A 56,931-nucleotide genomic window follows, 5' to 3' on the forward strand; every position below is an offset into this window, starting at 1 on the left:
TCTCCTCGCGAAGCCTGAATCAGATCGCGACACTCACATCAATGGGTCCTGACCCTAGGCGGCAACGCTCACAGCTTGTGAAGAATCCGGATTTTTCGGGCGCCAAAATCTGCATCCAATCCCAAAAGAGAAGAGCCGTGTCGGTAAGACATACGCCACAACAGGCACGCGCCTTAGCAGCCTTAGCCAATTTAAGACCCTACAGACACGTTTGCTCACTTTGTGGCGCCATTTGTCCATCTGGAACCTTATCCGCGCTGTAGGATGCCTTAGCGGGCAGAATAGAGCCTATTCCGCTTAAGGGAGTATAGAAGATCCACCGCGAATAGAATGCTTCCACCGGCTTACCGTCCTTATTGGTGCGCGGTATAAAGCGCATTTTTGATAAGCGCGGTTCACGCTACCCTAAGCAAGCATTCGTAGGCTTAGCAGATGATTGTATGGCTCTTTGCAGCGCCCGGCCAGTTGTGCGCGCTTTCCGATGACGAGGAAGGCTCATGCCTTCCCGCAGCGTTAGGTCCGTGGGAACGGCTACGTTCAGTGTCTTTCGACGGGATCGACGATGACGAACGCAAAGCCATCGGTATAATCCGCCAACATGGCTACTGCTGCTTCGAAGTAGAATAGCAGCAATGCTGCCGTTCTTGCCAAGCTCCCGCAGATTTCTAATAGCGCTAACTATGCCGCTGTAAGCCTCACTGCACGATTCGAGCGGCAGAGCTAGTTGCGCCCTGTCCTGCAAGATACAACGCCGCTCAAGCCTTTATACGATGAAATCAGCAAGCTCGCGCGTGGACGAGTATCGAAGAGCTTGGCGGTAATCCTAATCAGTACAACGTCCGTATCGCGCAATATCATATCACCTAAAATTTATGGCGTGGAATCTTGTTGCGCAGCGCCGCATTTGGTCGTAAGGCTCGATCAATCAAGGTTCAATACGCAGCTAATGCGGGGATACCATGATGGAGAAGGATGCAGACTACTTCTATCGGCGGGCGGAAGAAGAGATAAAACGTGCGACAGAAGCGACTTGCCCGGAGGCTGTGAAGCTTCACTATGAGTTGGCAGATCGCTACTTAGATCGCGTCTATTCCGACGCCGATAGAGAATCCTTTTTGCCTAGCGGGGAACATCACGCACTTTAAATGTCGCCATTGATCTATTCTTTGCCCGCGATCGATGCGTGTACACAAAAAAGCCTCATCTTGCTCTTATTTGAGGCATTGCTTCGTTCCTGCGGTTAACGCGTTAGCTGAAAGCAAGCAGCATTCGTTAATCATTATCGCGCAAATTATGATCTGGCTCTGCTAGTTTGCGAGAGTCGTCCATCACCCGGTTGATCAGGGAGTCGGTTCCCGCCTCTTCCAACATTCTGCCCATCTTAATTGCAACGTCGGGCATCATGGACATAATCTCTCCGTCGTGTCCCTCGACAAATACGTGCCCGTCTTCGACCCAAACTCTCCTAGGACTTCCATACTCTTTTGATCGAGCAAGGCGGACGGCAAGCTCCTGCTGCTCCACAAGCGTTAAGGAGTCGTGAGGCTTGTTTAGGTCCATCGAAAGTCCAATCGATATGTAATTGGCGATAAACTTCTGCGGATTTGTGTTCCTGTAACGTGTTTCGTAGGCGACTGCCAATATTTAGATTAGTTCGTATCGATAGCTTTCTGTGCGCAGTAGCTTATCTAAGTTGGTCACCGCACGGCGATCAATTTAAGGCACCGGCCAGTGGCCAGCCGACGACGATAAGGGCGATAGGGTACTTCAATGCCATAACGGCTTAGATGCGCTGTACGGGCTTTGTACGGGCAAAATCAGGCAGCCCGCTTCTCTACCCGCTGGATTGCCGCGCGCGAAACGCTGTAGCGCTTTGCTAATTCACCAAGCGACACACCCGATGCTCTAGCCGCGCGGATGTCCCGTTGCTGATCGCTCGACAGGCTTTGCGGTCGCCCCAACACCTTTCCCGAAGCCTTCGCCCGCGACAGACCCGCTTGGGTCCGCTCGATAAGAAGGTCACGCTCGAATTCGGCAACGGCAGCGATAACGCCCATCGTCATCTTACCGGCAGGGGAAGTCAGATCGACGCCACCTAGGGCAAGGCAATGAACGCGGATGCCTTCTGCCGCCAAGCGGTCTACCGTTTGTCGCACGTCCAATGCAGAACGCCCGAGGCGATCAAGCTTGGTGACGATAAGTACGTCGCCGCTTTCAAGACGATCAAGCAGCTTGGCGAAGCCCTTCCGCTCAACCGCACACACCGAACCGGAAACAGTCTCGCTAACGATGCGCTTCGGATCGACCGCGAACCCGGCAGCTTCAATCTCGCGAACCTGATTATCAGTGGTCTGATCGAGGGTGCTAACGCGGCAGTAGGCGAAGGTACGGCTCATCAGGGCAATTCCTGTATCGATTCGGTGCATCGATATTGCAGGTGTATCGTAAACCTGTCGAGTCTATTATTCGATTAACGCTTCGACGATGTAATGAAATCGACCGTCTTAGATGCGGCACGCGATCAGAAGTAAGGCTCGCAAGCGACGCCATCACTGTCCCCGTCCATTTCAGGACGGTAACCCGGCTCGCCCCGATGAATTGGTGCAGCACCAGCGGCGCGAGCATCGTTGCAGCCACTATAATAGACTGATCGCTCGACCTTCGCGGTTTCGTCCGGTGATCGCCGTGCGTTGTTCCACCAGCGATGCAGTGTTGGCGTAGCGAACCAAACGAGTGCCATGACAACGACGAATAGGAAGACGATATCAAAAACGGAGTTGCCTTGCTTAGAAGGGACTCGTTGGCGTTTGCTGAAAGGTCCACCCTCACGTTGCGCGTGACGGAAGTTTGGATAGCGTTTAGACACACAGGGATCGTGCAACAGGCAGGTTGCTAACCAGCTAACGCCGCTGATCGCTTAATCGTCCAACACACATTTAGACCTTCCGCGTACTGTCGCTTTAGCTGCGGATGCGACCGCACGGTACGAGAATGGCGTCTCATACCACCGTCCCGGCAAGGCATACCCAAGAAATCAGCTTAGGTTTTGACTCGACACTAGAAGCTATCGGCTCTTGCCTGACAACTTAACAGCTGTAACCTGCTGATTAATCAGGGGAGTATACAAATGGCGGAACAAGGCACGCCCGCGACGATAGCAGGATCGCTCGTCGAGGGACTTCCTCAAAGCGTTATTCATCGATATACCACGTAGCAACCGGAAAGGTTGAAAATCAAACCAAGTTTTTACGCGGATCGAAAGAGATTGAACAGGCAGACATATTCCGCCTTTACGATATGCTCATTCAAAGACTGGAACACTACACTGTTGTAGCCGGACCTACCGTTACTGTTGTTACTAAAACGTCAGAAGATCAAAAGCTAACGTATAGTTCTTGGGAGCGTTTTCGTGCTATTCAAATAAACTCTGTTGACGTAACTTCCGAACTAATATTGCGCTTGGAATTTGTTATACAGATTCCACACACAATTGCGCCGCAAAGATGTATTATTTCTATTGATTTGGATTCTGGCTTACCGATGGTCTGCGACACGAAAAGGCCCGTTAGCTCTGGACTATACGACTTTCTCTCAATGTATGCTGACGATTGGCAAACTATGAGAGTGTCGGTGGACTTCGTTGACTTCCTCGTTGCAAAAACCTTCACCGCAACATGCGAAGAATGGTTTTCGAAGCTTTCCCCGGTTCCCCAATCGAAGTTTGCAGCGTGGTTTTCGCAACGCCTACAAATTGCGCGAATTGCTCTTTCGCAAACTGGACGCGCCAGCTTTGCCATTTTTATGGCCGGCTTTCTTTTCTTTTCCGAAGGTAAAGTTTCCGCATCAACAATACTATACGCAGCTTGTCTAGGTTTGTTGCTTTGGGCTGTAACAAACGTTCTTGCATCTTCGGCGTCAAGGTCAGCGACAAAGCAAGTCGGTCTTTCGGTCCTTCCTACCGTCATACTGCTGACCGATGGAGACACCAAAGCTTACAAAGGTGTTCGCGAGCGATCAGCCGGGGCTTTAACCGCTTCGATACGATTGGCGACCATAGGCTTAATTCAGATCGCTTTGAATATCGTAGCAAGCTATTTGTACGCCGCGGTCACCTAAGGACGTCATTAACCTATTACTCGCGGAAGTTCGGCCATCTTCAAGCTAAAGGGTGGACGTAATATCGACGGAGCAGCTGGATCAGTGAAGTGCGCTGCAATCGCTCCGCTTTAGTGAGCAACGCAGCTTCGAGATCGTCCGCCGTCGGTGAAATTTTGGTGTAATCATGCCGGGAATTCAGGGTAAAACGGGGGTATAACAAGGCCATACCGCCCCCTGCCCCAGCCGGAATTCCGGTGCAATAAGAGCATCATAGTGACATTCCGGGCATCTATCTCGAACCGACTTAAAATCTTCTGCCCCTATGGGCGTGCGGGTTCGAGTCCCGCCGTCCGCACCATCACGCTCGCACTGGCGCTGGCCGCCGGCGGATGCGAGCGCCGTGCCGACGTCGGCGCGGTGATCGTCAGCGCCGTCGGCGACACGCCTGATCTACGCACAGCGGCTGAGTTGACCGCGCAGCCTGCCGCACGCCTCTATGCCGATGCGGTGGCGCAAGGCCTCGTCCGGTTCAACGCCGCCGGACAGGTCGTGCCCGGGATCGCCGAACGGTGGATCGTCACCGATGAAGGCATGACCTACATCTTCCGCCTGCGCGATCTGCGCTGGTCAGACGGTCGCCCGCTGCGCGCCGCGGAAGTCGTCGCCAATCTGCGCCGCCAGCTTCGCACCAGCAGCGACAATCCGCTGACGCCCTATCTCACCGCGATCGAATCGGTTGTCGAGATGACGCCCAACGTCATCCAGATCGAACTGTCGCGGCCCCGCCCCGATCTGCTCAAGCTGTTCGCGCAGCCGGAACTCGCGATCGTGCGCTACGGCGAGGGAGTCGGCAGCGGTCCGATGCGGCCGGTCGGGCGCGTCGGGCGCGTCACGCGGCTGACGCCGATGGCGGACCCTAGCCGCGCCGCGGACGAACGAACGCAGCCGACGCCGGAGGACGACGTGGTGCTGATCGCCGAGCGCGCGGCGAGCGGCGTGGCGCGCTTCGCCGCGCGCAAGTCGGACCTGGTGACGGATGGACGGATCGGCGACTGGCCGCTTGTCGCGGCCGCGGGAGTCGCGCAGCGATCGATCCGGCTCGATCCGGCGGCGGGACTGTTCGGGTTGGCGATTGCCAGCCGCGAGGGGTTCCTCGCGACCCCCGAGAACCGCGCCGCGATCGCACTGGCGATCGATCGCCGGCAGCTTACAGAAGCGTTTTCGGCCGAATGGACGGCGAGCGAAACGCTGCTTCCGGCGCTCCTCGATTCGGCCGCGCCGCCCGCACGCGCGCCGTGGATGGATATCGCGGCAGCGGATCGCCTTGGCGCGGCGCGCGCGCAGGTGGCGACGTGGCGTCAGGCGAACGGCGGCGCGCCACGCCTGCGCCTTGCCCTGCCCCCCGGACCCGGCGGTACGCTGCTATGGGCGCGTTTCGCGGCGGACCTGTACGCGGTCGGCATCGTCCCGCAACGCGTGGCGATCGACGACGAAGCGGAGTTGCGCCTGATCGACGCGGTAGCGCCGTACGACAGCGCGCGCTGGTATCTTTCCACTGCGTGCGTGATGTGCGGCGACGATGCGCGCGCCGCGATCGAGGCCGCTCGAATCGCGCCGACGCTGGGCGAGCGTGCGCTGGCGCTCGCGTCCGCGGATGCGGCGCTGGCGCGTGACGTCGCTTTCGTTCCACTGGCACGGCCGTTTCGCTGGTCGCTTGTCGCGCTGCGACTGCGCGCGTGGCAGCCCAACGATCGCGCATGGCACCCGTTGAACGCACTGCGCCGCGATCCCAATTGATCGGAATGACGCAGAACATTCCCTCGCCCGACGCCGCCGCGATTCTCGCTGCGCTGCCACTAGGGCGCGACCCGGTCTCGATCCGCCGCCGGATCGAGGCGGTGGAGCGCGTGATGGAGGGCGCGTTCGAGATACCGGGGACCAGTCGCCGCGTGGGGCTCGACACGCTGATCGGTCTGATCCCAGTAATCGGCGACGTCGTTGCGGGCGCGATCGGCGCGTGGATCGTGTGGGAGGCGCGCAATCTTGGCATGAGCCGGTGGCAGCTGACGCGGATGGGCGCGCGCGTCGGATTCGACACGATGCTCGGCCTGGTGCCGTTCGTCGGCGATGCGGCGGATTTCTTCTACCGCTCGAACAGCCGCAACCTGCGCACGATCAAGCGCCACCTCGATCGCAATCACCCCGCGACGGTGACGATCAACGCTTAGGCAGCGGGTGCGCGCGGTGTGAAGACCGTGCCGCCCGGCATCGGTTGGTCGACACCGGTCGTGCCAGGAAACGAGATCGGTAGTCCTGCGAGCGTACGCGCGGCCATATAGGCGAAGCCCTCCGCCTCGATCGCGTCGCCGTTCCAGCCCAATCCATCGACGGGTTCGGGCCTGATGCCGCAGCGATCGGCGATCATCGCGAGCAGCGTCGGGTTGTGCCGCCCGCCGCCGGCGACGAGCAGCCGCGCCGGCCGCTCGGGGAGCCATGCGAAGGCTTCGGCGACCGTCGCCGCGGTGAACGCCGTCAGCGTCGCCGCACCGTCAGCCGCGCTGAGCCCACGCGCCGGCTGGATGGTGAAATCGTTGCGGTCGAGCGACTTGGGCGCGGGCAGCGCGAAGAACGGGTGATCGAGCATCGCCGTCAGCACCGCCTCGTCGACTCGGCCGCTCGCCGCGAGCGCGCCGCCGGCGTCGTAGCGCGCGCCGCTCTCCGCCTCGACCCAGCTGTCGATCAGTCCGTTGGCGGGGCCGGTATCGAACGCGACGAGCGTACCGTCGCGCGCAATAGCGGTGATGTTCGCGACCCCGCCGAGGTTGAGCACGGCGAGCGGCCGTTCCAGCGCGGCGGTGAGCGCCGCGTGATAGACTGGCAGCAGCGGCGCGCCCTGCCCGCCCGCTGCGACGTCCGCGCTGCGAAAATCGGCGACGGTGGTGATTCCAGTGGCGTCGGCGAGCGCCTGACCGTCGCCGATCTGCCACGTCCAACCGCGATCGGGGCGATGCGCCACCGTCTGGCCGTGAAAGCCGACCACGCAGACGTCCGACGCGACGACGCCCGCATCGCGCATCAGCTTCTGCACCGCAAGGACATGGGTGCGCGTGATCAGATCGGCCGCCGCCATCACCTCGGGATTGGCACGCGGCCGATCGAAGCTGAGCGCGCGCGCGGTCGCCTCCGCCAATTGCTTGCGCGCGGCATCGGAATAGCTCTCGCCGCGAAAGGCGATGGCGCGCACCTGACGCTCGCCATCAGTGTCGATCAGCGCCGCGTCGACTCCGTCGAGCGACGTGCCGGACATCAGCCCGATTGCCAGCATAATCCTGTCCCCATGTGCCGCGATGATCGACGATGGCCGAGCGCGGCGGCGTCGCGCGCTCCAGCATATCGGCCGGGATATGGCAAATTGCGCCGATCAGCCCTATGTGCGCGCACCTCATGGCAACGCATCTTCCCTCACCGCCCCGCGTGGGCATGGTGTCGCTCGGCTGTCCGAAGAACCTCGTCGACAGCGAGCGGATTCTGACTCAGCTACGCGCCGATGGCTATCACATGTCGCCCGATTATGCCGGGGCGGACGTGGTGCTCGTCAACACCTGCGGCTTCCTCGATTCCGCCAAGGAAGAGAGCTTGGAGGCAATCGGCGAGGCGATCGCCGAGAACGGCCGGGTCATCGTGACGGGGTGCATGGGCAAGGAAGCCGAGGCGATCCGCGCGCGCTTCCCGCAGGTTCTCGCGATCACCGGCGCGCACGAGTACGAGCAGGTAGTGGAGGCGGTGCACGAGGCGGCGCCGGCGAACCTGTCGCCGTATATCGACCTTATCCCCGACGCCGGGCTGAAGCTGACCCCGCGGCACTACAGCTATCTCAAAATTTCCGAGGGCTGCAATCATCGCTGCGCCTTCTGCATCATCCCCTCGCTGCGTGGCGATCTGGTCAGCCGTCGTCCCGATGCGATCCTGCGCGAGGCGGAGAAGCTGGTCGCGGCGGGAACGCGCGAGCTGCTGGTGATCAGCCAGGACACGTCGGCCTACGGCGTCGACCTGCGGCACGCGGCCTATCCGCTGAAGGGTGGTGGCGCGGTTCGCGCGCACATGACCGATCTGGCGCGCGAACTGGGGCGGATCGCGCCGTGGGTGCGGCTGCACTACGTCTATCCCTATCCGCACGTCGATCAGGTGATCCCGCTGATGGCGGGAGGGCTGGTGCTGCCGTACCTCGACATTCCGTTCCAGCACGCCGCTCCCAACGTGCTGCGCGCGATGAAGCGGCCCGCGAACGATGCCAAGGTGCTGAACCGCATCCGCGGCTGGCGCGAGATCTGCCCCGACATCGCGATCCGCTCGACCTTCGTCGTCGGCTTTCCGGGCGAGACCGAGGCCGATTTCGAATATCTTCTGCAGTGGCTCGACGAGGCGCAGCTCGACCGCGTCGGCGCGTTCCGCTTCGAGCCGGTGGAGGGCGCCAGCGCGAACCTGCTGCCCGATCCGGTGCCCGAAGAGGTGAAGGAAGAGCGCTACGCCCGGATCATGGCGAAGACCGCCGCGATCAGCGCGGCGAAGCTGCAGGCGAAGGTCGGTCGGACGCTCGACGTGATCATTGATGCGGTGGGTGACGAAGGGGCGACCGGACGCTCCTACGCCGATGCGCCCGAGATCGACGGAGAGGTGCATCTGCGCGACGCGGCCCATCTCGCGGAGGGCGATATCGTGCGCGTGACGATCGAAGACGCCGACGAGCACGACCTGTTCGGGGTGCCGATCACGGGGTGATCCCTCACGAACGGCCCGGCAACTGCGGACCGTGCGCGGTCAGTATTGCGGCTCCTGAAGCGCTCGCGAGTGGTAGCGGAGGAGGGACTTGAACCCCCGACCCCAGGATTATGATTCCCGTGCTCTAACCAGCTGAGCTACTCCGCCGCGCCTTCGTGAAGGGGCAAGTACCGCTCGCGAGGCGCGGGCTATAGCAGGGGTTGAGAGGGCGTCAACCCGCGAACATGTGCCGCGATAAAGGCTCCCACGGCCCGCCGCGATACCACCACGATGCCAGCCCGACGATCGCGAGCGAACGCGGACGATAGTCCGTCGTCAGCGCGGCGAGAAGCGCCTTGGCGGTGGCGGCCTCGACCTTGTTCTGCACCGTGACGTGTGCACGCCAGCCGGCCTGATCCTGCGGCGTCAGCAGCCCCTGAAAACCTTCCGCCAGACGCGTGCGGATCGCGGCGAGCGCGGGGCTGTCGATGCGATAGGCGACACCGCGACCGAGCGAGAACGGCGCCGCGAGGCGTGCCTCGGGCCGGCGCACGCCGCGCGTCTCCTCCGCCAGCCGGCGCTTCACCTCAGCCGCAGCGCTGGGCGGCAGGTGGTGGAACATGGTGAGATGCGCGGCGAGCTGGTTGCGCTCGGGCGGAAAGTGCGCGCGGCGCAGCCCGTCGAACCAGGCATGATCGGCGTCGCCGAACAGCGCCGTGACGATGATCGGCGCTGGAACCGAGCCGGGCGCCTCCGTCATTGCCTCAGATCTCGATCTGGCTGCCGAGCTCGACCACGCGGTTGGTGGGCAGGCGGAAGAATTCCATCGCGCTTTCCGCGTTGCGCAGCATCCAGGCGAACAGCTTCTCGCGCCAGATCGCCATGCCCGGGCGCGCCGAGGCGAGCAGCGTCTGCCGCGACAGGAAAAAGCTGGTGTCCATCATGCGGAACTCGCCGTCGCATTCGTGGAATGACTTAAGCGCAGCCGGGATATCGGGCGATTCCATGAAGCCGTAGCGCAGCACGACGCGGTGGAAACCCTCTCCCAGATCCTCGTGGACGAAGCGGTTCTCGTCCGGAAAATAGGGCATGTCGGTGACCTTCACCGTCAGCAGGATCACGCGATCGTGGAGCACGCGATTGTGCTTCAAATTGTGCAGCAGCGCGTGCGGCACGCCCTCCGGCGTCGACGTCATGAACACCGCGGTGCCGCCGACGCGGGTCGCGCTGCCCGCAGCGGAGCCGATGAACACCTTGATCGGCATCGCGCCCTCGCGCAGCCGCTCGAGCATCAGCTTTCGGCCCGATGCCCAGGTGGTGAGCAGCACGAAGACGACGATCGCGACGAGCAGCGGGAACCAGCCGCCGTCGGGCACCTTGGTGAGGTTCGACGAGAAGTACATGCCGTCGATGAACAGAAACAGCGCGACGAACGGAATCACCGCATAGAGCGGCCAGTGCCATACGCGGCGTACCAGCACCGCGACCATGCAGGTCGAGATGAACATCGTGCCGGTCACCGCAATGCCATAGGCCGCCGCGAGGTTCGACGATTCGCGGAAGCCGAGGATCAGCAGCAGCACCATCGCGAGCAGCGCCCAGTTGACCGACGAAATATAGATCTGTCCCGCTGCCGACGCGCTGGTATGCGAAATCCGCAGCCGCGGCATCAGGCCGAGCTGGATGCCCTGCTGCACGACCGAATAGGCGCCGGTAATCACCGCCTGACTGGCGATGACCGTGGCGAGCGTGGCGAGGATGACGAGCGGCAGGCGCCACGCCTCGCTCGCCATAAGGAAGAAGGGATTTTCCGCTGCCGCCGGATTGGCGAGCAGGAGCGCCCCCTGCCCCAAGTAATTGAGCATCAGCGCGGGGAAGACGAACCACAGCCAGGCGTAGGCGATCGGCTTGCGGCCGAAATGCCCCATATCGGCGTAGAGCGCCTCCGCCCCCGTCACCGCAAGCACGACCGAGCCGAGCGCTAAGAAAGCGAGCGTGCCGTCGGTGGCGGCGAAGCGCACTGCCCAGCGCGGATCGAGCGCGAGCAGGATCTGCGGCTGCGCCACGACGTGGATCAGCCCGAGAACCGACAGGGTGACGAAATAGACCGCCATAATCGGCCCGAACAGCTTGCCGACGCGCGCGGTGCCGACCGACTGGAGGTAGAAGAGTCCGATCAGGATCGCGACCGAGATGGGAATGACGAAGCTGTTGAAGCGCGCCTCGACCGTGGCGAGTCCCTCCACCGCGGACAGCACCGAAATCGCGGGGGTGATCATACAGTCGCCGAAGAACAGCGCCGTCGCGAGGACGCCGAGCAGGACGAGGCTCGGCCCCCAGCGCTTACCCGCCCCACTGCGCCGCTGAATCAGCGCGAGCAGCGCGAGGCTGCCCCCCTCACCTTCGTTGTCGGCGCGCAGGATGACCATGACGTATTTGAACGTCACGATCAGGACCAGCGACCAGAAGACGAGGCTGACGACGCCGAAGATGTGTAGCTGATCGACGGCAAGCGGATGGTGCCCGACGAACACCTCCTTCATCGCGTACAGCGGGCTGGTGCCGATATCGCCGTAGACGACGCCGACGGCACCGAGCGCGAGCTTCGTCAGCCCTTCATTGTGCTGGTGATGCGTGCCAGGCACGCCGACAGGTGCGGCGGTGCTCACCGACCGACCGTCCGAAAAGGAGCCACGAGAAGAAGAACCGCCGTTGTCCTGTCGAAAACCAAGCGCGCCTAGCACCGCGCCGATGCCGCCGCAAATGGAACGTTGCAGGAACAGGGGAGTTGGGTTGCGCGAAAGGAACATCGCAATGACCGACGCGAACCCGAAGAGCGAACCCTTCTCGAACGCCGAGAAGGACCCGGACGACTGGACCACCGGCGAGGAGCCGATGACGGGGGCACAGGCAAGCTACCTCAAGACGCTGAGCGAAGAGGCTGGCGAGGAATTCGACGACGGCCTGACCAAGGCTGACGCATCGAAGCGGATCGATGCGCTGCAGGAGAAGACCGGACGCGGCAAGTAAGACCGGACCGCCGGCGGCTGATCAGCGCGCCGGCGGCCGCGTCGCGGCGATAAACCGGTCGAGCAGATCGAGCTGTCCGGCGATCTGGCGACGATAATCGGTATTAGGGGGCGAGAGCGCGACCGCGCGGCGCCACAATCGCTGTGCCATCGCGAGATCGCCCGTGCGCAGATACGCCATACCGGCATAATAGGGCGGCGCCGGATGCTGTGGTGCGAGCCGCAGCGCCCGCTCGAACGCCAGCTTGGCGGCCGGCGACACCTTGTCACCGTCATGAATCGCGAGATTGGTGCCGAGCTGCGTCCATAGGATGAAGCTGTTTGGGATGCGGCGCAGGCCGCCGAGCACCACCTGCACCGCCGCGCGCTCATTACCGGTGCGCAGCATGGCGTCGGACGCGACGAGGTAGCTCGCATCGGCGGTGAAGCGCCCGACCAGCCGGTCGCGCAGTGCGATCGCGGCGGGATCGATCGCGATCACGTCGCGCGCGGGGCGTGCCGGGGATGCCGTGGCGCCCGGCCTCCCCTGCCACAAGTAGCCCGCTGCGCCGAGGAACAGCGCGGCGCCGGCGAACGACCACAGAATGCGCGGCAGCCGTAGCAGCACGAGTACGCCGAACGCCGACAGGCCGACCAGCGCCAGCGCGACGAAGCCGCTCACGGCTCCAGGCTCTTGGTCTCGTGCATCTTGCCGGCGAGTTCGGGCGGCATGTACTTCTCGTCGTGCTTGGCCAGCAGATTGGTCGCCACGAAGCTGCCGTCGCGCCGGAAGCTGCCCTCCGCGACGACGCCCGACCGCTCGCGAAACAGATCGGGGACGATCCCGGCAAAGGTGACCGGCGTCGTCGCCTTACCGTCCGTGACGCGGAACGCGACGGTGACCCCGTCCGCGGCGCGCGCCACCGAGCCGGCGGCAACCATCCCGCCCAATCGTACCGCGCGATCCGAGGCGAGCACTTCGGGCGTCACGTCCGACGGCGCATAGAAGAAGGCCGCCTGATCGCGCAGCCCCGACAAAGCCAGCAGCGCGGCGACGGCGATCGCGGCCACCGCGGCGAGTGCGAGCCACAGCCGCTGATGCTTGGCCTTCATTGCGGACCCTTCTCGGCCACACGCATCGCACGCCAACTTAGCCACGCGATCGCCGCGGTGCCGCCGAGCGCGATCGCGTAAGCGGCGGTGATGAACGGCCAGGGGTTCATGCGGTCGCCCGGCGGCGCAACCGCGCCTCCGCCTTGGCAACCGCAAGCAGCGTACGCATCCGCATCAGCACGATCCCGCCGAACAGGCAGGAGAAGCCGGCGAGCATGATCGGCAGCGGCCACAGGATCGACGCGTCGATGCTCGATCGCGTCAGCCCGATGCTCGGCCCCTGATGGAGCGTGTTCCACCAGATCACGGAGTAGCGGATGATCGGCAGCAGCACCGTGCCGGCGATCCCGAACAGCGCCGCGATACGGCCGTCGCCACCGCGGTCGCGATCCGCACGCGCCAGCGCGATATAGGCGAGGTAGACGAAGAACAGCAGCAACATCGAGGTGAGCCGCCCGTCCCACTGCCAGTAGGTGCCCCAGGTCGGCCGGCCCCAGATCGCGCCGCTTATCAGGCAGATCGCGGCAAAGGTGGCGCCCGGCACGGCGATCGCACGCGCGCCGACCTCCGCCAGCGGATGACGCCAGACGAGATAGGCGATGCTCGCCAACGCGATCCCGCTCCACCCGCCCATGCCCAGCCACGCGGCAGGGACGTGAACGTACATGATGCGGACGGACTCGCCCTGGAGATAGTCGGGCGGGGTCATCACCAGCCCAGCCCAGCATCCAAGCGCGATCAGCGCCATGCCGAGCCCCGTCAGCCACGCCGTCAGCGGGCGGGCGATCTTGAGGAAGCGCGCGGGATTGGCGAGGGCGTGGAGCGCGGGCACGATGGCTCCCTAGAGCGAAAAACGCCGGCCGTCATCCGGTTGGACAGACGGCCGGCGCTTGTATCCGGTCGATGGACCTGCGTGATCGCTGGTCGTGTTCAGCAGCGGCCGATCAGGCGGCGGGCGATGCGATCCGCCACGTCCGACGCGGGATCGCCGCTGGCGTCGCTCTCGTCCCACACCTCGACGAGGCGCTCGGGGATGCGCGCGATACGTGCCTTCACTTCTGCCTCGTCGCCCTGGCCAAGATATTCGAGCCCGACGTTGATGATGCCGCCGGCGTTGATCACGTAATCGGGGGCGTAGAGGATGCCGCGCTCGTGCACGCGGCGCCCGTCACTCTGCGTCGCGAGCTGATTATTCGCGCCGCCCGCGACGACCTTTGCCTTCAGCGCGGCGATCGATGCCTCGGTCAGCACCGCGCCGAGCGCGTTGGGGCTGACGAGATCGACGTCCGCGGCGAGAATCTCGCCCGTCGAGACGGTCGTGGCGCCGAGCTCGGCGGCGAGCTTCTCGGCACGCACAGTGTCGACATCGGCGAGCGTCAGCGTCGCACCGTCGGCGGCGAGCAGGCGGGCAAGGCCGCCGCCGACCGAACCGACGCCCTGGATCGCGACGCGCACGCCCTTCATGTCGCTGGCGCCGAGCCCGCGCGCCGCGGCGGCCTTGACACCGAGATAGACGCCGAGCGCAGTATAGGGGCCGGGGTCGCCGCCCGCCGCGCCGCTCGCGACCGGAAGGCCCGAAACGTAGCGCGTCTCCTGCGCGATCACCTTCATCCGCGCTTCGGACATGCCGACGTCCTCGGCCGTCACGTAGCGACCGCCGAGCGATTCGACGACGCGGCCGAACGCGCGCAGCTGATCCTCGCTGATCGTCGCGCCGGGCCGGTCGGCGAGCACGACGCCCTTGCCGCCGCCTAGCGCGAGCCCGGCCATCGCGTTCTTGAAGCTCATGCCGCGCGACAGGCGCAGCGCGTCGGTCAACGCGCTGGTGTGATCGGCATAGTTCCAGAAGCGCACGCCACCGGCCGCGGGGCCGAGCGCCGTCGAGTGAACCGCGATGACAGCCTGCAGGCCGGACGCCGGATCGGTGAAGAGATGGACGCCCTCATGGTCGTCGAAATCGGGGAAGCCCCACGCCGTCATGCTGTATTTCCGGGGGTTAGGATGGGGCGACCGACGGGACTTGAACCCGCGACCCTCGGTACCACAAACCGATGCTCTAACCAACTGAGCTACGGTCGCCACAAGAGTGGGCGCCCCTACGGAACGGGGCGACAAGCGTCAAGGCCGCAGCATCGCTTTCACCGCACGCCTTGCCACAGGTCAGCGGATCAGAAGCGTCCCTCGATCGTCAGCCGCATCCCCGCCTGCGTCTGGACGAACCCGGCGGCCTGCAGACGCACGAGGGCGGCGGGATCGCCGGGCTGCAGCGTTAGATCCGCGGTGTAGCGGCCATCGGGCCACAGGCGGATCGTGCTGCCCTCGTTGCCCGCCGCGCTGGCGAGCGGCAGCAGCAGCGCGCCGGCATCGCAGCGCGCCGATCCGGCCAGCGCGGTCGGCACCGCGGCGCCGCCGAGATCGCCGGCCATCGTCGCGCGTATCCGGCCCGACGCCGCCTCGCATGTATCGCCGCGGAAGCGTACGACGACGTCGTCGAGATCGAGCGTCGTCACGGGCAGCGGCCGGAACGCCGTGCCAACCGGCAGCGACGCCGTGACGTGATCGAGCCCGAAGCTCGAGCGCGAGACGGTGATCGCTCCCTGCAGGCGCGGCGCCGGCGTGGATGCGGCGCCTTCGATCGCGATGCGCGCCTCGCCGAGCAGCAGGCGCAACGGCGACACGCCGGCGGCAAGATCGCCGAGTGCGATGTCGCCGAAGCGCGCCTCGCGCAGCGTGCCGGACCAGATGCTGCCGCTCACCGCCCGCGCCGTGAGCCCCTGCTCGCCAAGCCCGAACCAGCCAAGTGCGAGGCGCATCGGCAGCAGCGCGAGGAGCGCGATGGCCAGCATCGCCGCGAACAGCGCGCGCGGCCCGGTGCGCAGGCGAAGCCGCCTCACGCCTCGCGCCCCTTCAGCGTCAGCGTCGCCGCGACGGTGCCGTCGCCGTTGCCGGTGATCGAGGAGGCATCGACGAGCAGCCCGTCCGCCTCGAGCGCCGCGATCCAGCCGAGCAGCGCTCCAGGCTTGGCGGTCGCGATCGCGATGCGGACGCGGTCGCCGTCGGGCTCGACGCTCGACAGCGCGAACCCCGCCTCGTCGGCGCGGGCGCGGACGGCGTCGGCAATCGCGCCCTCCGGCGTCCGCGGCCGGCCGCGCTGGATCGCCTTCACCATCGCCACCTGCCGCTGTACCTCGCCCAGCCGGACGACGGCGCGGGCGTGGCGATCGCGTGCCGCGTCGAGCCCGTCGCGCACTGGCCGGACGATGCCCGCCCAGACGATCGTCACCGCGAGCAGGGCGAGCATGACGAGGATCAGCCGCTTCTCGCGCAGCGATCGGCCAGCGTACCAGGCGCGAAGATCGGTCATGGTACCGTCACCGTCAGATCGCCGCGCAGCCGCTGGCCGTTCGATTCGAAGGGGCTGGCGGTCACCGCGAAGCCGCTGCCGCGCAGCTGCGCGACGAGCTGGTTCGCCTGCGCCTCGCCCTCCGCCGCGATCGTGGCGCGCAAATCGCCGTTGGGCTCGAACGCCAGCGCGACGATCTCCGTCCCAGCCGTGTCGCGCACCGCTGTCGCGATCGCTGCGGCGGTGGCGCTGAAGCCGAGGCCGGGACCGCGCAGCCGCGACAGGCGCTCGGCGAGCAGGCGATCGGCATCGCCCGCCTGCGTGCCACGCGGCAGGCCCTCGCGGGCGAGCGCCTCGGCGCGCACCTCGGCGCTGCCGGCTGCGATCGCATATTTGGCGATCCGCACGAGATCGATCGCGAGTGTCGCGAGCAGCGCCAGCGCGCCGAGCACGACGAGGCGCCGGACGAGCGCCCAATCGATCGCACGCCGCCGACGTCGCGCGAACGGCCCCTGGCGCAGGTTAAGCACCGGGCGGCCGAGCGCAGCGGCGATCGCGACGTCGACAGCATCGCGACCAAGCGTCTCAGGCTGATCGGCACCGGTGATCAGCTCGGTCAGCCGCGCCTCGTCGGCGAACCCGCTGGTCGTGCCGCGAACCACAGATTGGCCACCCACGTCAGCGCGGACGAAACCTGCCTGCGGGCGCGGCAGCAGCAGCGGCGCCGGGATCATCACGTCGGGATCGGTGCCCATCGCGGCGAGCATCGCGAGCCAGCGCTGCATCGCATCGTTGGCGACGACACCGATCGGCCGCTCGTCGCCCGCCTCGCCGACCGTCTCTTCACCGACTGCGACGTGTAGCGCGTCGATCGGCCCGGCGCTCGCATCCGACACGACGATCCGCGCTGCCGCGCTCGCTTGCGCGATCGATCGCGCCGGCAGGTTCGCCCAGTGAAGCGTCACCGCGTCCGCCGGCGTTACCGCAACGATCGCCGATCCCGGCTCGACCGGCAGCCCCTCACCGCGATCAGCGACCGCGCCGTCAGCGACGCGCACCCAGCGCCACGGATCGTCCGCGTGTGGCGGGATGAAGAGCAAGGTGGCGGTCATGTCGGCTCGCCCCATTGCCGCGAGACGAGCCGCGCGGGAAGCGTCGTCGCGTCAATCAGCGCCTGTTCCTGCAGCTCGCTGGCGCCCGCCGTCACGTCGACACGAAGTGCGAACCACTTGGTCGTGACGCCGGTCTGCTGTGTCGCCGCGGGATCGACGGTGATCCCCGATGCCGCGAACACCTTCCAGAAATCCTGCACGTCGCCGTAACCGCCCGGCGGCCGGCGCAGCAGCGCGCCCGCGGCGGCCTGGATGCCGAGCGTATCGGGCGCCAGCATCGCGATCAGCGGCGCCTGCTCGGGCGTCAGTGTGTTGACGTTGATCGGCGTGCGTGCGGCCCGCGGCAGCGTGCAGATGAAGGGGCGCAGCCGCGCATAAGCCGCAGGCGAGACGCCGGTGACCGCGCGCAGCTCGCTCGGATCGGCCATCAGCGTGCCGGCGGTGCGGTACGGCGTCGCGAGCGCGGCATAGGCGCTGTCTTCCGCCCCCGCGGCGAGCGGCTGATCGTCGCTGTCGATCCAGTCCGCCGCTGCCGCTGCGATCGCCTCGCCGCCCGGCACGGCGAGCAGCCGGGCGAGCCGGGCTAACTGCGCGATGGTCGTCGGATCGGCGACATATCGCCCATCAAAATCACTCACCAAGCTGTTGACGTTGAAGCAATTTCCACCGTCAACGATGCGCGCGGTCGCGACGCCGCCTGGCGTCGGAATGGTGTACGGCCGATTGCTCCATCCGCCGTCGAGTGTGACGCGCTCCGCGTTGCGGCGCAGGAGATCGGTGATCCGCCCGGTCGCAAGCGCCTCCGCGGCGAAGGCGAGACTGCGCGCCTGATCGAGCCCAACGGCATTCGCGGCGAGCCGCGTCGACAGGCGCAGCCGCTCGAGCGCGGTCGCCGCGAGCACCGCGACGATCGCGACGAGCAGCATCACGGTGAGGAGCGCGGCGCCGCGCTCGCCAGCGGACCTATCGCGCATTGGCAGATACCGGCGGGGGTTGCGCACCGTCGGCGGCTTGCGCGCCCGATGGGGCGGGCGGACGCGGCGGAGCGCCACTTCCAACAAGAAACAGCTGACGGAAGGTGACGCCGTCGTCGCGCGTCAGCGACATCTCCAGCGCCTGTGGCAGCGCGGCGCCTGCCGAGCCGTCCCACCGGTCGCTCCACGCACCGCTGATGCGATAGCGCAGCCGCAGACCGCGAACGCGGTCCAGCGCGACCGACGGCGGCAACGCCGCGGCTCCGTCGATCATCGGCCAGGCGATCCGCTCGAGCGCGCCTTCGGCAAGGCGGTAGCTTACCTTTTGCAGCGTCGAGCGCGGCAGCGCATCAAGGTTGCTCCAACCGCCGCGCACGAACGTCACGCTCGTGCCGTCGCCGACGAACGCGGGCAGCAGCGTACCGCGCTCGTCGCGCGCAGGGCGATCGATCGCCTGCGCGAGATCGGCGGCGAGCAGCGATGATTGCCGAGCGAGCGCGCCGACATCGTCGAGCCGCGTCGTCGTAACGCCCTGCGCGCGCACGCTGAAGGCGAGCAGCGCAACGCCGGCAGAGGCGATCAGGCCGAAGATCATCAGCGCGACCATTACCTCGACGAGCGTGAAGCCGCGTTCGGCGGGCGGCACGCTCACGAGACGATCACCTCGGGCTGCGGCGGCCGGATCATCGTCAACCGCCCGAGCGCGCGGCCGCCGGCGTCGCTCACCGCCACGTCGACACGCAGAATGCGCGGATCCCCCGTCGGCGCGACCAGTCGCGTCCAGCGCCACGCCCGACCGCCGTTCTGCTCGACCCCGCCGGCACGGCCAAGCGCGGGCGCGCGCGGCGCCGTCACCGCATCGATCGCGACGTTGCGCGCCACCATCTGCGCGACGATCGTATCGCCGAGCAGCGCGGTCGAGCGGATCGTCGCTCCTTCGAGCCGCAGCAGCGCCAGCGCCGCGAGGCTGAACACCGCGAGCGCGACCATGATTTCGACAAGGGTGAAGCCGCGGGTGCCCGCGGCGCGCCGGTCAGCCATCGACGCGCGCATCCCCGTCCGTCGCGATCGTCACCGCCACGCGCGTCCGATCGCGGCGTAGCGGCACGACGAGCGGACGGTCCGCCATGCCAGTGGTATCGAAGGTGACGCGCATCCGCTCGGGGAGCAGCGCCTGCGTCCCCTCGCTCCATTGCGCAACGCGAAACGGCTTGTCGGGCAGCGATACCCACTGCGCGCCGCGCCGTTCGTCGAAGCCGTAGCCGCCCGGTGTCACCCATACGCTGACCGGACGTCCGCCGACGATCGCCGCGTCGCGCGCGGCGCGGACGCGGGTGGCGAAGCGCGCGCCCTCATCGATCAGCCGGCCGCGCGGATCGGGCATCGCCAGCACCGCCGCGGCGGATGCAAGCCCGATAACGGTGATAACCACCATCAGTTCGACAAGCGTGAAACCCGCCTGCCGACCGCGTGCGGTGGCCGCGGGTTCATGCTCGCCGGCACGATCGCGCATGCACGCCACCCGCTGCATCAATCGGGGAGGCAAGCACCCCATCGTGGCTTACTGCCAGGAGCCGATATCGGCGTCGATGCCCTCGCCGCCTTCCTTGCCGTCGGCGCCGTTGGTCCAGATGTCGGCCGCGCCGTGCTTGCCGGGCGAGGCATAGAGATAGGCATTGCCCCACGGATCTTCGGGCAAGCGCTTGATATAGCCGCCCGCCTGATACGACGCTGGGTTGGGCAGGCCGGCGGGCGGTGTCGTCAGTGCCGCGAGGCCCTGCGCCGTCGTCGGGTAATTGTTCTGCTGCAGCCGGTACATTTCCAGCGCCTGCTCGATCGTGGCGATATCCGCCTTCGCCTTCTGGACGCGCGCGGTATCGCCCGAGGGCAGCACATTGAGCGCGACGATCGTCGCCAGCAGCCCGATGATCACGATCACGACCATCAGCTCGACGAGGGTGAAGCCGTTCCTGCGTCGCTTGTTTTTTAGTTGGTTACGCATGATGTCTCTCATTGCCCGGCAAGCGTGTTGAGCTGCAGGATGGGAAGGAGGATCGACAGGACGATCGTCGCGACGATCCCGCCCATCAGCACGATGATCGCCGGCTCTAGCAGCGACATGGCGGTGGCGGTGAAGCGATCGAACTCGCGCTCAAGATAATCCGCCGCGCGCTCGAGCATCTCGTCGAGCCGCCCCGCCGCCTCGCCGGACGCGGCGAGATAGGTGAGCAGCGGGGGGAAGACACCCGTGCGGCGCATCGCCGCCGACAGGCTGCCGCCGCCGCGGATCGCGGCGGTAATCTCGTCGGAGGCGAGCTTGAGGCGGCGGTTGTGGATCGTTCCCGCGGTCAGCGACAAGCCTTCGAGCAGCGGCAGGCGGCTCGCCACCATCGTCGCGAGCGTACGCGCCATGCGCGCGGCGTGGAGATCGCGCAGCAAGCGCCCGAGCAGCGGGACGCGCAGCAGCCAGCTGTCGAAGGCCAGGCGAATCGGCGGCTGGCGCAGTGCGACGACGAAGCCGGCGACCATTGCACCGAGCACGAGCAGCATCAGCCACCACCAGCCGACGAGGATGTCGGAAACGCCGATGACGATGCGCGTCAGCAGCGGCAGGGCTTGGCCGACGGTATCGAACTGCTCGACCACCTGCGGGACGACGAAGATCATCAGCGCCGCAACGACGCCCAACGCGACAACCGCAAGGATCGTCGGATAGGCGAGCGCTGTCAGCAACTTGCCGCGGATTTCTGCCTGCCGTTCGAGTAACAGCGAAAGCCGTTCGAGGATCGCGGGCAGTGTGCCCGAGCTCTCCCCCGCCGCGACCATCGCGCGAAACAGCGGCGGAAAGCTCTTCGGCTCGCGCGCCATCGCGTCCGCCAAACGTCGCCCCTCTACCACCCCGGCGTGAACGGTCTGAACGACGGCGCGCACCTTCTCCTGCTCGGTCTGGCGGGTGATCGTGCGCAGCGATTCTTCGAGCGGCGACACGCGCGACAGCGTCGCGAGCTGGCGGGTGAACAGGGTCAGTTGCTTCGCCGAGATGCGCGCGCGGCCTAGCTGCAGCCCGAACAGAGGCCGCCCGCGCGCGGCCGGCGCGCTGCCGGGCTCGATGCGGACGACGTACAGCCGGCGGCGGTCGAGCAGCGCGCGTGCCGCAGCCATGTCGCTGGCGGCGACATGGCCGCGCGCCTCCTGCCCGCGCGTATCGATCGCGAGATAGTCGAAGTCAGCCACCGACGGGTTCCGCATCGGCATCGCGGCGCGACACGCGTACCGCCTCGCTGGCAGTGGTCGCGCCGCTTTCTACCATCCGCCGCGCGGCGAGCGCGAGCGTGTCGCCGCGTGCGAAGGCGTGCGCGGCGATCGCGGTCTCGTCGGCGCCGTCGTTTATCAGCCGCCGGACGGTCTCGTCGATCCGTACCGCCTCGAACACGCCGACGCGGCCCTTGAACCCCGTCTGGTTGCACTCGGCGCACGCGCCCGGCTCGTACACGGTGGCGTCGCGCGCAATGCCGAGCAGCGGCGCGGCGGTCTCGCCCGCGGGCACCGCGCGGCGACAGCCGGGACACAGCCGGCGCACGAGACGCTGCGCAATCACCGCGCGCAGCGTCGACGCGAGCAGGAAGGGCTCGACCTTCATGTCCCGCATTCGCGTGATCGCGCCGACCGCATCATTGGTGTGGACGGTGGAAAGCACGAGATGACCTGTCAGCGATGCCTGGACGGCGATCTCCGCCGTCTCGCGATCGCGGATCTCGCCCACCATCACCACGTCCGGATCCTGCCGCAGGATTGCCCGCAGGCCGGCGGCAAAGGTGAGCCCGACCTTGGCGTTGACCTGCGTCTGGCCGACGCCCTCGACGGCATATTCGACCGGATCCTCGACCGTCAGGATATTGCGGCTGCCATCGTTGAGCAGGCGCAGCGCGGCGTAGAGCGTCGTCGTCTTGCCGCTCCCCGTCGGGCCGGTGACGAGAACGATGCCGTTGGGCTCGTTCACCGCGGCTTCGAGCATCGCGTACATCGGCGGCGACATGCCGAGCGCGTGCAGATCGATCCCCGCGTTCTCCTTGTCGAGGATACGCAGCACGACCCGCTCGCCCGCGCGGCTCGGCAGCGTCGAGACGCGCACGTCGAGCAACTTGCCGCCAAGCGTCAGCCCCATGCGCCCGTCCTGCGGCACGCGCCGCTCGGCAATGTCTAGCCGCGCCATCACCTTGATGCGGCTGACGACGACGGGCGCGACGTGCGGCGGCATGCGCAGCGTCTCCCGCAGCACGCCGTCGATCCTCATACGCACGACGAGCCCCGTCTCGTAAGGCTCGATATGAATGTCGGAAACGCCATTACGCGCGGCATCGGCGATGACGCCGTTGATGAGCCGGATCGCGGGCGCATCGTCGGCGGTATCGAGCAGGTCCTCGGCCGTCGGGATGCCGTCCGCGAGCAAGTCGAGCTCGTCGCCCATGCCCACGGCAGCGAGCGCGGTCGCCTGCCCGTCCATCGCATAATTGTCGCCGAGCAGCCGATCGAACGCTGCCGGTTCGAGCACGGTGATGTCGAACGGGCGACCAAGCACGCGGCGCACCTCGATCAGTGCGCGCGGATCGGCGCCCTCGCGCAGTGCCACTGCATCACCGTCGAGCGTCACGCCGAACTTGCGCGCGAAGGCATAGGGCAGCGCGACGATCGGCGCCGCCTCGGTCGCCAGTAGCAGCGCTGGGCCGGCGGGCTCGGCACGTGCGTCGACCGCAGCTATTTCGACGCGCTCATGCTCGTCGCGCGCGCCGAGCAGGTCGGGCTGCGGATCGTCGAGGTCGCGCCCGGTCCTGATCACTTGTCGCGGCGCTTGATCGTGACGGTGGAGTTGCGCTGGACCGGCACGTTGACGCGCGGATCCTCGATATTGCCGGGGACCGGCGCCGAGGGGATTGGCGCGGCGGCGCCCATATAGTCGCGCACCAGCTCGTCGATCGACGGCTCACGCGTCGGTTCCTGCTGCCCCTGCTGGAGCCTCAGATAGCCGTAGCGCTGCTCGGTGACGCGGCGATTGTCCTCCGCTGAGCGCAGGATCGTCGGGCGGATGAAGACCATGAGGTTGGTCTTCGACCGAGTCCGTGCCTTCGAACGGAAGAGGTTGCCGATCACCGGAATGTCGCCGAGCAGCGGGAGCTTTTCGAGCGTGCGGCGCTCGTCGTCGCTGAGCAGTCCGCCGATGATCGCGATCTGCCCGTCGTCGACCGTCAGCGTCGTCTCCACCTCGCGCTTGTTGAGGATGAGATCGGAATTGTCGTCGCTCACCGGCCCCGCGATCGAGCTCACCTGCTGGTGCAGGAACAACTTGATTGAGCCGCTGGAATTGACCTGCGGGCGCACCTCGAGCTGGATGCCGACATTCTCGCGCTGCACGGTGCGAAAGGCGTTGTCGAAATTCTGGCTCAGCGCTTGGCCGGTGGTGATCGGGATTTCCTGCCCGACGAGGATGCGTGCTTCCTGATTGTCGAGCGTGATGAGGCTCGGCGCCTGGAGAAGGTTCGACGTCGTGTCGCTCTTCACTGCATTGATGATCGTGCCGAAGATCGTGTCGCCGATCGTCCCGCCGAACCCGCCGAAACCGCCGCTCGCGCCCAGGATCGAGTTGATCGCCTGCTGCGCGAGCGCGTCGCTGGCGGCGTTGCCGGTCGTCGTCGTCGTACGCGATCCATCCGCGCCGACGACCGTCGTCGTCGTGCCGCCGATCTCGCGCGCGCCGATCGCGCCGGCGATCGTCAGCAGATTAGGCGCCGAGTTCGAGAAGCTCGTCGCCCCGAACGCCCCGCCCGACAGACTGCCGAGCAGGAACTGGAAGCCGAGCCGGCTCGCCGTCTGGTCCGAAACCTCGGCGACGATCGCTTCGACCAGCACCTGCTCGCGCCGCGTATCGAGCTGGCGCACCACCTCGGACAGCTGGCGCTGGATATCGGCGGGCGCGGCGATGACGATCGCATTGGCGCCGACGAAGCGCGTGACGACCGCCGGGGCGCGGCCGCCCTGCGCCTGTACCGCCGCCTGCCCGCTGGCGCCGCCGCCGGGCGCGCTCTGGCTCTGCGTCTGTCCGGCGGTGTTAACCGTGGGCTGCCCATTCGCCGCGCCGGTGCTGGCGCCGAAGTTCGACTGGCTGAGCTGGTTCTGCGGGATCGAATCGGGCGTCTGGCCGACGAGTTGCTGGAGCACGGGAAGCAGCTGGGCCGCATCGGCGTGTTCGAGGAAGACGACGCGGATCTCGGTGCCGCTCTTGGCCTTCTGGTCGAGATCGAGCGCGACCTGCGCGAGCCGCGCGACCGTCGACGGATCGCCGCGCAGCGCAACCGAATTGGCGCCCTCGACCGCAACGACGCTGGTCGCCTGCCCCTGCCCTTGCGCGGGTGTACCGACAAGGCCCTGCAGCGCGGTGGCAATGTCGCGCGCGCCGGCGTTGCGGAGCGCGACGACGCGGGTCGACGCGTTGTCGGTGTCGATCCGGCGCAGCACCTCGCGCACGCGGCGCACGTTGTCCGCAAAATCGGCGATGACGATGGAGCTGCCCGCACGGTTGGCGCTGACCGACCCTTGCGCCGAGACGAGCGGCCGCACGGTGTCGACCGCCGACTGTGCGTCGATCGCGCGCAGGCGAACGATCTCGGTCACGAACTGGTTGCGCGCGGCGCCCGCCGCACCGACGCGGCCTGGCTGCGCGGCGGCGTTCTCGATCGGTTGGACGCGCAACGCGCCATTGGCGGTCGGCACGGTAACGAGCCCATTGGCGCGCAGCGTGGAGAGGAACACTTCGAAATATTCGGAGCGGCTGAGCGGGCGATCAGTGACGACCGTCACCTTGCCCTGCACGCGTCCGTCGATGATGAAGGTACGCCCCGTCACTTTGGCGGCATCGGCGATGAAGGCGCGGATATCCGCGTCGCGCACGTTGAGCGTCGTCTGCGCCCCTGCCTGTGTGATCAGCGCCGCCGCCAAAGCCGGCGCGAGCAGCCAGCGCCTCATCGACCGGCGACCTGGACGCTCAGCGACACCGGCTGGCCGCCGCGATCGACCGTCAGCGCGAGACTGCCGCCGCCGGCGAATTGCGTCGCGATGCGATCGATATCCCCCGCCCCTGACACCGGACGACCGGCGAGCTGCGTCACGACGTCGCCGTCACGCAGGCCCGCGGCGCGGAACGCGGCGCCGCTGCCCTGCGACCGGACGACGAGCCCGCTGATCCGCCCGCCCTCGATCCGCGGCACGAAGCCGACGTCGCTCTGAAATTGATCGACGGTGATCCCGGCGGGCGCCGCCGGAGCCGCCGCCGGCGTCGCGTCGCCGCCTGCGGGAGCGCCGGTCGCGGCATTACCGCCCGATTGATCGAGGAACAGATCCTCTCGCGCGCCGCCGCGCTCAATTGTGACGTGGTCGAACGCCACCGCCCTAAGCACCACGCCAGGAATGATCTCTTCTCCAATCGCCACGCTCTTCTGCACCCCGTCGGGCCCGGCGAGGATCGCCGATCCGCGCCCCATCGCCTCGTCGATCCGCGTGCCGAACAGCTTGAGCTGCAACGACGTTACGACTGCGGGGCCCGCCTGGACGCCACTGATGCGATAAAAGGGGTCGAAGCCGCGCAGCACGTCGCCGGGCGCCGCGGGCAAGACGAGGCTAGCCGGGCGCCACTCGCCGAGCGGCGACACCGGCGTCACGACCGTCCACACCAGCCGCGCGGTTTGCACCGCGAGGACGCCGAGCAGCGCCAACTCCGCGAGCGAGTAAACGTTGACGACGGGGACCCGCCGCAGGATCGCCCGCGCACGGGCGTCGAAACTCAAACGCATCAGCCTGCCCAAACCCCGCCGCTTCGGCTATGGCCGCGATGTTACAGCCGCATTGCAGCGCTGTGTAATATTTCGCGGGCTGGCGGGCCAGCGCCGCAATTGGCTAAATGGCTGCCATGGATCATGACGACCTGGCCGCCGCCGCATCGGGCCTGGACGGCGCTGCCACCGCGGCGCGGTTGGCGCTGCTACCCGGCGTGCAGCGCGTACCCAGCGCCAAGCTGACGCTGTTCCTGAAGCGCGACTTCCTCGACGCCGCGACATGTGCCGGGCTGATCGCGCTGATCGACGCCAACCGCCGCCCCTCGACGATCTCCGACGCGAACGGCGATGCGACGTTCCGGACGAGCGAGACGTGCGACCTGGACGGTACCGAAGCCCTTGTGCAGCGTGTCGAGGCGGCTATCGGCGCCGCGACCGGGATCGCGCCGATCTACGGCGAGCCGCTGCAGGGGCAGCGCTACGCCGTGGGGCAGGAGTTCAAGGCGCATACCGACTATTTCGAGCCCAACGGGGTCGACTATCACCGCTACTGCGACGTCGCGGGCAACCGCACCTGGACAGTGATGATCTACCTCAACGAACCCGAAGCAGGCGGCGCGACGCGGTTCAAGGCGGTCGACAAGACGATCCAGCCGGAGACGGGCAAGCTCGTCGCGTGGAACAACCGCCGCCCCGACCGTTCGCTCAACCCCGCGACCATCCACCACGGCATGAAAGTGCGCGCCGGGACCAAATACGTCATCACCAAATGGTTTCGCGAGCGCCCGTGGGGGTGACGCGACGCGCGAAGGGGCCACGGGCGTCCGATGCGCCCGCGGCCCCTTTACTGTCTGCCGGCGCCGATCAGAAGGTGATGCTGGCGCCCAGCGTATAGAGCCGCCCCTGCTCGAAGCGGTTGATGAACACCTGCCGCCCGTCGTCGAACGTCTGGCGCTCCTGATATTTCGTGCCGGTGAGGTTGCGCGCCTCGCCCTTCAGTTCGACGCGCGTACCGAGGAAATCGACCGTCTGGCGCGCGACGAAGTCGACGCGGATGCCGGGCTTTTCGATGATGTCGGGCTGGAAGCCGACGCCGGTGAGCAGCGACGGACCGCGGTTCGTCACGCGCTCGCTGGCGTAGTTGAACAGCAGCGTCGCCTGCGTCGCATTTTCCTTGTCTTCGTAGCCGAGCTGGACGTTGACGAGGTGATCCGACTGACCCGTGAGCGGCGCGCCGTCGCGGAACTGGAGGTTGGCGGGGGCGAAGCCTGCCGGGCAGCCGCCAAGCGTTACGCCGAGAACGCTCGGCACGCAGCTCGCATTCGCGGTGATCTTCGACTGGGTGTAGGTATAGTTGCCGACGAAGACGAGGCGCTTGCCGGCCATCTCGTCGGAGATGAAGTCGAGCGGCAGGTATTTCTGCACCTCGATCTCGCCGCCGTACAGCGTCGCCTTCGGCAAATAGGTGAAGCCGGTCTGCAGCCGCGCGTCGGGCGTCGGGTAGAAGCCGACCTGCTCGATCGGGCGATCAATCCGCTTGTAGAAGCCCGCCGCGGTTAGCCGCTGGTCACGATCGAAGAACCACTCGTAGCGCGCTTCGAGGTTGTAAAGTTCCGAATCGCGCAGATTGGGGTTGCCGAAGAACAGGCGGTCCGATTCGAAATCGCGGAATGCCTGCGGCGCGAGCTCGCGGAACTGCGGGCGCGCGATCGTCTTGGCGGCGGCGAGCCGCAGCTGCATGTTGGGCGCGAAGTTCCACGTCAGCGTCGCCGCGGGGAGCCAATAGTCGTTGTTGAGCCGCGTCGAGGGCGCACCGATCGGCGTCACCGACTGTTTCGCGGTCTCGTAGCGCACGCCGATGATCGCGCGGATCCCGTCGATCGCTTCGGCCTCCGCCTGGACGTAGCCGGCGTGGATTTTCAGGCTAGCGTCATAAGCGAACGAGCCGTTCAATCCCGAATCGAAGCGCAGCTGCACCGCATTGTCCGCCGGCGTGCCGGTGGTCGCGACCGGGCAGCCGTTGAGCACGTCGGGCGAGAGCAGGTAATCGGGACGGAACAGGTTGCACGGGAACGGGATCGCCCCGCCCGTCGCGGTCTGGAAGGTGAACGGCAGGCGGATCGAGCTGCGCTCGTTCTGCGAATAATAATAGCCGCCCGACAGCGTGAACGGCCGCTCGGTCGACAATTTATAGGTGACGTCGGCCTGGCCCGAGTAGAGGTCCTCCTCCAGCTCGCTGAACACCACCGTCGCGAAGCGATCGAAGGCGTTGGTCGCCTGCCACACGCCTGGGCATGCAACGCCCTCGCCCACCACCGGCTCGTTGACGCGGACGTTGAGATTGGGGTTGCAGGTATAGATGAACTGCCGCTCGTACGGCGAATTGCGCTTCGAGTTGGCATAAGCGCCGCGCACGTCAACCGACAGGTCGTCGATCGGCTTGAACTCGCCGACCAGCTGACTCTCGATCAGCTGGCGTTCGAACCAGTTGGTGTTCTGCTGGAAGATCGGGTTGCCCGACGAATTGTTGTACACCGTCGCGGCCGAGGCGCGGCCCTGCTTCAGCGTGTCGTGGATGTAGACGTTGGTCCAGCGGATGCGGTTTTCATCGAATTCGTACCCGAAGCCGAGCAAACCGTTCACCACCGCGCGATTGTCGGTGATGACGGTCGAGAAGTCGTTGCGCAGCGATCCGTCGGCACTGACGGTATCCTGCTGCGTCGTCGCGCGCGTGCGCCACGTGTTGGCGACGCTGCCCGTCGCGATCATGCCGATTCGGCCGGCACCCAGCTCGCCGACGAGGCCGATGTTGATGTCGCCCGACCAGTTGGCGGGGATATCGGTGTTGCGCTGGAGCAAGGTGGTGCGCGCGTTGGAGAGTTGCGCCACCTGCGCTGCCGGGATCACGCCGGTGGCGTTAGGCGCAGCGCGGATGAAATCGGGTACGTCGCGCTCGCCGGAATCATAGCCGAGCCAGTCGGTCTTCGACCCGTAATAGGTGTAGCCGAGCTTCGCCGTCGTCTGCGTGTCGATCCCGCCCGACGCGCCGATCGTGACGAAATTTTCGTCCGGCAGCGCCTTGGTGGTGAGATTGATGACGCCGCCGCCGAACTCGCCGGGGTAGTTCACCGAATAGGTCTTCTGGACGAGCGCCGAGCCGACGATCGAGGTCGGGAAGATGTCGAGCGGCACGGTACGGCGCAGCGGCTCGGGGCTCGGCAGCGGGGAGCCGTTGAGCAGCGCCGACGAGTAGCGATCGCCGAGCCCGCGCACGAAGACGTAGCCGTTGCCAACGACGGACAGGCCGGTGACGCGGGTGAGCGCGCCGGCGATGTCGCCTTCACCGGTACGCGCGATATCCGCCGCCGAAAGAACGTTAATGACCTGCGCGGTCGAGCGCACGGTGTTGGGGATGTTGCGACCAACGACGACGATGTCGTCGCCTGATCCGGTGTCGACGCCGGGGGCGGAGACTTCCGCCGCCTGCTGCTCGCCGCCCGATTGGCTGTCAGGCGTCTGACCGTCCGCAGTGGGCGCAGCCTGGGGGTTCGACGGGTCGACGCCGGTCGCCATCGTGCTGGTTGACGGCGGGCCGGCGGGCGCGCTCGTCGAGGGCGCACCGGTCGAGGGCGCGACCTGCGCCAGCGCGGCGGGCGCGACCATACCGGTGGTCACGAGGAGAAGGGCTGCGTAGGCGGAGCGCTGGCGCATGATCGGGCCTTTTCGGTCGATAGTAGAGTGCGGGCCCCGCGGCGGGATGAAGCGCCAGCGGGGCCCGCGATCGTCAGATCAGCAGCGGCTCAGCGGCCGTTGCACTGGAAGTAGACCGAGTTGAAGGTCGGCGGGCCGACGTCCTGCAGATCGGCGTTCGCCGGGCGGATCGTCGAGCGATCGGTGCCCGTACCCGAGCCCGCGACGATGTTGATGCAGGTCTGGCCAGTGGCGGTCTTCACCACGCCGTTGACGAAGGCGAAGTCCGCGCCGCCGCGCAGGCGGATCGCCGCCGGGGCCGACGGCGCCGTCTGGACGAAGGTGAAGTTGGCGTAGCGGCCGTAGGTACGCGGCAGCAGATCCTCGGCGCCGTTCGAATCGATCTCGGTCGCGAACGAGTCGGCGGTCGCACCACCCGCCTTCTGCGCGGCGATGATGAACTGCATGAACCCGCGCCAGCCGTTGTCGACGTCGAACCCGTCGTCGTCGGCGCCCGTCACCGCGAAATACTTGAGGTTCGTCGCACCGCCGAAGATCTCGATCCCGTCGTCGGCCGAATTGTGGCTCTGGACGTGATCGATCGTCGTGCCGCTGCCCGTGCCGCCGAGCGTCAGGCCCTGCAGCTCGTTACCCTCGCTGATCGCAATGCCGGTGTAGCGGATCTGGACGTACTGGAGCGTGCCCGAATTGCTCGCCGCGTTCGGCCCGCCGTAGAAGCGGCCGGTGATGCCCTCGATCGGCGCCTGGCACGACGTGCTCGACCCCGCCGCATTGTTCGGGCCGGTGCCCGCGGCGCAGACCGCCGTCGGCGCCTGGCCGAGGATGACGAGCCCGCCCCACTGGCCCTGCGTCGAATCCGACACGCCGTTGCTGGCGAGGTTCTGCTGCGAGGTGAAGATGATCGGCGCGGCGGCGGTGCCGACCGCGTTGATGCGGCTGCCGCGGTTGACGAGGATGAGGTCGTTCGATGCCTCGCTCGAATCCGCCGCGAGCACCACGCCCGCCGCGATCGTCAGCACGACGCCCGAATCGGCGCCCTGCGTGCCGACGTCGGTGCCGACCTCGGTCTGCCCGCGGAAGCGATAGAAGACGCCCGGGATCTTGGGCAGCGTCAGGCTCGACGTGATCGTGGTCGGCAGACGGCAGGCCTTGAAGCCGCCGACGGTCACGCTGTCATCGATCGTGCCCGTCGGGCAGGCGGTGCCCGCCGCGAGCGTGCCGACGTTAGGCACCGCGGTGCAGGCTGCCGTCGTTCCGCCGAAGTTCGCCGAGGAGGAATTGCAGGTCCAATCCTGGAACGACGTATCGTTCGGGCCGCTCAGCGCGCCGACGAAGCCGGTCGAGGTGAAGAAGCTGCCGAGCGTCGCGGGATTGCTGGGGGTGGCGAGCGGGGTGGTGCTCGTCGGATAGACGCCGTTCAGGCCGCCTGCGCCGTTGACGTTGTTGTTGCTGCCCGCATTGACGATCGCGAGCTGCTCGTCCGACGTGACGGTGACGCCCGACTGGGTCGTCGCGGTGGCGAACTGCGCGGCGGTGATCGGCGACGGCGTGGGCGTGCCGGTTGGCGTCGGCGTCGGCGCGGGCGGCGTGACGATCACGTCAATGTTGCCGGCGCCGGGCGATGCGACGCCGTCGGCACCGCCGCAGGCGGCGAGCAGAAGGCAGGCGGTGCCCGCAAGAAACTGATTGCGGCGGCTGGTGCTCAGCATGTCTCACTCCCGGTTGTCACGTGGCCCGTCCCCCGGGCCGCGAGCGAGTCGAGCCGTTTGCCCGTCCGCCCTTCAACAGCGCCGCTAGGGCGCGCGCGTGACATCTCCGTGGAAGTTCCGCGTCACGGTGGTGACGGATATGTTGCGCGGCCGTGACAATGCCCCGCCGTGAGACGCAACCGCGGCAATCGGCGAGAAAACCAAAAAGCCCCGCCGGTCCACAGGACCGACGGGGCTCGAAATGGTGGGCGCGACAGGGATTGAACCTGTGACCCCACCCGTGTGAAGGGTGTGCTCTACCGCTGAGCTACGCGCCCGGCGATCGCGAAGGATCGAAACCGGAAGCGGGCCTTTAGGCGGCGTCGGCCGGCCTGTCTAGCCCGCGAAATCCTGATCAGTTCAGCGAATCCTTGAGCACCTTGCCGGCCTTGAACTTGGGCTGGCTAGACGCCTTGATGCTCATCGGCTCGCCGGTGCGCGGGTTGCGCCCAGTCGACGCCTTGCGCTTGGAAACGGCGAAGGTGCCGAAACCCACCAGGCGCACCTCCTCGCCCTTCTTGAGCTGCGCGCCGATCGTGTCGAACACCGCTTCGACGGCGCGGCTGGCGTCGCCCTTGGCAAGTCCGGACACGGTCGCGACCGCAGCAATCAACTCCTGCTTGTTCATGCACGGACCCCCGTCTGATGTGCGAAATCATGTAGATATGGATTCGGCCGCGCAGGGCCGATCGGACCAGTAAGGCGCGTGGTTCCAGCGGTGTCAAACGAAACCACGGCGGTTGCGATGAACCGCCGTGGTTACGCTTTTACTACGAATTGGTACGCAAAGCTTAGTGGTGGAGCTCACCACCGGCCGGCGCGATCGGCGCTGGCGGCTGCGCCGCCAGTTCGTCCGCATCGGTCCAGTCGATCGCCTCGAGCGGATCGGTCAGCGCGAGCCGCAGCACCTCGTCGACGTGCGTGACGGGGATGATCTTCAAGCCATCCTTGATGTTCTGCGGGATGTCGGCGAGGTCCTTCTCGTTCTCCTGCGGGATCAGCACGGTGGTGATGCCGCCGCGAAGCGCAGCGAGCAGCTTCTCCTTCAGCCCGCCGATCGGCAGCACCCGCCCGCGCAGCGTCACCTCCCCCGTCATCGCGATCTCGCGGCGCACCGGCACGCCGGTCAGCGTCGAGACGATGCAGGTGACAAGGCCGATGCCCGCCGACGGGCCGTCCTTGGGCACCGCGCCTTCCGGCAAATGGACGTGGACGTCCTTGCGATGGAACAGGCTCGGCTTGATGCCGTAGGACGGCGCACGCGCCTTGATGAAGCTCATCGCCGTCTCCGCCGATTCCTTCATCACATCACCTAGCTTGCCGGTCAGCTTGATCGCGCCCTTGCCGGGCACCGTCACGCTCTCGATCGTCAGCAGCTCGCCGCCGACCTCGGTCCAGGCAAGGCCGGTGACGGCGCCGATCTGGTTCTCCTCCTCGGAGAGGCCGTGGCGGAACTTCTGTACGCCGGCGAACTCATGGAGGTTGTCCGGCGTGATCGTGACGCTGGTCGTCTTGCCTTCGAGGATCTGGCGCAGCGCCTTGCGCGCGAGCTTGGCGATCTCGCGCTCGAGCGTACGCACGCCCGCCTCGCGGGTATAGCGCTGGATCAACGCGCGCAGGCCTTCCGGCGTCAGCGTGAACTCGCCGTCCTTCAACCCATGCGCCTCGACCTGCTTGGCGATCAGGTGCCGCTCCGCGATCTCGACCTTCTCGTCCTCGGTGTAGCCCTCGAGCCGGATGATCTCCATGCGGTCGAGCAGCGGCTGCGGCAGGTTGAGCGTGTTCGCGGTGCACACGAACATCACGTCGCTGAGATCGACGTCGATCTCGAGGTAATGATCGTTGAACTTGCTGTTCTGCTCCGGGTCAAGAACCTCGAGCAGCGCGCTAGCCGGATCGCCGCGGAAATCCTGGCCGAGCTTGTCGATCTCGTCGAGCAGGAACAGCGGGTTCGCCGCGCCGGCTTTCTTGAGGTTGGTCACGATCTTGCCCGGCAGCGAACCGATATAGGTGCGGCGGTGACCGCGGATCTCGGCCTCGTCACGCACGCCGCCCAGCGACTGGCGGATGAACTCGCGCCCGGTCGCCTTGGCGATCGACTTGCCCAGCGACGTCTTGCCGACGCCCGGCGGACCGACGAGACACAGGATCGGCCCCTTCAGCTTGTTGGTGCGTGCCTGGACCGCGAGATATTCGACGATCCGGTCCTTCACCTTCTCCAGCGCGTAATGATCCTCATCGAGGACCGCCTGCGCCGCGGCGATGTCCTTCTTGAGCTTCGACTTCTTGCCCCACGGCAGGCCGAGCAGCACGTCGAGGTAATTGCGCACGACGGTGGCCTCGGCGCTCATCGGCGCCATCGTCTTGAGCTTCTTGAGCTCGGCGGTCGCCTTGGTACGCGCTTCCTTGGAAAGCTTGAGCGTCGCGATCTTCTGCGTCAGCTCGGCGACCTCGTCGCCCTCGCCTTCCTCGCCCTCGTTGCCGAGTTCGCGCTGGATCGCCTTCAGCTGCTCGTTGAGGTAATATTCGCGCTGCGTCTTCTCCATCTGGCGCTTGACGCGGCTCTTGATCTTCTTCTCGACCTGCAGGACGCCGAGCTCGCCTTCCATGAAGGCGAACACCATCTCCAGCCGGCGTGACGGATCGCCCTCGACCAGCAGCGCCTGCTTGTCGGCGACCTTGATCGAGATGTTCCCCGCGACGGCATCGGCGAGCCGCGAGGCGTCGTCGATTTCGCCGAGCTGCGAGGCGGTCTCGGCGGGCAGCTTGCGGTTGAGCTTGGCGTAATTCTCGAACTGGTCGACCACCGAGCGCATCAGCGCGGAGACTTCGGTGCCCTCTGCCTCGATCTCCTCGATCGGGGTGACGTCGGTCGTCACATAAGCACCAGCGTCGAGCAGCGTGCCGAGCCGGCCGCGCTGCTTGCCCTCGACGAGGACGCGTACCGTGCCGTCGGGCAGCTTGAGCAGCTGGAGCACCGTCGCGGTGACGCCGATGTCGTAGAGATCGTCGGCCTTGGGATCGTCCTCGGCCGGGTCGAGCTGCGCGACGAGGAAGATCTCCTTGTCCGCCGCCATCGCGGCTTCGAGCGCCGCGACCGACTTGTCGCGGCCGACGAACAGCGGGACGATCATGTGCGGGAAAACGACGATATCGCGCAGGGGAAGTACGGGGAAGGTCTGGGTCATGAACACTCCGGCGCCGCTTCGGACAGGCGGCGAACGCTTACTATATGGTGGCGCGTTCGCATCCATCAATCGTCGCATCGGGTAACGCCGATGCGCAGGATCGCGATCAGCCGAACAACCGCCTGAGGCTGCGATCGAGCATCACGAACTGCCACAGGGTGCGGCCGTGATCCGCCCGGCCGGCACGATGCGCCTCGGCGAGCGTGCCGAGCGCGTCGAGATCGAACCAGCCCGTATCGGCAAGCGTGCGCGATCGCGGCAGCGCCGCAGCCTCGCTCGCCAGCGCCGAGCGGAACCATGCGCTGACCGGCGTAACGAAGCCCATCTTGGGGCGGTAGAGCACGTCCTTGGGCAGATAGCGTTCCATCGCCTTTTTCATTAGCCACTTGCCCTCGCCGCGGCGTAGCCGGAGGCTGGCGGGCAGCGTGCCGGCGAAGGCGACGAGGCGATGATCCAGCAACGGCTCGCGCGCCTCCAGACTCACCGCCATGCTCGTCCGATCGGTCTTGGCGAGGATATCGCCCGGCAGCCAGATCTTGATGTCGGCATATTGCGCGCGGTCGATCGCATCGCGCGCCGGCGCGTCGCGCATCGCCGCGACGTAGCGATCCTCGGCGCGGTGGCCGGCGAGCGCTCGGCGGCCGGCGTCGTTGAACAGCCGCGCGCGGATCGCCGGCGCGGTGACGCCGACCGAGCGCGCATAGGCTTCCGCCCCGTCGTCGGCGAGCGCGAGCAGCGTCGTCTTGGCGCGCAGCGGGCGCGGCGCCCAATCGGCCTTGGGATAGATAGCGCCGAGCCCGCCGAACACCCGGCTGCGCAGCCCATCGGGCACCAGCCCGCGCACACGCTCCTCCGCCGCCTGGAAGCGGTAGCGGCGATAGCCGGCGAAGATCTCGTCCGCGCCATCGCCCGAGAGCGCGACGGTCACCTTCTCGCGCGCAAGTGCGCACACCTGATAGGTGGCGAGCGCGGAGGCATCCGCGAAAGGTTCGTCGAACGCTACGACGAGGCGGTCGAGCAGCGCGAAATCGTCCGACCGGACGACGCGCGAGCGATGATCGGTGCGGAAGCGATCGGCGACCGCGGCGGCATAGCCGCGCTCGTCGTGCCCTGCCTCGTCGAAGCCGATCGTGCAGGTACGGATCGCGTGCGGCGTCGCCTCCGCCATGAGCGCGACGACCGCCGAACTGTCCACCCCGCCCGACAGGAAAGCACCGAGCGGCACGTCCGACACCAGGCGCGAGCGGACCGCCGCGCGCATGTGATCGACCAGCTCCTCCTCGAGCGCGCGTGCCGATCCCCGGGCGCGGTCGGCGAACGACACGTCCCACCATTGCACCGGCGCGGGCACCGGCTTGCCGCGCTCGACGAGAAGATAATGGCCGGCAGGCAGCTTGCTGACCCCGGCGACGATGCATGCGTCGTCGGGAACGTAGCCGAAGGCGAGGAAGTCCTCGACCGCGCGCACGTCGGGCACGCGGCGCAGCAGCGGGTGGGCGAGCAGGCCCTTCAATTCGGACGCGAAGGCGAGCGCGCCGTCGGCGAGCCGCGTGTAGTGGAGCGGCTTCACGCCAAGCCGGTCGCGCGCCAGGAACAGCTGCTGCGTGCGTGCGTCGTGGATTGCGAAGGCGAACATGCCGTTGAGCCGAGCGAGCATCGCCGGGCCCCACGCGGCCCACGCGGCGAGCAGCACCTCCGTATCCCCCGCGGTGCGGAACGCCCAGCCCTTGGCGCCGAGCTCCGCGCGCAATTCCTGATAATTGTAGATGCAGCCGTTGAAGAGCACCGACAGTGCGCCGCTCATGTCGTGCATCGGCTGCGGCGATCCCGCGACGTCGATGATCGACAGGCGGCGGTGGCCCAGGCCGACGCCGGGCGCGGTCCACACCCCTTCGCCATCGGGGCCGCGCACCGCCATCGCATCGGTCATGGCGCGGATACGCGCCGGATCGACCGGCTTGGGCGTTTCGGGATGGAACAGGCCGGCGAGGCCGCACATCAGCGCAGCGCCCTGGCGGTCGCCTGATCGATCGGGCCGAGCGCGGCGCGGAAACGTGCGATCGCCGCCGCAGGGTCACGCCCCGCGAGCCGTTCGGCCGACAGATGCAGTGCCCCCGCGCCGGGCTCGCCGCCGATCAGCCGCGCCTTCAGCGTTGCGAGTTTCACGATGGTCGGGCTGTCCGTCACGATTCCACCAACGCGGTACCACGTCGCGACGACCCGCTCCACCGGGGTTCCGGCGGCGCCGACGGCGGTGATGCGCATCGCCGCGCCGCCGTCGATCGCGGGCAGATCGGCGACGCGCAGCCATCGGTCGCCTTCGCGCAGCACGCCGGTACCGTAGGCGACGACTTCCTTGCCCTCGTGCTGCGCGGCGAACACGGCGAGCGCGAGGTCGACGGCGTTACCCTGGGGATCGACGTAGCTTGCGAAGAGCTGGCGGTCGGCGGCCGGATAGCTCGGCCGCCACGGCGCCGACGTGCGCGGGTCGACGCGCGTCCAGCCCGGTACGACGGGGGCGACGAGCGCCGCGGGCAGCGGCTGCGACCGGCCGGCGATCGCCGCCGACCAGGCAGGGAACAGCGCCGCGAGCAGGGCCGCCCCGATCGCCGCCGGGATCAGCGCGACGCGGTGCCTTCGCGGCGGCGGCAGCGTCGCGGGATCGAAGGCCGCATCGTCGGGCGCGCGATCGAACCAGCGCCAGCCGACCGCCATCACCGCGACCATCACGAAGGCGAAGAAGATCCAGCCGTAGACGATGTGGTCGAACCCCGTCGCCGCCTCGATGCTGGTCAGCTCCGCCGCCCAGATCGTACCGAAGGCGCGCACGCCGTTGGCGAGCACGGGAATGATTAGCGCGACGACGAGGAAGATCGAGCGCCGCCGCGACGAGCGGAAGCAGACATTGGCAACGAGCACGCCGTATGCCGCCATCGACAGCACGAACTTCGACCCCGAACAGGCCTCGGCCACTTCAAAATAATAGCGCCCGGCGTGGATCAGCACGCCGTCCACCGCTGCCGGCACACCGACGAGATGCAGCAGCGGCATGACCATCGCGACGGTGATCGCCTGGAGCGGCGGCTCGAGCCACTCGCCGAACGGCACCATGAACAGCGCGTAGCCGAGCGGAAAGGCGATGCCGCGCGCGACGTGCGGGCCGAGCAGCGTGACGACCGATCCCTGCAGCATCATCACCAGCCCGAGCTGGCGCGCGAACGCCGCGCCCGCCGCCTCGCCGAGCAGCCAGCCCATACCACCCGCCAAGACCAGCGCGAGCCCCGGCCACCAGGCCGTCGGACGCAGCTGCGCCAATTCGCCGCGCCGCGTCCAAACGAGCCAGGCAACGACGGGCGCAATGAAAAGGCAGTGGCCGTAGGTCGTGCTGGTCCACCAGATATCGACCAGCGCGGCGACGTCACGACGGAACAGCAGCAGGATCGCCGCGGCGACGGCCGCGAGCGCGGCGAGGTGCGCCCGCCACGTCGCCGGGACGGCCATCGCAGGGACGGGCAACGCGATCGTCATGCCGCAGCGCGCACCGTCGCCGGCAGGCCGAGGATCGCGTCGAGCGGTGCGAGCCGTGCGTCCCAGCCGTATCGCTTCGTCACCTGCACGCGGGCTGCGCGGCCGAGCGCCGCGGCACCTGCCGGATCGGCCAGCAGCGCGGCGATCGCCGCGGCGTAATCGGCCGCGCCGTCCGCGATGCGGATCGCGCCGGCGTGGTCGATCCCCTCTCCCGCCGCCGGGCTGGCTACGACGGGCCGTGCCATCGCCATCGCCTCGAGCACCTTGTTCTGGATGCCACGCGCCAGCTTGAGCGGCGCGACGACCACGTCGGCAGCGGCGAGCCAGCCGCGCACGTCCGCCACCTCGCCCGTTACCGTCACGCGCTTACCGGCGAGCGCGCGCACCGCCGCAGTCGGCGCACGGCCGACGATCGCGAAGTGCGCGTCGGGAAGGAGGGGCAGCACGTCGCGCGCGAACCACGTCACTGCGTCGACATTGGGCCGGTAATCCATCTGGCCGGTGAACACGATCAGCGGATGCGGCGCCTGCAGGGCAGGCGTCGCCGGATCGTAGAAATTGGTATCGATGCCGTTCTCGAGCACGTCGCTGCCTGGCAGGAGGGCAGCCTCCGGCGCGCTGACGAACAGGCTAGCGTCGACGCGCGTCACCACCGCGCGCTCATAATCGCCGAGCAGCCGTGCCTCGCGCCGCATCAGCCAGCGCATGGCCCCGCGCGATGCATCGGCATAGGCCGCGAACTTCGCCGAATCGAGATCGACGAAGTCCATGGCCGTGCGCGGGCGATCGACGGGCAGATATTGCGCCATCTGCCCCGAGAAGACGTAGATCGCCGCGATCGGACGCCGCGCCACGATATCGGCGACGGCCGACGCGACGCGCCGATCGGCGAACGCGGCGATCGACAGGGGCTGCCCGTGTGCCAGCGCCTCGATCGCGGCGCGGGCGCGCGACTTGGTGCGCGGCACTAGCACGCACTCGTCCACCAGCGCGCGATCGGCCGCGTTCATCTCTGCCGCATCATCAGTAAAGGCGACGAGATGGATGCGCGCGCGCGCCGCCAGATAGCGCAGCACGTTGTAGCTGCGGATCCGGTCCCCCCGGTCGGGCGGGAACGGCGCGCGGTGCGCGATGAACAGGATCTCCATCGTGGCCGTGCCTGCCTCAGCCGAGCCCGCGGCTGATCCACGGCCCCGCAAGCATCGCGATCGGCAGCGGCAGCTTCTTCCACGCGCGCACCATCAGTGCATACTTCGGATTGCGCGGGTCGACCTCGCGCATCGGGCCGCTCGACCATTTGGCATAGGCTAGCGGGACACCCTCGAACCCCCAATTCTTCTTGAAAGCCGCCGGCCCGCTGCCAACCTTTGAGCGGCCGAAATCGAACCGCGTGCAGCCGCGCGAGCGGGCGTGCGCCATCAGCGCGAAGTACATCCGGTCGTTGGCGCGCAAGGCCCGCGCCGCCTCGGTTCCCCCACCCCAATAGGGATAGACGGTGCCGTTGAGATAGAGGCTCAACACGCTCGCTACGGCGGAGCCGCGATGCCGCACGGTGAGGATGTCGGCATCCATCGTGTCGAGCGCACGGCGCAGCAGCCTGGGCGGAAACACCGGCGAGCCAAGGTTGCGCGTCGATTCGGCGTAGATACGGAAATGCTCGGCGGCGAGCTCGGCGCCCCCGATCACGACGTCGAGATCGTTCGCCAGCGCCTTGCGCACCTCGGCACGTTGCTTGCGCGGGATGGCGAGCAGTTCGGCCTCGTCGCTGGACGCGAGCGGGCGGGCGAAGCCGAGGCTTGTGTCACGATCGATCGTCCAGCCGTGCGGGGCGGGCCCGCCGCGCAGCTCGATCGAGGGGTAGCCGAGCGCGCGCGCCGCGGTGGCGAGCGGCTCGACACCTTCACCGAGAATACCGCCGCCGACCGCAAACGCGGACGACACCAGCCCCTTGCCGAACAGTGCGGATCGCATTTCGGTGAGCGGCAGATAGCCGACGATCCGCCCTCCCCGCTCCGCCACGAAAAAGCGCGCGCGCTGGCCGCAGCCGTGCTCGACGGCGCGCGTCCAGGCGGTGAGATGGAACGGTGTCGCATCGGGCCGCGCGCGGACGAAGGCGTCGATCGCGGCGTCCTCGTCGATCGCCTCGCGCACGACGAGATCCGCCGCGATCCGGCTATGCGCGTTCACCAGCGCCGCTCCCGCGCCGCGACGGCATCGACGCGCCCCCAGCTGTGGCGGCGGACGAGGCCGCGCAACTTGCCCGCCATCGCGCCCAGCCGGCTGTAGTGGCGCAGCTTCGAGCGCAGCGGTGCGGCGGCGACGCGCGGCTGACCAGGATCAACCTCCCACGGGTGGAAATAGAACATCCCGCCATGGCCGGCGGCATTCGCCTGGCGGACGGCGAGGTCGGTCAGCGCGGCGGGCAGCAGGCGGAAGAACCCGCCGCCGACTGCTAGCCGGCGACCAGCCAGCGCCGCAGTCGACACGGGAAGCTCGATGAGGTGACTGTCAGCGAGCGGACGCCAGGCGAAGCGCGGGCTCTCGCGCCAGCCGTAATGGTCGTGCGCGACCGGGGCGACGCTGGACGAGTAGTCGTAGCCGGCATCGGCAAGGACGCGATGTGCCCAAGGCGTTCGCATATCGATAGAGAAGCTCGGCGCGCGATAGCCGGTAACGGCGACGCCGCCCGCATCCTCGAGCGCGGTGCGCGCGCGCGCGAGATCGGCGCGGAAGGTGGCCACATCCATCGTGAAGACGCGCTGGTGGTCCCAGCCGTGGCTGGCGATCTCGTGCCCGGCCTCGACGATGCGGCGGATCAGCGCGGGGTGACGCGCCGCGACCCAGCCCAGCGTGAAGAAGGTGGCGCGCGTCCCCGTCTCGGCGAACAGGTCGATCACGCGGCCGGTGTTGGCCACGACGCGGCTCTCGAGCCGTTCCCAATCGGCCTTGTCGATCGTGCGCTCGAACGCGCCGACCTGGAACCATTCCTCGACGTCGACCGACATGCCGTTGACGATCGCCGCGTCGACCTCCGGCACCTTGAAGGGCGCGTTCATGTCACGCCGCGGCGCCGCGCACCGCTTCCAGCCCGCCACGCGGTGCCGGCGCCTCGCTCTCGACCCAGTCGACGAGCAGCGTCAGCACGCGGCGCAGCGCGACGTCCTGCTCCTCGATCCGCTTTTCGAGCGAGGCAATGCGATCGAGCACGGCGGGATCAAGCTGGGCCGGTTCAAGCTGGGCGGGCTCGGCGGCTTCCGCACGCATCTCGTCCTGCGCGACCGGCTCGGCATTGGGCACCGCTTTCATCACCGGCGCGGGCCGTACCACGTTGGGGAGGTCGCGCGCGGCATCGGCGCGTACCGTGTTGACGAGCGCAGCGTCGATCAGCGTCGCATCGGTGATCGCGGCGTGAAGCATCACGCGGTTCATCAGCTGATTGAGCCGGCGCGGCACGCCGCCGCTGGCGCGATAGAGCACCGGAAAGACGTTGTCGGCGAAATCGGGCGTGCCCTGCCACCCGGCGATGCGCAGCCGGTGGCCGACATATTCCGCGATCTCATCCGGGTTCATCGGATCGAGATGATGGATCGCGATCACGCGCTGGCGCAACTGCTCGAGCCGGTCGGAACCGTTGAGTCGCTCGCGGAACTCGGGCTGGCCGAGCAGGAAGATCTGCAGCAGCGCGCGCCCGCCGGCCTGGAAGTTCGACAGCATCCGCAGCTCTTCGAGCGCCGACACCGGCAACGCCTGCGCCTCGTCGACGATCAGCAGCGTGCGCCGCCCGGTGCGCGCGATGCCGTGCAGCCCGCGCTCGATCACCGTCAGCAGTTCGGCCTTGCTCTTGCCGGCGGGATCGACGTTGAGCCCGGTCGCCACGGTACGCAGCAGATCGTCCGCCTCGATCGCGGTCGAGACGATGTTGATCACCACCAGGTTGGCGGGATCGATTTGCGCCGTCACATGGCCGACCAGCGTCGTCTTGCCCGCGCCGATATCGCCGGTGATGACGATGAACCCCTCCCCTTGCGCGAGGCCATAGCCGAGATAGGCCATCGCCTTGCGGTGCGTTGCCGAATCGAACCAGTAGCGCGGGTCCGGCGTCAGCTGGAAGGGCCGATCGGTCAGCCCGAAATGTTCCTCGTACATGCCGAGTTTCCTTTAGAAGGTGTACCGCGCGCCGAGCAGCGCCTGTGCCGACCACTGGCTGTCGAAGCCCTCCTGGTCGAAGGTGTAGACACCGAGCGAGGCGACGGTACCGAGACGGCCGAACTGGTGGCTGTACGTGCCCGTCGCGCCTAGATTGAAGACGCCATCGGCGTCGTCGAGCCCGCTCTGATAATAGTTGCCGAAGAGATTGGCATCGACCTGCGACACGCGGCTCAACGCGCGCGACCAGAACAGCTGCGCGTAATAGCTCTCGTCGGTGACGCCATAGGCCACCGTGCCGGGCGCGAGCCGCGGCACGTTGAGGCGGCGATTGGCATAGCCCGCGCCGACGCCGTAGCTCGTCCGCCCGCGCGTGGTGGAAATGACGCCGTCGATCCCGCGCGCGCGATAGCTCGCGGTCGAGATCGACTGGAATACGTCGTTGAGACAGCCGCCGGCACCTGCGCCGCCCGCGCTCGTCCCGTTCGCGCCGGGACGACCGCCGAAGATGCAGCCGTTGAACTGCTGCCCGAACGGGTTGGCGCTGCCCTGGAACGAGGTGGGCAGATCGCGCACGCCGTCGCGCAGCTGGCGTCCGAACGTCTCGATCCCGTCGTACACCGCGACCTGGACGCCCGTATCGCGGTCCATCGCCCAGTTCAGCGTGCCGAAATAGGTCTCGCCGCCGTAGCGCCAGCCGGCGTTCGCGGTCAGCTCGAGCCGCGGCGACGGACGCCAGATGACGCCCGCGTCGTAGATCAGCCCGTCGGTATTGTAGGCGATGCGCTGCGGCGAGGCGGGATCGGTGACGAAGCGGCCGTTGCCGTCGAGCACCGGATCACCGTTGGCGTCGACCAGCGCGTCCTTCTGGCTGGCCTCGATCTTCTCGTATCCGACGCCGCCGCGCACCGCGACGGTGCGGCTGACGGGCAGCGTCACGTCGCCGCGCGCGTAATAGCCCTCATACTGCTGGTCGAGCTGGCCGGCATCCTCGCGTTCATAGGCGCCGCTGACGGTGACGCCGACCGGCAGCACCGTGCCCGCCGCAACACCGGCGGAAGCCTGCGCGATGAAGTTGGTCGAATCGTCGTAATAGTCGAGCCGGCGCTGCCCCGCGCCGATGCCGGTCGAGAACGGCGCCTCGGCCTTGGTATAGCCGCCGAACGCGGAGGCGGCGAGCTGGACGGGACCGGCGCTGCCCGACACGCTCGGGCCGGCATAGACCGAATAGACCTGCGTCACGTTGTCGACGTTGCCGACGAGATTGCCTGGCGCTGCGCCGCGGATGTCGGAGCGCGCGCGCGTCGCGATCGCGCCGCCCTCGATCGCAACACCCGGCGCGAGGCTGACCGATCCGCGGGCGAGCCCGGTGTGCACGTCGCTGTCGGCGATCCGGTCGTCCCAGTCGATCCGCCGCTCGTAACGGTAGCTGACCTGCGCTTCGGCACGCCGACCGGTGACGGCCGCGTCGATCCCCACCGCGATCTGCGAGTAGGTCACGACATCGTCGTTGGTCAGATCGGCGTCGATCACCTGCGTCAGTTCGATATAGGGCGCGACATACCGGTCGCGCGCATCGGCGGCATTGGCGGCGAGGATCATCGCCAGCCCGATGCCGCAGCCGAGCGCATTGCCCCATGGCCTCACCACGTCACTTCTCCTGACCGTAATAGCTGCCGAACCGGCCACCGCCGGGCTCGTAGGACACAGAATTGAGCACCAGGCTGATCCGCTCGCACCCGTCGAGCAGGTTCACCGCTTCGCGCACGTCGGCCTCCGTCGTGCGATCGGCGCGCACCACCAGCATCACTTGCCCGACGAGCAGCGCCAGCACCGAGGCCGGCGAGGCGGCGAGCGCGGGCGGCGTGTCGAACACGATCAGCCGATCGGGATTGGCGGCGAGCAGGCGATCGATGATGTCGCCGGTGCGCGCGCTGGCGAGCAACTCGGTATCGGCGTGCGTGCGCTTGCCGGCGGGCAGCAGCGACAGCTGCGGCACGTCGGTGCGTACGATGCACTCCTCGGGATCGATCGTCGGATCGCCGAGGATGTCGAGGAAGCCGGTCGAATCCGACAGGCCGAGCGAGGCCATGACGTCGGGCTTGGCGAAATCGCCGTCGACCAGGACGACTTCGACGTCGCGCTCCGCGGCGAGGCTGATCGCGAGGTTGATCGCGCAGAACGTCTTGCCGTCGCCCGGCTTGCCCGAACCGACCAAGATCGTGCGCGCTCGGTCACCCAGCGGCCCAGCGGCGATCGCCCGGGCGTTGAGTAGCAACTGGCGCTTCACCAGCCGGAATTCCTCGGCAAGCGCGCCGATCGGCGCGCCGGGGACGAGCATGCCCTTTTCCGCCAGCATCGTGCGATCGATGTGCGCGATGCCGAGTGGCAGGATCTCGCCCTCGGTCTCCGGCTCTGCGCCGGCGCGCAGCTCGGGCGGGATTGCTGCGAGCGTGGCAGCGGCTTCGGGCGAAAGCCGCTCGGCGCCCAGCGGCGGCGGCGGCGCGGCGTGGATGAGATCGAGCGTCAGGTCGAGCGCGTGATCGTCCGCCGGGGCGTCGATCACCGGCGCCTTGGCAACCGCCTCGCTGTCCCGCGCGGCGGGCGCCGCGACAGTCTGCTGGGCCGACGTCACGGTGTGATGATCTTGCCACGGCATGTCGGGCGCGTCCGCCGGCGCGGGCGCTACGTCGCGGCGGCGCAGGTGCGCACCGAAATCGTAGACCTTGGCGGCGCGCTCGATGAGCGATTCGTCGTGGCGCTTGGTGGCGTGCGTCATGCCGCTAGACCCCGCTGGAGCATTTCGACGCCGAGCAGCGCCACGTAACCGACGCCGAGCGCGCCCAGACCGCCGGCGAACCACGTCAGCCGCTTGCGCCGCTGTTCGGCCTGATGACGCGTCAGCATCTCGCCGATCGAGCCGATCACCGGCATGCCCGACGCCTTTTCCAGCCGCTGCGCGGTCGGGAAGGTCGCTTGCAGCTGCCCCATCGCGAACGCCGCGCCGAGCCCGCCGAGCAGCCCGACGATCAGCACGCCGGTGAGCAGTAGCGGACGGTTCGGTGCGGTCGGCGTGCGCGGCTGCGTCGGCGGATCGATGACGCTGAAGCGCACCGCGTCGGTCTGCGTCTGCGCCTGGCTGCGCAGGCTCGTCTGTTCACGCTGCGCGAGCAGGCGATCGTACTGATCCTTGAGTACGGTGAAGTTGCGTTCGATCTCGCCCTGCTGCGCGGCGACTTCAGGATCCTCGTTTAGCTTCGCGTTGAGCGTATCGAAATCGCCCTGCAGCTGCTGCTTGCGCATGCGCAGCGCGGCAACTGCCGCCTGCCGATCGGCAAGCATCGACTGGAGCGAGAGATACGCCGGGTTGGGCGTGCCGCCGCCGCCCGCGCCGAGCGGCTCGCCGCGCGCGGCACCCTGCGCCTGCGCGAGTTGCACCTTCAGCGCCACGACGTCGGGGTGATTTTCGGTGTAGCCGCGGCCGCGCGCGTCGGCGAGCTGGCCCTGGATCGCCGCGACGCGTGCGCGCGCCGGGCCGACACCGGGCGCGATCCCCGCCCCAGCGATCGTCTGCGGCGTACCGGCGAGCTGCCCCTGCAGTGCCGCGAGACTCGAGCTCGCCGCGGCGAGATCGCCGTCGACCTGGCTCATCTGCGCGCGGGCGGCGCCGATCCGGTCGCTGACCGATCCGGTGCCCGGCAGCGAGCCGAGGTAGCGGTTCTGGAAATCGGCGCGCTTCGCCTCGGCGTCCTGCAGCTTGCCGCCGAGCTCCTTCAACTGCCCGTCGAGGAACTGCAGCGTCTGCGTGCTCTGCGTGCGATCATCGGAGAGGTTGGTCTCAACGAAGATGTCGATCAGCTTCTGCGTGATGCTGGTGGCGAGCTTGGGCGTTGCCGCGGTGGTGACGATCTCGAACAGATTGTCCTGCTGCGCGGTGATCTTGATCGAATTCTGCAGGCCGGCGACTCGATCGGCGACGTCGCGATCGGTCGACACCGATTTCGCGAGGTCGGTGCCGCGCACCACCTTTTCCAGGTTCACCGCCGACGTCAGCGTCTGGCGCACGGTATCGACGTCGCGCTGCTGCTCGCCGATCTGGCTGCCGTCGGTGCCCGGCGGAAGGATCGAGCGCATTTGCACGAACACGCGCGCGCGGCTCTCGTACTTGCTCGGCATCTGACTGACGACCAGCCAGCCGAGCACGCAGATCGCCCAGGCGACGGCCAGTGCCAGCCAGCGCCTGGTCCAGATCGCGTGCAGCGCGAGCCTGATTTCTCCGAAGAGCCCGTTCACGCCGGCGGCCTCAGAACATGCTCTCGGGGATGATGATCACGTCGCCCGGCTCCAGCCGGACGTTCGCGCTCGAATCGCCGTTTTTGAGCAGGCGGTTGATGTTGAGATTGTATTCGCGCTGCTTGCCCGTCGCGCGGTCGTAGCGGACGAGGCGCGCGCGGTTGCCAGCGGCATATTCGTTGAGCCCGCCGACCGCGATCATCGCGTCGAGCAGCGTCATGTTCGCGCGGTACGGCAGCGAGGCGGGCTTCTCGGTTGCGCCGACGATGCGCACCTGCTGGCTGTACGTGCCCGAGAAGCTGTCGACGATGACGCTGACGATCGGGTCCTTGATATACTCGCGCAGCGCAAGCTTCATGTCGTCTGCCAGCATCGCCGGGGTCTTGCCGACCGCCGGCATGTCGTTGACCAGCGGCGTGGTGATGCGGCCATCGGGGCGCACCTGCACCTTCGACGACAGTTCGGGATTGCGCCAGACGAAGATCTGCAGCGAATCGAGCGGGCCGATGACATATTCCTCGCCCGGCTGCTCCTTGCTCGCGACGAACGCCGCGGGCGGCAGCTCGGCGCCGGCGCTACGGCCGTTCATGCAGCCGGAAAGAGCGGTCGACGCCAGCGTTGCTGCCAGCAAAGCCTTCGAACCACGCGGGAAACGCATCGCAAAAACCTCCGTCGGCGCGTTGGGGACCGGCGTCGGGGAAACTGGCCCGAACCGGTTGCGCTTAGGATCGGCTATGCGGGGAAGAGGTGAAGATAGCGTTTAGGACGCCGTAGCGAGGACCTCGGCCGGCGCGGGATGGCCGAGGAACGCCGCCGGGCTGGCGGTCGCACCATAGGCGCCGGCGAGGAAGATCGCGATGATGTCCCCGACATCCGCCGGCGGCAGCGCTACCCGGTCGGCAAGTCGGTCGAGCGGGGTGCACAGGCAGCCGACCACCGAGACGGCATCGCTCGCCGGCTCGCTCAGCCGGTGCGCGATCGCGACCGGATAGTTGCGCCGCACCACCGTGCCGAAATTGCCGCTGGCGGCGAGCTGATGATGCATGCCGCCGTCGACGACGAGGAACGTCTCCCCACGGCTCTCCTTACGGTCGACGATCCGCGTCAGATACACGCCGCACTCGCCGACCAGCCAGCGGCCGAGCTCGATCGCGTAGCCTGCGCCGGACGCCGTCAGCGGAGACGCGGCTATCCGCTCTGCCAGCGCGGCGCCGATCCGATCGATCGCGACCGGCACGTCACCGGGGAAATAGGGAATGCCGAATCCGCCGCCGAGATTGACGAGCGGCGGCACGTGCCCGGCTTCGTCGGACAATCGCTCGGCGAGCGCGAGCGTTGCGGCCTGCGTTTCGACTAGCGCCTCGGTGTCGAGCGCCTGGCTGCCGGCGAAGATGTGGAAGCCGCGCCACTCGGCGCCCGCCCCGACGATCGCGCGGACCAGCCCCGCCGCGCGTTCCGAATCGACGCCGAAGGGGGATGGGCGGCCGCCCATCTTCATCCCCGAACCCTTGAGCTCGATATCGGGATTGACGCGGATCGCGAGCTGCGGCGTTCGTCCGACACGCGTTCCGATCGCGAGCGCGCGGCGCGCTTCCCCCTCCGATTCGACGTTGAGCGTCGCGCCGGCGATGATCGCGGCTTCGAGCTCGGCGTCGCGCTTGCCCGGGCCGGCGAAGCTGATCGTCGCCGCCGGTTTCACGGCCTGCGCCTTCGCGAGCTCGCCGGCGGACGCCACGTCGAGCCCATCGACGAGCGGCGCGATCGCGGCGAGCAGCGGCGCGAAGGGATTGGCCTTGATCGCGTAATGCAGGTCAATGCCGGGGAAGGCCGCGCGAAACGCGGCGATCTTCTGCGCGACGATCGCGGGATCATAGACGAACAGCGGCGATCCGTGCGCCGCGACCCACGTGTCGGCGGTTTGGCCGCCGATCGTCAACATGCCCGTCTGCGCCGCGAACGGCGGTGGCACCGGCCCGAACGGCTTGCTCATGACATCTCCTCGGCTCGTATCGCGGCGGCGATGCCGGCGCGGTCCAGTTTGCCGTTGGCGTTGCGCGGCAGATCGTCGCGCCACGCGATCCGCGCGGGCTGCATGAAGTTGGGCAGATCGCGCTTCAGCCGGTCGCGCAGCGCGGGCTCGGCAGCCGCGTCGCCGCGGGCGACGACGACGATCGCCTGCCCCAGCCGCGCGTCGGGCACGCCGACAGCCACCGCTTCGGCTGCCTCACCACCGGCGACCACCGCCTCCTCGATCTCGCCTGGGCTGATGCGGTTGCCGGCGGACTTGATCATCTCGTCGTCGCGCCCGACGAAGCGCAGCAGCCCGGCTTCGTCGGCAACTGCCGTGTCGCCCGACCATACGGCGGTGCCGCCGAAGCGCGAGAAGGCAGGCGCTGGGCGAAACCGTGCCGCCGTGCGCGCAGGGTCGCGCCAATAGCCCTGCGCAACGAGCGGCCCGGCGTGGACCAGCTCGCCCGGCTCACCGGCGTCGGCCGGCCTTCCATCGAGCCGTACGAGCATGATCTCTGCGTGCGGGATCGCGCAGCCGATCGACTCGGGATGCGCGTCGACGAGCGCGGGCGGCAGATAAGTTGACCGGAACGCCTCGGTCAGGCCGTACATCGGATAGAGATCCGCCGCTGGGAAGCGTTCGCGCAGCGCGCGCACCATCCGCACCGTCAGCGCGCCACCCGAATTGGTCAGCCGCCGCAGCGCGTGCCGCGCTATCTCTGGCCACTCCGCTTCAAGCAATTGCACCCACAAGGGCGGCACGCCGGCAAGCGTCGTCGCGCAGGTGCGCTCGACCGCCTTGATGACGTCGCGCGCGGTTAAATAATCGAGCGGCGCGACGCACGCGCCCGCCGCCCACGTCGAGAACAGCTGGTTCTGCCCGTAATCGAAGCTGAGCGGCAGGACGCCAAGGACGACGTCGTGCGGCTCGAGCGCGAGGTAATGCGCGACGCTGTTCGCGCCGAGCCAAAGGTTCGCGTGGCTCAGCATCACGCCCTTCGACCGGCCAGTCGATCCCGAAGTGTAGAGGATCGCCGCCAGCGCCTGCGGATCGGCGGATGACGGCGGCAGCGCGTCCCCCTCCCCGGCCGCGGTGACGATCGCCGCATCGCCGCGGTCACCCGCCTCGAGCGTCGCCGCGCGCGCCTCCTGCGTCAGCAGCAGGCGCGCGCCACTGTCGGCCAGGATATGCCCGACCTGCGCGCGCTTGAGCAGCGGATTGATCGGCACGTGAACGAGGCCCGCGCGCGGCGCGGCGAGCGGCATCAGACACGCCTCGCGCGTCTTGGGCAGCCAGGTGGCGACACGGTCGCCTGCCGCGAACCCCTGCCCCGCCAGCCAGCCCGCGAGCTGCGCGACCCTCGCTTCTACCTCAGTATAGGTCATCGTCCCCGCGCGATCGTGCAGTGCCGGTGCATCCGGGCGGCCGGCGAGGACGTGGTCAATCGGCTGGGGAACGGGATCGAGCGGGACCATCGCGCGCGTCATAGCGCCGGGGCGTTGCGGAATTCATCCCCCCGGCCTATCGCGCCGCAACAAAATTCGCGGGGGGCGCCAGTGATTCCGGATAGCAAGACCGAAGTCGACGCGACGGTTCGCGCCGTGCTCAAGGACGTTCTCGGGCTATCGGACGCGCAGGTCGCCGCCTTCGACGATACCACGCCGCTGTTCGGCGCGCTGCCCGAACTCGATTCGATGGCCGTGGCCGGCGTGCTGACCGAGATCGAGGATCGCCTCGGCATCGTGATCGACGACGACGAAGTCGATGGCGAGATGCTCGAGACGTTCGGTGCGCTCACCACCTTCGCCGCGACCAAGGCGCTGTTGTAAGCCGATGACGCGAGCCGCGGACCGGTTACGGATTACGCGGTACGGATGGGCGAGCGGGAGCGAGGCGATGCTGCGCTTCGGCGACGACACAGACAGAACCGTCGTCATCGCGCTGCCGCTGTTCGAAGAAGCCAACCGCACACGGGCGGCGTTCGTCGACGTCGCGCGCCGACTGGCCGCGCGCGGGATCGCCGCCGCGCTGCCCGACCTTCCCGGCACCGGCGAGAGTGAGCTGCCGACGAGCGCGGCAACGCTGGCGATGTGGCGGACCGCCTTCGCCGCCGCCTGCGCGCAGGTCTCAGGCGACATCTATGTCGTCGCGTGCCGCGGCGGCGCGTTGGTCGACGCGGACGCCGATGCGGCCGGCCGCTGGTATCTCGCGCCGCAATCGGGCGACGCCGTGCGGCGCGAGCTAACGCGACTGCGTCAGGCGGGCGGCGGGGAGGATTTCGGCGGCAACCACCTGTCGCCTGCGTTACTCAACGGCCTCGCTGGACAGGAGCCGTCGATCACCGGCCGACTCCGCGTCGTCCGGCTGGACAGCGATCCGCACGCCGCTGACCGTAAGCTCGCTGGCCCGCCGCTGTGGCGCGCGAGCGAGCCGGGCGGCGATGCCGGGCTGCAGGCCGCCATCGCCGACGACGTCGCAACGTGGATCGGCGCGTGACGGCGCGGCGGATCATCGCCTTCGACTGCGAAGGGGATACGCTGGTCGGGTCGCTCGACGCGGGCGCAGCCGCGACCGGGCTGCTGATCGTATCGGGCGGGAACGAGATTCGTGCCGGCGCGCATCGCGGCATGGCGCTGCTCGCGGCGCGGCTGTCAGCGGATGGCGTGCCGGTGTTCCGGTACGATCGCCGCGGCGTTGGGGATTCGGCTGGTCTGAACCGCGGCTACACCGCCGCGCGCGATGATCTCCTCGCTGCGGTCGCCGCATTTCGCGCTGCGCAACCCACCGTCACGCGCATCGTCGGCTTCGGCAATTGTGACGCAGCGACGACGCTCGCCTGGTGGGGGCGCGACGCCGGGCTCGCGGCGGTCGTGCTCGCCAATCCGTTCACCGTGCCCCCCGCGGACGATCTGCCCCCCGCCGCAGCAATCCGCGCGCACTATGCCGCGCGGCTACGCGATCCGGCGGCCTGGTGGCGCATCGCGCGCCGCGGCGTCTCGCTAAGCAAGCTGACCCGCGGGCTCGCCCGCCTCGCCGTGCCAAAGCGAACGCCGGCGCTGGCCGATCGCACGCTGGCCACGATCGCCGGCTGGGGGGCGGATGCCACGATCGTGCTCGCCCGGCACGATGCGACCGCGATCGCTTACGCCGATGCCGCGCGCCGCGCCGGGATCGCGCCGCACACGGTGACGATCGACACCGGATCGCACAGCTTCGCACGCGCCGGCGACGCGGCGGCGCTCGAAGCGGCGATCCGGGCCGCTATCCAGCGCTAAGCTCAGCGTGCGCGGATGAAGCTGCGGATATCGCTCGACAGCTTGCGCAGATCCTCGTCGCGCACGTACATCATGTGCCCGGCGTGATACCAATGCCAGCTGATCCGCCCGTCGTTCGGAATACCCGTGCGGTTCAGCGAATATTCCGCACCGAAGAATGGCGTCGCGAAATCATAGTATCCCTGACCGACGAATACGCGCAGCCCGCTGTTCTCGCGCAGCGCGCGGCCGATATAGGGCGCAACGTTGAGATAGCCCTCGCCGCCGCGCGGCCCGCCGATCTTCCAGTCCCAGTCGCGCACGCCACCGATCGAGGAGTAGGTCAGGTCGGGCGAATAGTTGAGGAACTCGCGCGAATGCTGGTTCATCGCCGCAGTATAGGCGCCATCGATCGCGTAGAAGCTGGGATCGTTGTCGGGCTCCTCGCCCGCATCGTCGTAATCCTTGCCGAGATAGCGCGTATCGAGCCGGCCGATCGTCTGCCCGCGGTCGCGCAGCAGCTCCTTGTAGAAGCGGCCGGGCGACAGGCGCAGATCGGCGCGCGCGAGATACTCCTGCGATACGCCGGTAAAGCGGGACAGCTGCGGCAGTACCTGCTGGCGCTCGGCCGCGGTCAGCGCGTTGCCCTTGAGCAGCGCGGTCGCATAGGGCCCGATCGCGAACGCCTTCGCCTCCGCGACGAACTCCTCGACGGTTGCGGGGCGGTTTGCCACCTTGTTGTGGTACCAGGCAGTCGCCGCCATCGACGGCAGGTTGGTGACGTAGCCGAGCTCGTTGCCGGGCGAATCCGCCGCCGCGCTGAAATCGAGGATCGACGAGATTAGCAGGATGCCGTTGATCGAAACGTCGGTGAAGCCTGCGCCTTCCAGCTCGTTGATCACCGCCGCCGAGCGCGTGGTGCCGTAACTCTCGCCGCCGATGAACTTGGGCGCGTTCCACCGCCCGTTGGCGTTGAGCCACAGCCGGATGAACTCGGCCATCGATTTGGCGTCCTTGGTGACGCCCCAATAGTCCTTGGGATCCTTCGTCCCCAGCGCGCGGCTGAACCCGGTGCCGACGGGATCGATGAACACGATGTCCGTGACGTCGAGCAGTGAATCGGGATTGTCGACGATCGGATAGGGCGGCGCGCCATCGTCGCGCGCGTCCGACGGGATGACCACCCGGCGCGGGCCGAACGCGCCCATGTGCAGCCACAGCGAGCCCGAGCCTGGGCCGCCGTTCCAGAGGAAGGTCACCGGCCGCTTGGGATCGACCGGCCCTTCCTTGATGTAGCTGTACGACGTGATCGACGCGAGCGGCTTGCCATCCTTGTCCTTGAGGTACGTGTCGCCCGCGATCGCCCGATAGTTGATCCGCGTGCCGCCAAAGGTGCCGCTATGCCGGGTCACCGAAACGGTCGGCGGCGGGATCGCAGCGTCGTCAGCCTTGGCGGCAGCCTTGCCCTCCGCCTTGCCGTCTGGCTTCTCCTGCGCCGCGATCGGCATCGCCAGCAACGCGGCGCCCAGCGCCAGCGCGATACGGAACTTCATCGAACACGCTCCCCCTGATCGGCGCGCCGGCTCTGCTCCGTCACGCCGCTTCGTTCTGATATCTCAAGAGGAAAAGTGACGCGCCCGGTCAAGCCCGCGACGACGAAAAGACGTTTATTCCGCTGCTTCGGCGAGCTTCTCGAAATCCGCCTCGGCAAGGAAGCGCTCGGCATCGAGCGCCGCCATGCAGCCGGTTCCTGCCGCGGTCACCGCCTGGCGATAGGTCTTGTCCATCACATCACCGCACGCGAACACGCCGGGGATGCTGGTGCGCGTCGAGCCGGTCTCGACCTTGATATAATGATCCTCGTCGAGCGCGAGGTGCCCGCGGAACAGCTCGGTCGCAGGATGGTGGCCAATCGCGACGAACCCGCCATCAACGTCGAGCCGGCTGTGCTCGCCGGTCCGCGTATCCTCCAGATCGAGCGCGACGAGCCCGGCGTTGCCGCCACCGTCGACGAACTCGCGCACTTCCTTGTTCCACAGCACGGTGATGTTGGGGTGCGCGAACAACCGTTCCTGCAGGATGCGCTCGGCACGCAGGCTATCGCGGCGGTGGATCAGCGTCACATCGTCCGAATGGTTGGTGAGATACAGCGCTTCCTCAACCGCGGTGTTGCCGCCACCGATCACCGCTACCTTCTTGCCGCGATAGAAGAAGCCGTCACACGTCGCGCAGGCGGAAACGCCCTTGCCCTTCATCGCGTCCTCGCTGGCAAGCCCGAGCCACTTGGCCTGTGCGCCCGTCGCGATCACCAGCACCTCGCCCTCGTACACGTCACCGCTGTCGCCGGTCAGGCGGAACGGGCGGCGCGTCAGGTCGACATCGACGACGGTGTCCCACATCATCGTCGTGCCGACATGCTCGGCCTGCTTCTGCATCTGCTCCATCAGCCAGGGGCCTTGGATGACGTCCGCGAAGCCGGGATAATTCTCGACGTCGGTGGTCGTCATCAGCTGCCCGCCGGGCTGTATGCCCTGGACGAGGATCGGCTTCATCCCTGCGCGCGCGCCGTAGATGGCGGCGGAAAGCCCCGCCGGGCCGGAGCCGAGGATCAGCATGCGAGTCGAATGTGTCGTCATGGGCTGCGATGTAGGATGCGCGACGGAACAAGGGAACCGTGCGTTGCGCGGGCGGACAAGTCCTGCTTTGCTGAAGCGATGACGGACTTTTCCAGCCTGCTCGCCGCGGATCGCGGCCAGCCCGCCCGCACGATCCACGTCGTCCATCCCGATCGTTTCACGGACTGGCTCGCGTGCCAACCCGAACGCACGCGTACCGCCGTTGCGGCGAACAAGGTCGTCGGCAAGCCGGGCAATCGCGCGATCCTGCCCGGCGACGCGGCGGACGACTGGGCGATTCTGCTGGTCTGCAACGAGGATGCGTCGTCGCCGTGGCGGATCGCCTCGCTCGGCGACGGGCTGCCGGCGGGCACGTACCGGCTGGCGGACGGCGAGCCGGGCGCGGCGATGCTCGGCTGGTGTCTCGCGCAGCACCGCTTCACGCGCTACCGCAAGAGCGAGCCGCAGGGGCCGCGCGTGCTGCTGACGGGCGAGCCCGCGCGGATCGACGAGACCGTCCGGCTGGCGAACGCAACCGCGCAGGTGCGCGACCTCGTCGATACCGGCGCGTCGGATCTGGGGCCGGCGGAGCTTGAGGCGATCGTCGAGGCGCTGGGCAGGACGCACGGCGCGCGCGTCACCGTGACGCGCGGTGACGCGCTCGCCGAAGGCTATCCGATGATCCACGCGGTGGGGCAGGCTGCGGTGAAGGATCGTGCGCCGCGGCTGGTCGAGCTCGAATGGGGCGATGCGGCGCATCCGCGCGTCGCGCTGGTCGGCAAGGGCGTGTGCTTCGATTCGGGCGGGCTCGACATCAAGCCGTCGGCGGGGATGCGGCTGATGAAGAAGGACATGGGCGGCGCGGCGCACATGATCGCGCTCGCCGGGCTCGTAATGGCGGCGGGGCTAAAGCTGCGGCTTCACCTGCTGATCCCCGCGGTCGAAAATGCGATCGCCGGCAACGCCTTTCGCCCTGGCGACGTGCTGAACACGCGCGCGGGGCTGACGGTGGAAAACACCAACACCGACGCGGAGGGGCGGCTCATCCTCGGCGACGCGCTGACCAAGGCGGCGGAAAGGACGCCCGAGCTGATTCTCGATTTCGCGACGCTAACGGGGGCGGCACGTGTCGCGCTCGGCCCCGACCTGCCGCCGCTATTCGCGAACGACGATGCGCTGGCGGCGGAGTTCCTCGCCGCCGGAGTCGAGGCACACGATCCGCTGTGGCGTCTGCCGTTGTGGGACGGATACGACGACATGCTGAAGTCGGACATCGCCGACCTCGTCAACGCCCCCGACGGCGGCTTCGCCGGCGCGGTGACCGCGGCGCTGTTCCTGCGGCGCTTCGTGCCCGACGACATCGCCTGGGCGCACGTAGACACCTTCGCGTGGCGACCGGCGGCGAAGCCCGGGCGGCCGAAGGGTGGCGAGGCGCTCGGGCTTCGCGCAGCCTGGGGCCTGCTGCGCCAGCGCTACGGCTGAGCGCGCCGCGGTCCGTCTGGTAATCGGCAGGGCCAAGGCTCCCGCCGAAGGAGGAAGTTTTTAGCGATTGACCGTGCGAGCCACTGTGGACCCGTCGGCTATAGCGGCTACTTGCGCGCCTTGCGGGCGGCGTAGCGCGCATCGCGCGCTGCCTTCATTTCCTCGGGCGTCGACGGCTTCAACCGCTTCGCCTTGAGCGCCGCTGCCGCCTCGGCCTCGGCCTTTGCCGCCGCCTTGGCGGCCGCCTTCTCGGCGCGCTCGGCCTTCTGCGCCGCGATCGCTTCTGCGCGGGCGGCGCGCTGTTCGGCCTCGGCCTGCTCGCGCGCCTCCTGCTTCAGCCGCCGCTGCTCAAGCACCGCCTTGTCGACCGGCGGCTTCGTCTTCAGCTTCTCCAGGGCCTTTTGCCTGGCGTTCGCAGCAGCGTCGGCACGGTCTTGAAAGGTCGGGTTTTTGAATGCAGCCACGAATGATCCTAGTTTGCGTCAAATGGTCGGGGGCGATCTATGCTGCGCCTGCGTCGGTTGCAACCTCGCCTGCGGCAGCGGTCCGTCGCTTGTGCTTACTCCAGATCATTCTCGCTGACGATAATTGGGTTGGCGTCCGAATTGCGCGATAGCGCGGACAGCGCAGCTTCGGATACCGAGTCGATGAAGCGGTTGAACATGTCGACCGCGTCGCCATCGGGGCGGTCGCCGCTCAACGCCTCGAGCAGGTCGTACTGCACGA

The 56,931-nt window shown here is 67.7% G+C and carries 52 protein-coding genes and 3 tRNA genes (1 of these 55 only partly in view); 10 read left to right on the plus strand and 45 right to left on the minus strand.

Annotated elements, in window-relative coordinates; translation table 11 throughout:
* Nucleotides 1-1,272: 1,272 nt before the first annotated feature.
* From B7L05_RS01335 to B7L05_RS01345, 3 genes are all read right to left on the minus strand, one after another.
* The gene (locus tag B7L05_RS01335) at nt 1,273-1,560 is read right to left on the minus strand and encodes a hypothetical protein (protein WP_085808436.1); all 288 of its coding nucleotides are present in this window, start codon (nt 1,558-1,560) and stop codon (nt 1,273-1,275) included.
* Nucleotides 1,561-1,817: 257 nt separating this feature from the next.
* Nucleotides 1,818-2,396 carry a recombinase family protein gene (locus B7L05_RS01340; protein WP_085808437.1) on the minus strand — a complete coding sequence of 193 codons (579 nt, stop codon included), beginning with the start codon at nt 2,394-2,396 and terminating at the stop codon, nt 1,818-1,820.
* Nucleotides 2,397-2,521: 125 nt separating this feature from the next.
* Complete coding sequence (locus tag B7L05_RS01345) at nt 2,522-2,740, minus strand: excalibur calcium-binding domain-containing protein (protein ID WP_085808438.1); 219 nt, start codon at nt 2,738-2,740, stop codon at nt 2,522-2,524.
* Nucleotides 2,741-3,630: 890 nt separating this feature from the next.
* Between B7L05_RS01345 and B7L05_RS16805 the strand changes: the two genes are divergently transcribed.
* The 3 genes from B7L05_RS16805 (at nt 3,631) to B7L05_RS01355 (ending at nt 6,326) form a co-directional block, all read left to right on the plus strand.
* On the plus strand, nt 3,631-4,116 hold the full coding sequence (locus B7L05_RS16805) for a hypothetical protein (RefSeq protein WP_144037072.1): 486 nt from the start codon (nt 3,631-3,633) through the stop codon (nt 4,114-4,116).
* 255 nt (nt 4,117-4,371) lie between these two features.
* Nucleotides 4,372-5,895, plus strand: a complete 1,524-nt coding sequence (locus B7L05_RS01350) for an ABC transporter substrate-binding protein (RefSeq protein WP_256926559.1) — start codon at nt 4,372-4,374, stop codon at nt 5,893-5,895.
* A 5-nt stretch (nt 5,896-5,900) separates the two neighbouring features.
* Complete coding sequence (locus tag B7L05_RS01355) at nt 5,901-6,326, plus strand: DUF4112 domain-containing protein (RefSeq protein WP_085808439.1); 426 nt, start codon at nt 5,901-5,903, stop codon at nt 6,324-6,326.
* Here the strand turns inward: B7L05_RS01355 and B7L05_RS01360 are convergent.
* Nucleotides 6,323-7,423: an anhydro-N-acetylmuramic acid kinase gene (locus tag B7L05_RS01360; protein WP_085808440.1), complete on the minus strand. Its 1,101-nt coding sequence runs from the start codon at nt 7,421-7,423 to the stop codon at nt 6,323-6,325. The genes B7L05_RS01355 and B7L05_RS01360 overlap by 4 nt on opposite strands.
* Before the next feature lie 119 nt (nt 7,424-7,542).
* Here B7L05_RS01360 and rimO point away from each other — a divergent pair, with 119 nt between their 5' ends.
* On the plus strand, nt 7,543-8,877 hold the full coding sequence (gene rimO, locus B7L05_RS01365; protein WP_085808500.1) for a 30S ribosomal protein S12 methylthiotransferase RimO: 1,335 nt from the start codon (nt 7,543-7,545) through the stop codon (nt 8,875-8,877).
* 70 nt (nt 8,878-8,947) lie between these two features.
* Here rimO and B7L05_RS01370 read toward each other — a convergent pair.
* The 3 genes from B7L05_RS01370 to B7L05_RS01380 all read right to left on the minus strand — a co-directional run bounded on the left by B7L05_RS01370 (nt 8,948) and on the right by B7L05_RS01380 (nt 11,525).
* A tRNA-Met gene (locus B7L05_RS01370) sits at nt 8,948-9,024 on the minus strand.
* Nucleotides 9,025-9,088: 64 nt separating this feature from the next.
* Nucleotides 9,089-9,616 (minus strand): 2'-5' RNA ligase family protein, encoded by a 528-nt coding sequence (locus B7L05_RS01375; protein ID WP_085808441.1) that lies wholly within the window; start codon nt 9,614-9,616, stop codon nt 9,089-9,091.
* A 4-nt stretch (nt 9,617-9,620) separates the two neighbouring features.
* Nucleotides 9,621-11,525 carry a potassium transporter Kup gene (locus B7L05_RS01380; protein WP_085808442.1) on the minus strand — a complete coding sequence of 635 codons (1,905 nt, stop codon included), beginning with the start codon at nt 11,523-11,525 and terminating at the stop codon, nt 9,621-9,623.
* Nucleotides 11,526-11,670: 145 nt separating this feature from the next.
* Between B7L05_RS01380 and B7L05_RS01385 the strand changes: the two genes are divergently transcribed.
* Nucleotides 11,671-11,886, plus strand: coding sequence for a DUF3072 domain-containing protein (locus B7L05_RS01385; RefSeq protein ID WP_085808443.1), 216 nt, complete (start codon nt 11,671-11,673; stop codon nt 11,884-11,886).
* Nucleotides 11,887-11,907: 21 nt separating this feature from the next.
* On the opposite strand, the gene B7L05_RS01390 is transcribed toward B7L05_RS01385, so the two are convergent.
* From B7L05_RS01390 to B7L05_RS01470, 17 genes are all read right to left on the minus strand, one after another.
* The gene (locus tag B7L05_RS01390; RefSeq protein WP_085808444.1) at nt 11,908-12,546 is read right to left on the minus strand and encodes a hypothetical protein; all 639 of its coding nucleotides are present in this window, start codon (nt 12,544-12,546) and stop codon (nt 11,908-11,910) included.
* Nucleotides 12,543-12,977 carry a cytochrome c maturation protein CcmE gene (gene ccmE, locus B7L05_RS01395; RefSeq protein ID WP_085808445.1) on the minus strand — a complete coding sequence of 145 codons (435 nt, stop codon included), beginning with the start codon at nt 12,975-12,977 and terminating at the stop codon, nt 12,543-12,545. The genes B7L05_RS01390 and ccmE overlap by 4 nt, the downstream gene beginning before the upstream one ends.
* A 106-nt stretch (nt 12,978-13,083) precedes the next feature.
* Nucleotides 13,084-13,809: a heme ABC transporter permease CcmC gene (ccmC, locus tag B7L05_RS01400; RefSeq protein WP_085808446.1), complete on the minus strand. Its 726-nt coding sequence runs from the start codon at nt 13,807-13,809 to the stop codon at nt 13,084-13,086.
* A 98-nt stretch (nt 13,810-13,907) separates the two neighbouring features.
* Nucleotides 13,908-14,957, minus strand: a complete 1,050-nt coding sequence (locus B7L05_RS01405; protein WP_085808447.1) for a Glu/Leu/Phe/Val dehydrogenase dimerization domain-containing protein — start codon at nt 14,955-14,957, stop codon at nt 13,908-13,910.
* A gap of 22 nt (nt 14,958-14,979) precedes the next feature.
* Nucleotides 14,980-15,056 (minus strand) — tRNA-His (locus B7L05_RS01410).
* 89 nt (nt 15,057-15,145) lie between these two features.
* The gene (gene gspN, locus B7L05_RS01415) at nt 15,146-15,871 is read right to left on the minus strand and encodes a type II secretion system protein N (protein ID WP_085808448.1); all 726 of its coding nucleotides are present in this window, start codon (nt 15,869-15,871) and stop codon (nt 15,146-15,148) included.
* Complete coding sequence (gene gspM, locus B7L05_RS01420; protein ID WP_085808449.1) at nt 15,868-16,341, minus strand: type II secretion system protein GspM; 474 nt, start codon at nt 16,339-16,341, stop codon at nt 15,868-15,870. Before gspM ends, gspN begins: the two co-directional genes overlap by 4 nt.
* The gene (gene gspL, locus B7L05_RS01425; protein ID WP_085808501.1) at nt 16,338-17,432 is read right to left on the minus strand and encodes a type II secretion system protein GspL; all 1,095 of its coding nucleotides are present in this window, start codon (nt 17,430-17,432) and stop codon (nt 16,338-16,340) included. Before gspL ends, gspM begins: the two co-directional genes overlap by 4 nt.
* Nucleotides 17,429-18,406: a type II secretion system minor pseudopilin GspK gene (gene gspK, locus B7L05_RS01430; RefSeq protein ID WP_085808450.1), complete on the minus strand. Its 978-nt coding sequence runs from the start codon at nt 18,404-18,406 to the stop codon at nt 17,429-17,431. Before gspK ends, gspL begins: the two co-directional genes overlap by 4 nt.
* Nucleotides 18,396-19,058, minus strand: coding sequence for a type II secretion system minor pseudopilin GspJ (gene gspJ / locus B7L05_RS01435; RefSeq protein WP_179187087.1), 663 nt, complete (start codon nt 19,056-19,058; stop codon nt 18,396-18,398). Before gspJ ends, gspK begins: the two co-directional genes overlap by 11 nt.
* Nucleotides 19,055-19,447: a type II secretion system minor pseudopilin GspI gene (gene gspI / locus B7L05_RS01440; RefSeq protein ID WP_085808503.1), complete on the minus strand. Its 393-nt coding sequence runs from the start codon at nt 19,445-19,447 to the stop codon at nt 19,055-19,057. Before gspI ends, gspJ begins: the two co-directional genes overlap by 4 nt.
* A complete protein-coding gene (locus B7L05_RS01445; protein ID WP_085808451.1) occupies nt 19,440-19,919 on the minus strand; it encodes a GspH/FimT family pseudopilin in 480 nt (159 codons plus the stop codon). Before B7L05_RS01445 ends, gspI begins: the two co-directional genes overlap by 8 nt.
* A gap of 48 nt (nt 19,920-19,967) precedes the next feature.
* Nucleotides 19,968-20,408, minus strand: coding sequence for a type II secretion system major pseudopilin GspG (gspG, locus tag B7L05_RS01450; protein WP_085808505.1), 441 nt, complete (start codon nt 20,406-20,408; stop codon nt 19,968-19,970).
* Nucleotides 20,409-20,416: 8 nt separating this feature from the next.
* The gene (gspF, locus tag B7L05_RS01455; RefSeq protein ID WP_085808504.1) at nt 20,417-21,640 is read right to left on the minus strand and encodes a type II secretion system inner membrane protein GspF; all 1,224 of its coding nucleotides are present in this window, start codon (nt 21,638-21,640) and stop codon (nt 20,417-20,419) included.
* The gene (locus tag B7L05_RS01460) at nt 21,633-23,117 is read right to left on the minus strand and encodes a GspE/PulE family protein (protein WP_375601239.1); all 1,485 of its coding nucleotides are present in this window, start codon (nt 23,115-23,117) and stop codon (nt 21,633-21,635) included. The genes gspF and B7L05_RS01460 overlap by 8 nt, the downstream gene beginning before the upstream one ends.
* Before the next feature lie 122 nt (nt 23,118-23,239).
* Nucleotides 23,240-25,423, minus strand: a complete 2,184-nt coding sequence (gene gspD, locus B7L05_RS01465; RefSeq protein ID WP_085808452.1) for a type II secretion system secretin GspD — start codon at nt 25,421-25,423, stop codon at nt 23,240-23,242.
* Complete coding sequence (locus B7L05_RS01470; RefSeq protein ID WP_085808453.1) at nt 25,420-26,247, minus strand: type II secretion system protein N; 828 nt, start codon at nt 26,245-26,247, stop codon at nt 25,420-25,422. The genes gspD and B7L05_RS01470 overlap by 4 nt, the downstream gene beginning before the upstream one ends.
* A gap of 116 nt (nt 26,248-26,363) precedes the next feature.
* Between B7L05_RS01470 and B7L05_RS01475 the strand changes: the two genes are divergently transcribed.
* Nucleotides 26,364-27,026: a 2OG-Fe(II) oxygenase gene (locus B7L05_RS01475; protein WP_085808454.1), complete on the plus strand. Its 663-nt coding sequence runs from the start codon at nt 26,364-26,366 to the stop codon at nt 27,024-27,026.
* Nucleotides 27,027-27,093: 67 nt separating this feature from the next.
* Here the strand turns inward: B7L05_RS01475 and B7L05_RS01480 are convergent, their stop codons facing one another.
* From B7L05_RS01480 to B7L05_RS01560, 17 genes are all read right to left on the minus strand, one after another.
* Complete coding sequence (locus tag B7L05_RS01480) at nt 27,094-29,940, minus strand: TonB-dependent receptor domain-containing protein (RefSeq protein ID WP_085808455.1); 2,847 nt, start codon at nt 29,938-29,940, stop codon at nt 27,094-27,096.
* A gap of 89 nt (nt 29,941-30,029) precedes the next feature.
* A complete protein-coding gene (locus B7L05_RS01485; protein ID WP_085808456.1) occupies nt 30,030-31,649 on the minus strand; it encodes a hypothetical protein in 1,620 nt (539 codons plus the stop codon).
* Between the two features lie 242 nt (nt 31,650-31,891).
* Nucleotides 31,892-31,966 (minus strand) — tRNA-Val (locus B7L05_RS01490).
* 77 nt (nt 31,967-32,043) lie between these two features.
* Nucleotides 32,044-32,316, minus strand: a complete 273-nt coding sequence (locus B7L05_RS01495; protein WP_085808457.1) for an HU family DNA-binding protein — start codon at nt 32,314-32,316, stop codon at nt 32,044-32,046.
* Nucleotides 32,317-32,479: 163 nt separating this feature from the next.
* Nucleotides 32,480-34,876: an endopeptidase La gene (gene lon, locus B7L05_RS01500; RefSeq protein ID WP_085808458.1), complete on the minus strand. Its 2,397-nt coding sequence runs from the start codon at nt 34,874-34,876 to the stop codon at nt 32,480-32,482.
* A 106-nt stretch (nt 34,877-34,982) separates the two neighbouring features.
* Nucleotides 34,983-36,875 carry an XrtA/PEP-CTERM system amidotransferase gene (locus tag B7L05_RS01505; RefSeq protein WP_085808459.1) on the minus strand — a complete coding sequence of 631 codons (1,893 nt, stop codon included), beginning with the start codon at nt 36,873-36,875 and terminating at the stop codon, nt 34,983-34,985.
* Nucleotides 36,875-38,404 carry an exosortase A gene (xrtA, locus tag B7L05_RS01510; protein WP_085808460.1) on the minus strand — a complete coding sequence of 510 codons (1,530 nt, stop codon included), beginning with the start codon at nt 38,402-38,404 and terminating at the stop codon, nt 36,875-36,877. Before xrtA ends, B7L05_RS01505 begins: the two co-directional genes overlap by 1 nt.
* Nucleotides 38,401-39,552 (minus strand): TIGR03087 family PEP-CTERM/XrtA system glycosyltransferase, encoded by a 1,152-nt coding sequence (locus tag B7L05_RS01515; RefSeq protein ID WP_085808461.1) that lies wholly within the window; start codon nt 39,550-39,552, stop codon nt 38,401-38,403. Before B7L05_RS01515 ends, xrtA begins: the two co-directional genes overlap by 4 nt.
* A gap of 16 nt (nt 39,553-39,568) precedes the next feature.
* Nucleotides 39,569-40,591, minus strand: coding sequence for a FemAB family XrtA/PEP-CTERM system-associated protein (locus B7L05_RS01520; RefSeq protein WP_085808462.1), 1,023 nt, complete (start codon nt 40,589-40,591; stop codon nt 39,569-39,571).
* Nucleotides 40,588-41,460, minus strand: a complete 873-nt coding sequence (locus tag B7L05_RS01525; RefSeq protein WP_256926560.1) for an XrtA system polysaccharide deacetylase — start codon at nt 41,458-41,460, stop codon at nt 40,588-40,590. Before B7L05_RS01525 ends, B7L05_RS01520 begins: the two co-directional genes overlap by 4 nt.
* A gap of 1 nt (nt 41,461) precedes the next feature.
* Complete coding sequence (locus B7L05_RS01530) at nt 41,462-42,550, minus strand: ExeA family protein (protein WP_085808463.1); 1,089 nt, start codon at nt 42,548-42,550, stop codon at nt 41,462-41,464.
* Nucleotides 42,551-42,562: 12 nt separating this feature from the next.
* The gene (locus B7L05_RS01535) at nt 42,563-44,200 is read right to left on the minus strand and encodes a hypothetical protein (RefSeq protein ID WP_256926561.1); all 1,638 of its coding nucleotides are present in this window, start codon (nt 44,198-44,200) and stop codon (nt 42,563-42,565) included.
* A gap of 1 nt (nt 44,201) precedes the next feature.
* Nucleotides 44,202-45,329, minus strand: coding sequence for an AAA family ATPase (locus B7L05_RS01540; RefSeq protein ID WP_256926562.1), 1,128 nt, complete (start codon nt 45,327-45,329; stop codon nt 44,202-44,204).
* Nucleotides 45,326-46,843 carry an XrtA system polysaccharide chain length determinant gene (locus tag B7L05_RS01545; RefSeq protein ID WP_085808464.1) on the minus strand — a complete coding sequence of 506 codons (1,518 nt, stop codon included), beginning with the start codon at nt 46,841-46,843 and terminating at the stop codon, nt 45,326-45,328. The genes B7L05_RS01540 and B7L05_RS01545 overlap by 4 nt, the downstream gene beginning before the upstream one ends.
* 10 nt (nt 46,844-46,853) lie before the next feature.
* The gene (locus B7L05_RS01550) at nt 46,854-47,501 is read right to left on the minus strand and encodes an XrtA/PEP-CTERM system exopolysaccharide export protein (RefSeq protein WP_085808465.1); all 648 of its coding nucleotides are present in this window, start codon (nt 47,499-47,501) and stop codon (nt 46,854-46,856) included.
* 102 nt (nt 47,502-47,603) lie between these two features.
* Nucleotides 47,604-48,833 carry a pyridoxal-dependent decarboxylase, exosortase A system-associated gene (locus B7L05_RS01555; RefSeq protein WP_085808466.1) on the minus strand — a complete coding sequence of 410 codons (1,230 nt, stop codon included), beginning with the start codon at nt 48,831-48,833 and terminating at the stop codon, nt 47,604-47,606.
* Nucleotides 48,830-50,329: an AMP-binding protein gene (locus B7L05_RS01560; protein WP_085808510.1), complete on the minus strand. Its 1,500-nt coding sequence runs from the start codon at nt 50,327-50,329 to the stop codon at nt 48,830-48,832. The genes B7L05_RS01555 and B7L05_RS01560 overlap by 4 nt, the downstream gene beginning before the upstream one ends.
* Before the next feature lie 81 nt (nt 50,330-50,410).
* Here B7L05_RS01560 and B7L05_RS01565 point away from each other — a divergent pair, with 81 nt between their 5' ends.
* From B7L05_RS01565 to B7L05_RS01575, 3 genes are all read left to right on the plus strand, one after another.
* A complete protein-coding gene (locus B7L05_RS01565) occupies nt 50,411-50,683 on the plus strand; it encodes an acyl carrier protein (RefSeq protein ID WP_085808467.1) in 273 nt (90 codons plus the stop codon).
* 67 nt (nt 50,684-50,750) lie between these two features.
* Complete coding sequence (locus B7L05_RS01570; RefSeq protein ID WP_085808468.1) at nt 50,751-51,350, plus strand: hypothetical protein; 600 nt, start codon at nt 50,751-50,753, stop codon at nt 51,348-51,350.
* Nucleotides 51,347-52,129 carry a hydrolase 1, exosortase A system-associated gene (locus tag B7L05_RS01575; RefSeq protein ID WP_085808511.1) on the plus strand — a complete coding sequence of 261 codons (783 nt, stop codon included), beginning with the start codon at nt 51,347-51,349 and terminating at the stop codon, nt 52,127-52,129. Before B7L05_RS01570 ends, B7L05_RS01575 begins: the two co-directional genes overlap by 4 nt.
* A 2-nt stretch (nt 52,130-52,131) precedes the next feature.
* Here B7L05_RS01575 and B7L05_RS01580 read toward each other — a convergent pair whose 3' ends face one another.
* A complete protein-coding gene (locus B7L05_RS01580) occupies nt 52,132-53,661 on the minus strand; it encodes a S10 family peptidase (protein ID WP_085808469.1) in 1,530 nt (509 codons plus the stop codon).
* 114 nt (nt 53,662-53,775) lie between these two features.
* Nucleotides 53,776-54,744, minus strand: a complete 969-nt coding sequence (gene trxB / locus B7L05_RS01585) for a thioredoxin-disulfide reductase (RefSeq protein ID WP_085808470.1) — start codon at nt 54,742-54,744, stop codon at nt 53,776-53,778.
* A 78-nt stretch (nt 54,745-54,822) separates the two neighbouring features.
* On the opposite strand from trxB, the gene B7L05_RS01590 reads away from it, so the two are divergent.
* Nucleotides 54,823-56,205: a M17 family metallopeptidase gene (locus tag B7L05_RS01590; protein WP_085808471.1), complete on the plus strand. Its 1,383-nt coding sequence runs from the start codon at nt 54,823-54,825 to the stop codon at nt 56,203-56,205.
* Between the two features lie 107 nt (nt 56,206-56,312).
* On the opposite strand, the gene B7L05_RS01595 is transcribed toward B7L05_RS01590, so the two are convergent.
* Nucleotides 56,313-56,669 carry a DUF6481 family protein gene (locus tag B7L05_RS01595; protein ID WP_085808472.1) on the minus strand — a complete coding sequence of 119 codons (357 nt, stop codon included), beginning with the start codon at nt 56,667-56,669 and terminating at the stop codon, nt 56,313-56,315.
* 95 nt (nt 56,670-56,764) lie between these two features.
* Nucleotides 56,765-56,931, minus strand: partial view of a DUF1488 family protein gene (locus B7L05_RS01600; RefSeq protein ID WP_085808473.1) — the 3' portion only. It continues 106 nt past the right edge of the window; 167 of the gene's 273 nt are visible here — the last part of the coding sequence; the start codon falls outside the window, past its right edge; the stop codon is at nt 56,765-56,767.

This window comes from Sphingomonas sp. TZW2008 (assembly GCF_002117915.1).
Classification (GTDB): Bacteria; Pseudomonadota; Alphaproteobacteria; order Sphingomonadales; family Sphingomonadaceae; genus Sphingomonas.

What these genes read in the sequence shown, in the direction of transcription:
- trxB (WP_085808470.1), bottom strand. Translation starts at nt 54,744, where the DNA reads ATGACGACACATTCGACTCGCATGCTGATCCTCGGCTCCGGCCCGGCG.
- B7L05_RS01360 (WP_085808440.1), bottom strand. Translation starts at nt 7,423, where the DNA reads ATGCTGGCAATCGGGCTGATGTCCGGCACGTCGCTCGACGGAGTCGAC.
- B7L05_RS01475 (WP_085808454.1), top strand. Translation starts at nt 26,364, where the DNA reads ATGGATCATGACGACCTGGCCGCCGCCGCATCGGGCCTGGACGGCGCT.
- gspL (WP_085808501.1), bottom strand. Translation starts at nt 17,432, where the DNA reads ATGACCGCCACCTTGCTCTTCATCCCGCCACACGCGGACGATCCGTGG.
- B7L05_RS01505 (WP_085808459.1), bottom strand. Translation starts at nt 36,875, where the DNA reads ATGTGCGGCCTCGCCGGCCTGTTCCATCCCGAAACGCCCAAGCCGGTC.
- B7L05_RS01375 (WP_085808441.1), bottom strand. Translation starts at nt 9,616, where the DNA reads ATGACGGAGGCGCCCGGCTCGGTTCCAGCGCCGATCATCGTCACGGCG.
- B7L05_RS01405 (WP_085808447.1), bottom strand. Translation starts at nt 14,957, where the DNA reads ATGACGGCGTGGGGCTTCCCCGATTTCGACGACCATGAGGGCGTCCAT.
- lon (WP_085808458.1), bottom strand. Translation starts at nt 34,876, where the DNA reads ATGACCCAGACCTTCCCCGTACTTCCCCTGCGCGATATCGTCGTTTTC.
- rimO (WP_085808500.1), top strand. Translation starts at nt 7,543, where the DNA reads ATGGCAACGCATCTTCCCTCACCGCCCCGCGTGGGCATGGTGTCGCTC.
- B7L05_RS01540 (WP_256926562.1), bottom strand. Translation starts at nt 45,329, where the DNA reads ATGACGCACGCCACCAAGCGCCACGACGAATCGCTCATCGAGCGCGCC.
- B7L05_RS01570 (WP_085808468.1), top strand. Translation starts at nt 50,751, where the DNA reads ATGCTGCGCTTCGGCGACGACACAGACAGAACCGTCGTCATCGCGCTG.
- B7L05_RS01555 (WP_085808466.1), bottom strand. Translation starts at nt 48,833, where the DNA reads ATGAGCAAGCCGTTCGGGCCGGTGCCACCGCCGTTCGCGGCGCAGACG.
- B7L05_RS01355 (WP_085808439.1), top strand. Translation starts at nt 5,901, where the DNA reads ATGACGCAGAACATTCCCTCGCCCGACGCCGCCGCGATTCTCGCTGCG.
- B7L05_RS01580 (WP_085808469.1), bottom strand. Translation starts at nt 53,661, where the DNA reads ATGAAGTTCCGTATCGCGCTGGCGCTGGGCGCCGCGTTGCTGGCGATG.
- xrtA (WP_085808460.1), bottom strand. Translation starts at nt 38,404, where the DNA reads ATGACGATCGCGTTGCCCGTCCCTGCGATGGCCGTCCCGGCGACGTGG.
- B7L05_RS01495 (WP_085808457.1), bottom strand. Translation starts at nt 32,316, where the DNA reads ATGAACAAGCAGGAGTTGATTGCTGCGGTCGCGACCGTGTCCGGACTT.
- ccmE (WP_085808445.1), bottom strand. Translation starts at nt 12,977, where the DNA reads ATGAAGGCCAAGCATCAGCGGCTGTGGCTCGCACTCGCCGCGGTGGCC.
- B7L05_RS01560 (WP_085808510.1), bottom strand. Translation starts at nt 50,329, where the DNA reads ATGGTCCCGCTCGATCCCGTTCCCCAGCCGATTGACCACGTCCTCGCC.
- gspD (WP_085808452.1), bottom strand. Translation starts at nt 25,423, where the DNA reads ATGAGGCGCTGGCTGCTCGCGCCGGCTTTGGCGGCGGCGCTGATCACA.
- gspK (WP_085808450.1), bottom strand. Translation starts at nt 18,406, where the DNA reads ATGCGCGATAGGTCCGCTGGCGAGCGCGGCGCCGCGCTCCTCACCGTG.
- B7L05_RS01345 (WP_085808438.1), bottom strand. Translation starts at nt 2,740, where the DNA reads ATGGCACTCGTTTGGTTCGCTACGCCAACACTGCATCGCTGGTGGAAC.
- B7L05_RS01550 (WP_085808465.1), bottom strand. Translation starts at nt 47,501, where the DNA reads ATGCGTTTCCCGCGTGGTTCGAAGGCTTTGCTGGCAGCAACGCTGGCG.
- B7L05_RS01335 (WP_085808436.1), bottom strand. Translation starts at nt 1,560, where the DNA reads ATGGACCTAAACAAGCCTCACGACTCCTTAACGCTTGTGGAGCAGCAG.
- B7L05_RS01480 (WP_085808455.1), bottom strand. Translation starts at nt 29,940, where the DNA reads ATGCGCCAGCGCTCCGCCTACGCAGCCCTTCTCCTCGTGACCACCGGT.
- gspG (WP_085808505.1), bottom strand. Translation starts at nt 20,408, where the DNA reads ATGCGTAACCAACTAAAAAACAAGCGACGCAGGAACGGCTTCACCCTC.
- B7L05_RS01340 (WP_085808437.1), bottom strand. Translation starts at nt 2,396, where the DNA reads ATGAGCCGTACCTTCGCCTACTGCCGCGTTAGCACCCTCGATCAGACC.
- B7L05_RS01530 (WP_085808463.1), bottom strand. Translation starts at nt 42,550, where the DNA reads ATGTACGAGGAACATTTCGGGCTGACCGATCGGCCCTTCCAGCTGACG.
- gspI (WP_085808503.1), bottom strand. Translation starts at nt 19,447, where the DNA reads ATGGCTGACCGGCGCGCCGCGGGCACCCGCGGCTTCACCCTTGTCGAA.
- B7L05_RS01470 (WP_085808453.1), bottom strand. Translation starts at nt 26,247, where the DNA reads ATGCGTTTGAGTTTCGACGCCCGTGCGCGGGCGATCCTGCGGCGGGTC.
- B7L05_RS01445 (WP_085808451.1), bottom strand. Translation starts at nt 19,919, where the DNA reads ATGCGCGATCGTGCCGGCGAGCATGAACCCGCGGCCACCGCACGCGGT.
- B7L05_RS01385 (WP_085808443.1), top strand. Translation starts at nt 11,671, where the DNA reads ATGACCGACGCGAACCCGAAGAGCGAACCCTTCTCGAACGCCGAGAAG.
- B7L05_RS01590 (WP_085808471.1), top strand. Translation starts at nt 54,823, where the DNA reads ATGACGGACTTTTCCAGCCTGCTCGCCGCGGATCGCGGCCAGCCCGCC.
- B7L05_RS01485 (WP_085808456.1), bottom strand. Translation starts at nt 31,649, where the DNA reads ATGCTGAGCACCAGCCGCCGCAATCAGTTTCTTGCGGGCACCGCCTGC.
- gspM (WP_085808449.1), bottom strand. Translation starts at nt 16,341, where the DNA reads ATGACCGATCTTCGCGCCTGGTACGCTGGCCGATCGCTGCGCGAGAAG.
- B7L05_RS01515 (WP_085808461.1), bottom strand. Translation starts at nt 39,552, where the DNA reads ATGGAGATCCTGTTCATCGCGCACCGCGCGCCGTTCCCGCCCGACCGG.
- B7L05_RS01525 (WP_256926560.1), bottom strand. Translation starts at nt 41,460, where the DNA reads ATGAACGCGCCCTTCAAGGTGCCGGAGGTCGACGCGGCGATCGTCAAC.